Consider the following 57671-nt stretch of genomic DNA (forward strand, 5'->3'; position numbering starts at 1 on the left):
AAGGATCAAACAGCGCACACGAGGAAAGCATCAACAGCGTTGGCAACACCGCAACAGACGTTCTGTTCACAGTGACCATCCCCGATTGCAATACGTGTGATCGATGCAAGCTGATCACAGGCCGCTATGACGGTCGAGGTGCGTGGCTAATTCAGGATGAACAGGTCCCCTTCCACATCCGTATCGCCGTGTTTACGACTCTTCGCCGCGGAGTCGTAGAGGATCAACAGAGCCTCCCCAAGCTGCTCCCCCGATTCAAACAGACACATGCCCTCAGGGTGATCGTTGCCTTGCCCAAAAGGCACCTCCAGCACCTTCTCCAATTGACCCGTAAAGATCACGCTTTCCTCGTCGGACGCGAAACCGCCGCGCCAGCGGAAGACTGTTACCGGACCGTCCAGGTCCATGGTGGGACCCGCCAGGATCAGCAGATCTTCACCGCTCGTGCACAGGTCACGCACTCCCAGGCCGTTTAGCGCGAAGAAGTGCTTCCGGTAGCGGCGCCCATTCGGGCCGATCTTCTTAAGCACCAGCGTGTCAGTCGAGTCGTCGTTCAGCTCGGGCTCGATCTCCAGCAGCACAGCCCAGCCGCGAAGGACCGGTCCACGCAGCCCTAGCAAAAGGCGTGAGCCGATCACCACCAACCCTTCGATATCGAAGCCGTTGTCTTTACCCGGGATACGCAGGAAGTCGCATAGCTGATCATCTCCAGCAATTTCCGTGGTCAGGTCGTTACCTACCTTGTTGCCATGTAGTTGCGCCGCCGTACGTCCATCGGTGTCCACCTTCCTGGCGAGTACATAGCCGTCGTTCTGCTGTACCACAGGGATGCGGGCCAGCAGAAAGCGATTGCCGTCCGCCTCTACCGTCGATAGCCGATTGATATTCGTCTGCGCAGGCCTGCCGTCCTCGGCCTTCTTTCGCTTCAGGCTATGGGAGCCCGCCACCCAGAGGTAACCACTGTCATGGGCATAGGCCAACCCCTCGATATCGATCTCGGCGTCTTGCATCGGTATGGGCAGGTCCAGGTACTCCAAAAGCTGGAACGATTGGTGCTCATCGCACGTCACGACGTTGCCGGGCGCAGCGGCCTGGATTTTCAGACGTTCCAGGTTCGTGGTTTCGTCGTTGGCCACCCAAAGTGTGTCGCCAATCTGCTGAGCGACCGAAAGGCCATCGCGTAGCGACGGAAACGCCGGATCAAAGCTCAGAATCGTAGCATTGCTTCTGTCACTCATGAGCGCTCTCCTGTCCTCATGGCGCTGCGCGCCGGTCATTCAAAACCATATCTTCCGCGTTTTCTTCGTCCAATCTTTGCGTTCGTCCAAACCGACCGTTCCACCGTTAATGGTCTCGGTTACATCGGTGACGCTGTCCCGGTCCGCGTACCTGTTGCAACCGCTCGCTTTCCATTTCGCGGCGGCAACGTGCAGGCACCAATAAGGACTCAGTACCGCTTCCGAGTCCGTAACAAAATCTGGCGCAGCCGGTAGCCACTGGCGCAGCCAAGTCGTGACATCGCGGTAGCCTTCCTTTCCAGTAATCCAGAATCGGCTGCCCCACATCCAAAGCCGTGCTGTAGCTGGAGCGAATGTTCGGCGCCAGTTTGCTGATCTGAGCCAGCGTGACGGTGATTGTCATCGATGCACTCCGAGTATTCCCAGTAGAGAAGAATCTGTGTCGAGGTTAGTAGCTGGTTGACGATAAACAAGGCCATTTTCTAGTACGTTTTTTTCACAGTTGATAGAGCACTGGGGAATAACCTGAGAGTGGAACTGGGCCGGACCTCTCAGCCAGGCCTGCTGGCGTCAGCCCGTGCGAGCAAACGTGGTCTCCGAATCTTTGCTTCAGTGCCGGCCTTCTTCACTCTGCTCGCCCTAGCAAACACAAACGGCCAATAAATATCAGGCTAACGTGTTAGTGAGCGATGCAGGGCTTAGGTGGTTGACGTACTGCTAGCGAGGGCAAAGGAGCACTTCAACCTGGGAGGCAAAGCTATGACCGCGACAGTTCATTCAATACTCACGGCGGCCCATAAAGAATGGGACTACTGGGGAAACTCGACTTGGAGCCTAATCACAAACACCAAGAAAATCGGTCATTTCGACAACGAAAAACCCTACGAGAGTACGTAATCGACCAGTACCGCAAAGTGGGAGGCGGTAATCCGACCATCGAAGAAATCCAGAACGATGAATACGCCTGGTCAGCTGTCGGAATGAGTGCATTCATGTACAAAGGCGACCTTCCAAAGGACCGCTTCCCCTACTCACAAAGTCACTCGACCTTCATTCGCAAGTTTATTGCTGCTCGCAAGGTCAAAGACCAGAAATACGCATACTGGGGATATCCACTCGGCTTGAATGACTTCGTACCTGAGGTCGGTGACCTCATCGCCTACGCTCGGGGGAAAGGGCTAACTCCAACTAAAGCCGCCGAATTCATCGACAGAACCTCGGCGTATGACAGCCGCGACCGTGTCGCGCAGGACAAGGGAAACCCCGAAGTTGCAGGCGAACGAACGTGGATTACGGCCTATGTCGAGGCTCGCGAAGATTGGCTCGCCAACCACGACAACGAGGAGCGCCAGCATGCCAACCCCGACCCTGCACCTTTACCATCCGATCATTTACGTGCGAGGTTTTGCCGCTACCTCCGGCGAAATTGAAGACACCGTCTCCGACCCATACACGGGCTTCAACATTGGCTCCACCCGCGAGGATCTATACCTTGCGCAACCAAAGCCCGTGCTTGGTCACGTGGCAGCCGAGCCTCTTTAAGGCCGATTGCCGGATACATTCCCAAGGAAATGTGGACCTTAAAATGCGTGACTGGAGGTGGTTTTCGGCGCCACAACGAAAAAAAGCGACCCGAAGGTCGCTTTTTTCTACAACTCACAAGCTTCACGAAGCTTACAAGCCAAATTTGGAGCGGGAAACGAGACTCGAACTCGCGACCCCGACCTTGGCAAGGTCGTGCTCTACCAACTGAGCTATTCCCGCGTCTTGGTAACGTGCGCCATTGTATAGAACCCAATAGCGACGTCAACCCTTTGATTCAAAAACTTATTTCTTGTCCGTGGTGGTACTCAGATGCGGCCACGCCGCCCTCATGTATTGCAACATGGACCACAACGTCAGCCCGGCCGCCAGCAACAGCAGGACGTACCCCAGAATCACCCAGAAAGTGACCGCCGGCGGATTTGCCAGCAGGATGACCAGTGCCAGCATCTGTGCAGCGGTCTTCCATTTGCCCAGGTTCGATACCGCGACCTGCGCCCTCGCCCCCAGTTCTGCCATCCATTCGCGCAAAGCCGAGATCACGATCTCGCGCCCGATTATCACCGCAGCAGGTAACGTCAGCCAAAGATTGGCATGCTCCTGAACCAGCAACACCAAGGCGACCGCAACCATCAATTTATCGGCGACAGGATCCAGAAACGCCCCGAACGGGGTACTTTGCTCAAGACGCCTGGCCAGATAACCATCGAGCCAGTCCGTTGCCGCCGCCACAGCGAAGACTGAACTGGCGGCCATGTAGCTCCAGCTATACGGTAAATAAAACAGCAAAATGAAGATCGGAATCAGCAGGACACGTAGAACGGTGATCAGATTAGGAATATTCATCGGCACAACTGGCTACGAGGTGAGGGAGCATTCTACTCGCTGTGCAGGTTTGCATAAATCGACTCTGCGAGCTTTTTACTGATTCCGGGCGCTTTTGCGATTTCTTCGATGCTGGCGCGAGACAATTCCTGCAACCCCCCGAAGTGTTTGAGCAGGTCTCGACGCCGTGTAGGCCCAACCCCGGCAACGCCTTCAAGGGTCGATGTGCGTCGGGTTTTGCCACGACGCGCACGGTGCCCCGTGATCGCAAAACGGTGGGCTTCGTCACGAATCTGTTGAATCAAATGCAGTGCCGGGGAATCTCCCGGCAAGGTGAACTCATGGGCAGCGTCATTCAGATAAAGCGTTTCGAAGCCGGCCTTGCGCGTCGCTCCCTTGGCCACACCCAGCAGAATCAGGTCAGGAACCGCCAATTCGTTGAGCACGTCCCGCGCCATGGACAGCTGCCCCTTGCCACCGTCGACCAGCAGAATATCGGGCAGCTTACCCTCCCCGTCCTTGAGTTTGCTGAAGCGGCGAGTCAGCGCCTGATGCATGGCGGCGTAGTCATCGCCGGCCGTGACGCCCTCGATGTTATAGCGTCGATAATCTGATTTGATCGGCCCTTCAGGACCGAACACCACACAGGATGCAACCGTTGCCTCGCCACTGGAATGGCTGATGTCGTAGCACTCAAGACGCATCGGCGGCTCTTCAAGCTTCAGCACTTTGGCCAGCGCGTCAAAACGAGCGGCGACATGCTGACGATTGGCCAGTCGTGCAGCCAGGGCCTGTTCAGCATTGATGACAGCCATCTGCTGCCAGCGCGCACGAGTGCCGCGAACGCGATGGCTGATGACCAGGTCTCGCCCGCGAGAGGCTTCGATGGCGTTTATCAGCGTCGGGAAATCATCATGAAGCACGTTGACGATCACTTCGCCGGGAAGCTCGCGGTCCACGCCGCCCAGGAAGTACTGCGACAGAAAAGCAGACATGACTTCGCCCACCTCTTCTTCGATACCCACCTGAGGAAAGAAATTCTTGCTTCCCAGCACCCGGCCGCCGCGCACGCTAATCAAATGCACACAGGCGCCACCGGGGTTGACGAACGCCGCCACCACATCAACATCGCCTGTACCGCCGTCCATGCTCTGCTGGTCCTGGACGCGACGCAGCAATGCAATCTGGTCACGCAATTCAGCCGCCCGTTCAAAGTCCAGGCTCATGGCGGCGCTTTCCATCAGGGCATTGAGCTCGTCGGTCAGTGTGTTACTGCGCCCTTCAAGGAACATGACGGAGTGACGAACATCTTCGGCATACACCTGCGGCTCGACCAGGCCCACGCAGGGGCCTTTGCAGCGTTTGATCTGGTATTGCAGACAAGGCCGTGTGCGGTTTTTGTAGTAACTGTCTTCGCACTGACGCACCAGAAAGGTTTTCTGCATCAGGCTCAGGCTTTCCCGCACGGCGCCGGCGCTGGGATAAGGACCGAAATACCGGCCTTTGGATTTTTTTGCCCCCCGATGGATGCTCAGCCGCGGGAAATCGCCATCCGACAGGTAGACGTAGGGATAGGATTTGTCGTCGCGCAGCAGGATGTTATACGGCGGTCGCCACTCTTTGATGAGTGTCTGCTCAAGCAGCAGGGCTTCGGTTTCGTTGGCGGTGATCGTCGTCTCTATCTGGGCAATGCGAGACACGAGTGCGCTGGTCTTGGGCGCATGCCCGGTTTTGCGAAAATAACTGGCCAGCCGGTTTTTGAGATTCTTGGCCTTGCCCACATAAAGGAGGCGAGCCTCGGCATCGAACATGCGATACACGCCAGGACGGCCGCTGCAGGTGGAAAGAAAAGCACTGGGATCGAACGGTTGAGTCATTTCAGGCGCTGGCATCGACCATGCCGTGACGTACTGCCAATAAAGCCAGTTCAACATCGCTGCTGATCGATAGCTTTTCAAAGATACGATAACGGTAGGTATTCACGGTTTTAGGTGACAGACACAGCTTGTCGGAAATGACCTGGACCTTCTGGCAACCCACAATCATCAAGGCGATCTGTATTTCACGCTCGGAGAGCAGGTCAAACGGGGAATTGTTCACTTGGGGCTGGAACGACTTGAGCGCCAGCTGCTGGGCTATCTGCGGACTGATGTAGCGCTGCCCGGCAAACACCAGACGGATGGCTTGCACCATTTCAGCCAGCCCGGCCCCTTTGGTCATGTAGCCCGCAGCGCCCGCCTGGAGCAAACGCGTGGGAAACGGATCTTCCTCACATACCGTCACCGCAACGACTTTGATCTCGGGATGGCTGCGCAGCATCTTGCGCGTCGCCTCCAAACCTCCGATGCCAGGCATCTTGACGTCCATCAGGACGACGTCGGGTTTAAGCTCACGCGCCTTTTTCAGCGACTCCTCTCCAGAGTCGGCCTGACCAACAACCTGCAGACCGTCTATATCGGCCAACATCCGTGTGATGCCCGTCCGAACAAGATCATGGTCATCGACAACTAGCACCTTAATCAAGCAGACACCTCGCGGAACGGTCATGACGAATGCTCGTCACCATAGCAAAAACAGTGAGTCAGACCTAGCTTAAAGCGAAGTCTGACTCAGATAGAGGTGATAACTGCTGATGTAGCACAGTGCCAGCCGAAGGCTGAGCGCCCGGATTATCCGTCGTTACGGGTTCCCAGCTTGCCTTGGCTCGCATAAGACGCTGACAGTTCAGCCATGGTGGTGGTTAAACGTCTGATTGCATCCTGATCTTCCTTGAGCAGAGATCGATAGCTCCCCAATACCTTCTCCTCGGCATTACTTAAATTGTCGACAGGGATGGGCGTCGGTGATCCGGTCAGGACGTAGAGTACATCCACCCCCTTGGCCGCGACCGCTGCCAGATAGTCGGCCTTGGGCGCACGATCACCGCTTTCATATTTACCTTGAGCGTTAGCTTCAACACCACCGATTTCTCCGAAGGCACGCTGAGAAAGCCCCAGACGCTCTCTTTCTTTCCTAAGTCGGTAACCAATTCCACTCATTTGAATGCATAATCCTGTTGACCCCATCCTTACGAATGGTAGAATCTAGATAAATTAAACTGATTTGAACGGTTTTGAACTATGCCCGGAATTCGCACCGCTGCACAAGCCAAGGCCTGGCTAGAACAACAAGGTAAATCTGTTCAAGAGTTTGCTCGGGAGAACAGCGTTGATCCTGCAACCACTTATCAAGTGCTGGCCGGGCGCAAGAAAGGCCGACGCGGGGAGGCCCACAAGGTGGCCGTTTTGTTGGGCATGAAGATTGGCAGCATCCCCACTGCTCCTGAGCCGCAGGGTCAACCGACGGCAGAGTGATTACTATTGTAGCTTCCGTTCCATCCAGAACAGCGCAGCTTCCTGGCCTACCACTAAGTAACCCTGTCTTCGGTACAACTCGATAGCCGGATTGGTTTTAAAGACCTTGAGTCGGACGCTGACGGCTCCCATGCGCAAGGCCATGAGTTCAACCTGCCGCAATAGCCATGTGCCAATACCCTCACCCCGGTAAGGTTCGCACAGCTGGATATCGCGCAAATAAAGATAGCCTGGCTCGGTCGTGATACTGAGGTAGCCAATAGCCTTCCCTTCTTTGCTGACGATCAGGCTCTGGCGCAATGCCCATTCGCTGTCAAAGGCCTCGCTTTGCCAGGCCCTTGAATAGCGCGCGTAGTATTCGCGCATGTTGACTCGAGTGAGCTCTCGGGCGAACTCAAGGTCGTCGGCGATTGCCGGTCGCAGGTCCACGTATGTTTACTCCTCTGCCGGGCTTTGCGCTGCTGGAAGGTGCAATCGTATGACAGCATATATAACCAACGACTCGTCTCAATGGACCCGATTGGATTTTCTCATTGAATCCCCACCGCAGGCTGCAGTAAGCTCGCAGCACTTGAACGGAGAAGCACCATGTCCCAGCCAACCGCACCGACGCAACACTCTGCCAGCGACCCTCGCTCGGTAGCGTGCCTGAGCGCGTGCCAAGGCTTGAATAGCGTGGCTCTGCCGAACAACTTTTATTTTGGGTATTGGTTTAGCCACTGGCGCGCCTGATACCCACCCGGCGCCCACACTCAAGGGGACGCCAACCAGAGAAATCTCTACCCCCGGTCGGCTCCCCGACCGGGGGTTTTGTTTTTTCAGGCCCCGAATATTGAATCAATCGAGGAATACGACATGAACTACAGCACCTATTACCGTGACGACATCCGTTTCGCCTGGCGATTTAGCAACCTCCGTTCGGGACAGCCAGCCGCCTCCGATCGGTCACTTGCAGGTGGCAGCCAGATACATACCGCCGATACGGCAAATTGTCGAACACATCAGTAGGTGCTGAGCGGGAACACCCGCCAGCCCAGGGAAGCCCCATATGAACTCTTCTGTCTCAATCAAGCCATCCGACCTGTCCCTCGTGTCCGACAGCGTCCCGCCCGCACAGCGCCTGCCCAACACGCTGCAACTCAAGTCCCGCCTGCCGCTGGATTTTGCCTTGGCGGAACAAGTCGCCGCCCATCGTCGGGCGATACGCGCGATTCTCCATGGCGAAGACTCACGCCTGCTGGTGATCGTAGGCCCCTGCTCGATTCATGATCCCCATTCAGCCCTGGAGTACGCGCAGCGCCTGGCCGGTCTGGCCTCGCAAGTCAGCGACCAGATGCTGTTGGTCATGCGGGCCTACGTGGAAAAACCGCGCACGACCGTGGGCTGGAAAGGTCTGGCCTACGACCCACGGCTTGACGGCAGTGACGACATGGCGGGCGGTTTGACACTGTCACGCCAACTGATGCTGGAAATGGTGCGCCTGGGGTTGCCCATTGCGACAGAAATCCTGCAACCCATGGCCGCTGGATACTTTGACGATTTGCTCAGTTGGGTCGCGATCGGCGCCCGCACCACCGAATCGCAGATTCACCGGGAGATGGCCAGCGGCTTGCCAATGCCCGTGGGTTTCAAGAACGGGACCGATGGGGGCGTTACGGTAGCCAGTGATGCCATGCGCTCCGCGGCTCATGCCCACCGCCACTTCGGCATGGACCGCCAGGGTCATCCGGCGATCATCGAAACCCAAGGCAATCGCGACACCCATATCGTTCTGCGCGGCGGCCATGGCGGCCCGAATTACGACCGTCAGAGCGTCGCCAACATACGGGGCAGTCTCGAAAAGCATGCGCTGAACGCCCGAATCATGGTGGATTGCAGCCACGCCAACAGCGCAAAAAACCCGCTGCGCCAACCTCAGGTATTCAACGATGTGCTGACTCAGCGGCTGCAAGGTGACACGTCACTGATCGGCATGATGCTGGAGAGCCACCTGTTCGAAGGCTGCCAGCCATTGAGCGATTCCCTGCGCTACGGGGTCTCGATCACCGATGGCTGCCTGGGCTGGGACGATACCGAACAGTTGCTGGGCAAGGCCGTGGACAAATTGCGTTACAGGTAAACTACCGAACCTTTTTGACAGCTGGCTCAGTGCCCTGTGCAGGGAGCCAGCCCCGCATTTTAGGGGGGTGTGGCGCATCGCGGCGACACCGATGGTCCTGGGCCACAGAACCCGGCTGGAACTTTTAGCAGGAAAAGCGTCCCTTAATCCGGTAGGCTTTCCCTTTTTTTAACAGGAGCAATTTTCCATGCCTAAAGCCACTGCCCGCCACATCCTTGTTGCCAGCGAAGAAAAGTGCAACGAACTCAAGGCGCAAATCGAAGGCGGCGCTGACTTTGCAGAAGTAGCGAAGTCCAACTCCAGCTGCCCTTCCAGCCGTCAAGGCGGCGATCTCGGATCGTTCGGTCCTGGCCAGATGGTCAAGGAATTCGACACGGTCGTGTTCAGCGCACCCGTGAATGTCGTGCAGGGTCCGGTCAAGACCCAGTTCGGCTATCACCTGCTGGAAGTTACCAGCCGTCAGGACTGATCGTCCCGACAGTTTGAATAATTGAAAACGGCCCGCCTCAAGCGGGCCGTTTTTCATTGAGTCCGACTGTTTTCTGCCTTCCCTCCCCGAAACCTCCCGCAGCCCTCCTTGATTCGGCAAGCAAATTGCTAACCTTTGACCGATTGCCCGCTTGTAACACGGCCGACGGCAGTAGCATCGTGTTCCTACTTTCACAGGCGCATCATCTGGTTACAAAGGTGCGCGGTATCCGGTACCTTGAGCAAATGCGGTATTGACGTGTAGATACCTGTGTCGCGTCGGACAACGTGTAAGACATTTCGTCGATCATGACCCTCAACCCTGATAGCCGCCTGCGCCCGTCAGTCCAGGATTCGAGTAATGCGTTTTGTTTTTCCATCGCTGATCGCTGTACTGCTGACCTTGCTTTCCGGTCTTCAAACCTTGTCCGCCGCTCCCCAGCACGCTTTGACCGTCTACGGTGAAGCGCCCCGCTATCCTGCTGATTTCAAACACTTCGATTATGTGAATCCCGACGCGCCAAAAGGGGGCAGCATGCGGCGCTCGGCACAGGAAATCGGTCAGTTCGATCACCTGATGCCCTACCTCGACAAAGGCACCGGCGTCTCACAGCTCAATGGCATGGTGTACTCGCCTCTGGCTGTAAAATCCCTCGACGAACCCTATACGGTCTACGGGCTGGTGGCCGAAAAAATGGAGCGCGGCGCTGACGGTTTATCGTTGCGCTTTTTCCTGAACCCCAAGGCACGCTTCGCTGACGGCACGCCGATTACGGCTGAAGACGTGCGCTACACCTATGACTTGCTGATGACCCAAGGCAGTCTGTCGTACCGCACTGAGTTTCAGGATGTAGAAGCCGTAGAAGTGGAATCACCCACTCGAATCCGCTTCGATTTCAAAAGTGCCGAAAACCGATCGCTGCCCCTGGACCTGGCATCCCTGCCGGTTTTCCCGGAACACTGGTGGAAAACCCGTGACTTTGCAGGCGGCGGAGGGTTTGAGATCCCTCTTGGCAGTGGGCCTTACAAGATCGCCAAGGTCGATCCGGGCCGCAGCATCACCTTCGCCCGAAACCCGGATTGGTGGGGCAAGGACCTACCGGTCAATCAGGGTTTTTACAACTTCGACTCGTTCAGCGTCGAGTATTTCGGCGATACCGACGTAGCCCGGCAAGTGCTCAAAGGCGGCGCCTACGATTACAACCGCGAATATTCCGCCACCGCCTATTCGATTCTGTACGACGGCCCCGCGCTGGATGACGGTCGCTTGCAGAAAGCACACCTGGCCAAAGGCGCGGTGCAGAGTTCCCAGGGTTTTGTGTTCAATCTGGATCGTCCGATGTTTCAGGATCGTCGCGTGCGACAGGCGTTGGCCATGCTGTGGGATTTCGAATGGACCAACCGGCAGATGATGCGCAACATGTACATCCGCCAGAACAGCTACTTCTCCAACTCGCCCCTGGCCGCAACGCAATTACCCACCGACGCCGAGCTGAAAATTCTGGAGCCGCTGCGTGGGCAAGTGCCGCCCGAGGTGTTCAACACGGTGTTTCACACCCCGAAAACCGATGGCACGGGCTTTATCCGTGACAAGCAGCTGCAAGCCCTGGGGCTGCTGGAGGAAGCCGGCTGGATGCCCAAGGGCGATCACTTGGTCAATGCCAAAGGCGAACCCCTCAGCTTTACCTTCCTCAATGGTCAGGCAGGCTTCGAGAAAATCCTGCTGCCTTACAAACGCAATCTGGCGCAGATCGGCGTCACGTTTGAAATACGCCGCATCGACGCCGCGCAGTACCTGAACCGTGTCATGGCCCGGGATTACGACATGATCGTCACCGGTTACCCGGTTTCTTCGTCTCCGGGCATGGAGCTGTACAACAACTTCGGCTCCAAAGGTGCCCGTGATCCTGGCTCCAGCAACTATATGGTCTTGCAGGACCCGGCGATCGATACTTTGATTGAAGGCGTGGTGAACGCCAGTAACAAATCGACCATGGTCAACTACGCACATTGTCTGGATCGGGTCCTGCAATGGGGCTATTACTGGATACCCAATTATTACCCCCCAGGGTCATCGACCGTCTGGTGGAATCGCTTTGGTATTCCCAAGGTGCAGGCCAGCAATGCTGAAGCCATCGACACCTGGTGGGAAGTCAGCCCTACCCCGCTGACCAACGAGCAATTTGCAACTAAACGCGGGGCCTCCGCCATCGCCTCGGAGATGCAGTGAATGCTCGGTTATCTACTGCGACGCCTGTTGCTGATCATTCCCACGCTGCTGTGTATCTTGCTGGTGAATTTTTTCATTGTTCAGGCCGCTCCCGGGGGGCCCGTGGAACAAGCCATTGCTCGCCTGCAAGGGATCGGCGGCGCCAGTGCCAGTGTCGGCAGTGGTGCGGGAGACGCGATCAACCCCAATCAATCCCGGGCCTCACGGGGGCTTGACCCCAAGTTGATCAAGGAAATCGAGCGGCAGTATGGCTTTGACAAGCCCCTGCACGAACGTATGTGGCTGATGCTCAAGAGCTATGCCCAGCTGGATTTCGGCAACAGCTTCTTCCGTGGGGCCAAGGTCACCGACCTGATCCTGCAAAAAATGCCGGTGTCCATTTCTCTGGGGTTGTGGGCAACGCTGCTGACCTATCTGATCTCGATCCCCCTGGGCATTCGCAAGGCGGTCAAACACGGCAGCCATTTTGATATCTGGAGCAGCACCGCGATCATCATTGGCTATGCCATGCCGGCGTTTCTGTTCGCGATGCTGTTGGTCGTGGTCTTCGCCGGTGGCACTTCGCTGAACTGGTTCCCGGTGCGCGGGCTGGTGTCAGACAACTTTGCTGAGCTGACAACCGTTGGCAAGATCGCCGATTACTTCTGGCATCTGGTCCTGCCGGTGTCCTCACTGGTAATTGGTGGGTTCGCCACCCTGACGATCCTCACCAAAAACTCGTTCCTCAATGAAATCACCCGCCAATACGTCGTGACCGCCCGCGCCAAGGGCCTTAGCGAGCGCAGAGTGCTGTACGGACACGTGTTCCGCAACGCGATGTTGTTGGTCGTGGCCGGCATCCCGCAAGCGTTCATCAGCGTGTTTTTCGCCGGCTCGCTGCTGATCGAGGTGATTTTTTCCCTCGATGGCCTGGGCCGCATGAGTTACGAAGCCGCCGTTTCGCGAGACTACCCGGTTGTGTTCGGTTCGCTGTTCATCTTCACGCTGTTTGGGTTGCTGATAAAACTGGTGGGGGACATCTGCTACACCCTGGTCGACCCCCGCATCGACTTTAGCGCGAGGAACGCCTGATGAGCAGACTTTCTCCGCTGGCCCGCCGCCGTCTGGACCGCTTTCGCAATAACCGTCGAGGCTGGTGGTCGTTGTGGCTGTTTTGCGGGCTGTTTTTGCTGAGTCTTGGGGGCGAAATCATCGCCAATGACAAGCCGTTGCTGCTCAGCTATCAGCACAGCCTGTATTTCCCGGCCTTTAAACGCTATACCGAGCAGGAATTTGGTGGCCAACTGCCTTTCCAGCCGGACTACCGCAGCGATTACGTGCGCGAGCTGATAAACAAAGGCGACGGCTGGATGCTGTTCCCGCCGATTCCCTTCAGCGATGACACCCCCAATTACGACCTGAACCGCCCTGCCCCAAGCCCACCCAGCGCCACCAACTGGTTGGGGACCGACGATCAGGCGCGGGATGTGTTGGCCCGGGTTATCTTCGGTGCCCGGGTTTCGATCCTGTTTGCGTTGGCCCTGACCTTTATCAGCGCCATCATCGGCATCGCCGCTGGCGCGTTGCAGGGGTATTACGGTGGCTGGGTGGACCTGCTCGGACAGCGTTTACTCGAGGTCTGGTCCGGGTTGCCGGTGCTGTACCTGCTGATCATCCTGTCGGGCTTTGTCGAGCCCAACTTCTGGTGGCTGCTGGGCATCATGGCGCTGTTTTCATGGTTGGCGCTGGTGGACGTGGTGCGCGCCGAATTTCTGCGCGGTCGCAACCTCGAATACGTCAAGGCCGCCCGGGCGCTGGGGCTGGGCGACCGCAAGGTGATCATGCGACACATTCTGCCCAACGCCATGAATGCGACGCTCAGCTACCTGCCGTTCATTCTGACCGGCGCCATCTCGACCCTGACGGCCCTGGATTTTCTCGGTTTCGGCATGCCCGCCGGCAGCGCCTCTTTGGGCGAGCTGATCGCTCAGGGTAAACAAAACCTGCAAGCGCCCTGGCTGGGGCTGACGGCGTTCTTCACCCTTGCGCTGATCCTTTCGCTATTGGTTTTCATAGGCGAGGCGCTACGTGATGCCTTCGACCCGAGGTCTTGAAATGACGGATAATCTGATCGAAATCCGTGACCTGAACGTTGCCTTCAATGGTCAGGTCGTGGTCAAGAACCTGTGCCTGGATATCCGCGCGGGCGAATGCCTGGCGTTGGTGGGCGAGTCCGGCTCGGGAAAATCCGTGACGGCGCACTCCATCCTGCAATTACTGCCCACCAGCGGCACGGCATGCACCGGCAGCATTCTTTATCGCGGTCAGCAATTGCTGGGCGCCAGCAGCAAGACGCTGCGTCAACTGCGCGGCAATCAGATCGCCATGATCTTTCAAGAGCCGATGACCTCGCTCAACCCGCTGCACACCGTGTCCAAACAGATCGGCGAAACCCTGCTGCTGCACCGGGGCTTGAGTGGCCGGGCGGCGCAAAAACGCATTCTTGAACTGCTCGAACTGGTGGGCATCCAGCACCCGCAGAAACGCCTGAAAGCCTACCCCCACGAGCTGTCGGGCGGGCAACGGCAACGCGTCATGATCGCCATGGCCCTGGCCTGTGAGCCGGAACTGTTGATCGCCGATGAACCCACCACGGCCCTTGATGTGACGGTACAGCGCAAAATCCTGCTGCTGCTCAAGGAGCTCCAGCAGCGCCTGAACATGTCGCTGTTACTGATCAGCCATGACCTGAACCTTGTGCACAGCGTGGCGCAGCGGGTCTGCGTGATGCGTGCCGGAGAAGTGGTCGAGCAGTCCGACTGCAAAACGTTGTTCCGGGCACCGCAACACCCCTACAGCAAGCTGTTGCTCGACGCCGAACCCGCTGGCGAGCCGCTGCCCCGGGACAGCCGCGAGCAAGTGTTGCAGGTCGATAACCTTCGGGTGTGGTTCTCCCTGGGGGGCGGCATCCTGCGTCGACACAAGGAATACCTCAAGGCGGTGGATGACATCAGCCTGAGCATCGAGCAGGGTAAAACCCTGGGGATCGTCGGCGAATCCGGTTCCGGAAAATCGACACTTGGTCAGGCAATCCTGCGCTTGCTGGAATCGCGTGGCAGTATCCGTTTTCAGGGTCAGGCACTGGACGGGTTGAATCAAAAGCAGATGCGACCCTGGCGTAAACAGATGCAGGTGGTTTTTCAGGACCCCTATGGCAGTCTCAGTCCGCGCATGTCGGTGGCGCAGATCATCAGTGAAGGCCTTGAAGTCCATAGCGAACTGGACCCGTTGCAGTGCGAAGTTGAAGTGATACGGGTATTGGAAGAAGTCGGCATCGACCCGCAAAGCCGCCACCGCTACCCCCACGAGTTTTCCGGAGGGCAGCGTCAGCGCATCGCTATCGCTCGGGCCCTGGTGCTCAAGCCTGCCTTGATCCTGCTGGATGAGCCGACCTCGGCCCTGGATCGCACGGTACAGAAACAAGTGGTGGCGCTATTGCGTCAATTGCAGGAAAAACACGGGTTGACGTATCTGTTCATCAGCCATGACCTTGCAATGGTCAAAGCCCTTGCCCATGACCTGATTGTGGTCAAGGACGGAAAAGTGGTCGAACGCGGCGCCAGCCATGATGTATTCGACACGCCCCAGCACCCTTACACCAAGGAATTGCTGGCGGCGGCGCATCCTGGGTTCAACTAAAAACGGGCATTCTGTGCGGCCAGACGCCGGATTCGAACAACGGAACACCCCATGAAAGACAGCAACAGCCTCCACGATTATCGGCGTGTACGACAACTGGCGATCCGTTCGCTGTTTGAAATCATTGAGCAGTCCAGCGAAGGCACCGTGATCGTCGACAAGGATGCTCGTATTGTCTGGATCAACGAACGGTACGCGCGCCGCTTCGGCCTTGCTGACCCCAGCGCTGCGTTGGGCCAGCCCTGTGAAAAGGTGATTCCCGGCAGCCTGTTGCGCCAGGTTGCAACCAATGGCCGGCCGATTCTGCTGGATATGATGGACACGGCCAAAGACCCGCTGGTGGTCATGCGTTTGCCCATCCACGACGTCTCCGGTGATCTGATCGGCGCCATCGGTTTTGCGTTGTTCGATGAACTGCATGCGCTGTCGCCGCTGCTCAAACGCTACCTGAGCATGCAGGAAGAACTGGCCTCCACCCGTTCGTTGTTGCGGGCACGCCAGGCCAAATACAGCTTTGCCCACTTTATCGGCACCAGTGCGGCCACCCTTGAAGTCAAGCGGCGCGCCCGGCGCAGTGCGGGTGCGCAGTCGCCGGTCTTGCTACTGGGTGAAACCGGCACGGGTAAAGAGCTCCTTGCCCATGCCATCCACAGCGCCTCCGACCGGGCTCATAAGCCGTTTGTCAGCATCAACAGCGCAGCCATCCCGGAAACGTTGCTGGAGGCTGAGTTTTTCGGGACCGCGCCGGGGGCCTTTACCGGGGCTGATCGCAAAGGGCGTCCTGGCAAGCTGCAAATCGCTCAGGGCGGGACCTTGTTTCTTGATGAAATCGGCGACATGCCCCTGTCACTGCAAAGCAAGCTACTGCGGGTGCTACAGGAAAAGGAGTACGAACAGGTAGGCTCCAATGACGTCATCCAGAGCGACATTCGCCTGATTGCCGCCACTTCGATTGATCTGGAAACAGCCATCAAACGAGGCGAATTTCGCGCTGACCTGTATTACCGGTTGAGTGTGCTGCCGATTACGGTGCCGCCCCTGCGTGAACGCCTGGACGACCTTCCGTCCCTCAGCGAGGCGATTCTCGAAGACTTGCGTAGCCAGCACGAGCTGGACAGCAGCGCCCTGGCATTGCTGGCGCAGCATGCATGGCCTGGAAATATCCGGGAACTGCGCAACGTCCTTGAGCGGGCAGCCTTGCTCAGCGACGAACTCATTCTTAATGCCAAGGAAATTCGCGCCGCGATCGGTCAGTTGATTCCCGTACGTTCGGAGTCAAACGCGTCAGTTCCACCTGTCTTCGAGACATTCAGTCAGGCGCGGCAGCGGTTTGATCGGCAACTGATCGAACAGGCGTTGCTGCACTGCTCGGGAAACGTGGTTGAAGCGGCCAGCCAACTGGGGCTGGGGCGCTCTACGCTTTACAAGAAAATGGCCGCGCTGGGCATTGCCGAGTCTCAATAGAGAGACATGATCTCGTTATTGAGACTCACGTTGCGTTCACCCCGTCTAGACGCATTTTCCCGGGATTTACTGGAGTCAACTGAAGGCAGACCATCTTTCCAGTCTCTATAGTGAGACTGAAAAGATGGACAGGCCGTGTCTTCCTATAAATTCCCTTTCAATAACAATGACTTAGAAAACTGGCACGAAACCCGCTATACCGCTGGAGCGGCACCGCCGCAGCCGAAAACAATAACAATATGCCGACCGGATTCAGCGAGCCACGCAGAGCGCCCTCGGCAGCCTCTGAGTTCGTTGCGTCTTCAGGCCAGGAGACACTCAATGAGTGTGATCATCGCCTTGGCAGCCCTCGCGCTGTTGATGCTTGCTGCGTATCGTGGTTACAGCGTTATCCTCTTTGCCCCCATCGCTGCCATGGGTGCAGTGTTATTGACCGACCCTTCTGCTGTGGCCCCGGCGTTTACCGGGGTGTTCATGGACAAGATGGTCGGCTTCGTCAAACTGTACTTCCCCGTGTTCCTGTTAGGCGCCGTGTTTGGCAAGCTGATCGAGTTGTCCGGATTTTCCAGGGCCATCGTGGCTGCGGCCATCGGGGTTCTCGGCACTCGTCAGGCCATGCTGGTCATTGTGCTGGTCTGCGCCCTGCTCACTTACGGTGGCGTTTCGCTGTTTGTGGTGGTGTTTGCGGTCTACCCGTTTGCAGCGGAAATGTTTCGCCAAAGCAATATTCCCAAGCGATTGATACCCGCTACCATCGCCCTGGGTGCGTTCTCGTTCACCATGGACGCCCTGCCCGGCACGCCGCAGATCCAGAACATCATTCCCACGACCTTCTTCAACACCACGGCATGGGCCGCGCCCTGGCTCGGCTTGATCGGCGCGATATTCGTGTTTTGCGCCGGCATGCTGTACCTGCAGCGCCAGCGCAACAAGGCCTACAAAGCGGGCGAAGGTTATGGCACTGAGTTGCGCAATGAGCCGGAAACCGCGGACGACATCAAGCTGCCCAACCCCTGGGTTGCCCTGTCGCCCTTGCTGCTGGTGGGCCTGATGAACCTGCTGTTCACGTGGTGGATTCCTCAGTTGTATGGCAAGACCCACACCCTGTCGCTGCCGGGCATGGCCACACCGGTCCAGACCGATATCGCCAAGCTGACCGCTATTTGGGCCGTGGAAGCCGCGCTGCTGATAGGCATTGTAATGGTGCTGATCTGTGGTTTCGGCGCGATACGCAGCCGCCTGGCTGAAGGCAGCAAAAGCGCCGTGAGTGGCGCATTGCTGGCAGCGATGAATACCGCATCGGAATATGGCTTCGGCGCCGTCATCGCATCCTTGCCCGGCTTTCTGGTTCTGGCGGACTGGCTGAAAAACATCCCCAATCCGCTGGTCAACGAAGCCGTTACGGTCACGTTGTTGGCGGGGATCACCGGGTCAGCTTCAGGCGGAATGAGCATTGCACTGGCGGCCATGTCCGACAGCTTTATCAGTGCCGCCAATGCGGCCAATATCCCGCTCGAAGTGCTGCACCGTGTGGCCTCCATGGCCAGCGGCGGCATGGATACCCTGCCCCACAACGGCGCGGTGATTACCTTGCTGGCCGTCACCGGCCTGACGCACCGCGAAGCGTATCGCGACATCTTCGGCATCACCATTATCAAGACCCTGGCCGTGTTCGTCGTGATCGGCACCTTCTACGCCACGGGCATCGTTTGAGGAACACACCATGAGTCTGCAAGGTAAAACGGCACTGGTTACGGGTTCCACCAGCGGTATCGGCCTGGGTATTGCGTTGACCCTGGCCAGGGCCGGCGCGAATCTGATCCTCAACGGGTTCGGGGATGCGCAGGCGGTGATTGCCGAGGTCGAACAATGGGGTGGCAAAGTCGGCCATCACCCGGCAGACGTCAGCAAACCCGAGCAAATCGCCGACATGATGGCTTATGCGGAGCGAGATTTCGGTGGCGTCGACATTCTGGTCAACAACGCGGGTATCCAGCATGTCGATACGGTGGAGGATTTTCCCATTGAACGCTGGGATTCCATCATTGCGATCAACCTGTCTTCGGTGTTTCACACGACGCGCCTTTGTCTGCCCGGCATGCGCGACAAAAACTGGGGGCGCATTGTAAACATTGCGTCGGTGCACGGGCTGGTCGGGTCCACCGGCAAGGCTGCCTATGTGGCTGCCAAGCATGGCGTCATCGGGCTGACCAAAGTCGTGGGCCTTGAGACGGCAACCAGCAATGTCACCTGCAATGCGATCTGCCCCGGCTGGGTGCTGACGCCGCTGGTGCAGCAGCAGATCGACGATCGCGCGGCGGTCAGTGGCGACGCGCAACAGGCCAGGCATGATCTGCTCGCCGAAAAACAACCATCACTGGAATTCGTGACGCCCTCACAGCTGGGTGAGCTGGTGCTGTTCCTGTGCAGTGACGCCGCCAGCCAGGTACGAGGGGCGGCATGGAACGTCGATGGTGGCTGGCTGGCACGTTGAATCAGAGGTCCTGATTGCCGCCGTCGCGTTCTTCCACCAGCCCCCAGTCCGCCGCATTCACGCTCGCGGCGGGCGCGGGTGGCGGTGGCGGCGTCGTCAGTTGCCCCGCCACACCACCTTCGCCATGAAGTTTGAGGCGCAAGCGCACGTTGTTCTGCGAATCAGCGTGTTTGAGTGCCTCCTCTTCGCTGATCACCCCTTCGACGGCCAACTCGAACAGCGCCGCATCAAAGGTCTGCATCCCAAGCCCTGCTGACTTTTCCATGATGCCCTTGAGCTCATTAAGCTCGTTGCGCTGGATCAGGTCGCGAATGGTCGGCGTGCCCATCATCACTTCCACGGCCGCACGGCGCTTGCCGTCGGTGGTCTTGACCAGACGTTGGGAAACGAACGCTTTGAGGTTGTTACCCAGATCGTGCAGCAGTTGCTGGCGTCTTTCCTCCGGGAAGAAGTTGATGATGCGGTCCAGCGCCTGATTGGCGTTATTGGCGTGCAGCGTGGAAATCGCCAAATGGCCGGTATCGGCGAAAGCCAACGCATGCTCCATGGTTTCCCGATCACGGATTTCGCCGATGAGAATCACGTCCGGCGCCTGACGCAGGGTGTTTTTCAACGCGGCATGGAAGCTGCGGGTATCGACGCCCACTTCGCGCTGATTGATGATCGACTTTTTGTGCCGGTGAATGAACTCCACCGGATCCTCAATGGTGATGATGTGGCCGCTGGAGTGGCGATTACGGTGGTCGATCAGCGCCGCCAGGGAGGTGGACTTGCCTGAACCCGTGCCCCCGACAAACAGCACCAGCCCGTGCTTTTCCATAATCACGTCGAGCAATACCGGCGGCAGGAAAAGATCCTCGAAACGCGGGATGTCCAGTTTGATGTTGCGCGCCACGATAGAGACTTCGTTGCGTTGCATGAAAATGTTGATCCGGAACCGGCCAATACCGGCCATGGAGACCGCCAGGTTCATTTCCAGCTCGCGATGGAATTCCAGCTTTTGCTCGGCATCCATGATGTTTTGTGCCACTGCAGCGATTTCCCCCGGCTTCAGGGTCTCGGTGCCCAAGGGCTTGAGCACGCCATTGAACTTGGCGCACGGCGGCGCGCCGGTCGAAAGGTAAAGGTCCGATCCATCCTGGCTGGCCAGAATCTTCAATAACGCCGGGAAATCCATAAGCAACACCGCGCAAGATAAGTGAGATGAAGGCGAGTCACCTGCAGGCAAGCCCGTTCTTCAGGTTCAATGGCCGTAGCTTGGCTGCACAAGCCCATGGGATGCAATCACTGATGCGTCCAGTATTGAGTCAGCGCCGCTGAATAAACATCACGGGACAAAAATCCGGCTGGCCGGATGTGTGATAATGGCCGCCGTTTTTTCTTCAGGCATCTGTCACATGAAAGCCCAAGCCCGTCACATTCTGGTGAAAACAGCCGAAGAGGCCGAGCAACTGAAGGTACGTATCGCCAAGGGTGAAGCCTTCGATGTGCTGGCAAAAAAACACTCCACCTGCCCGTCCGGTAAACGCGGCGGCGATTTGGGTGAGGTCAGACCCGGCCAGATGGTCGGGGCCATTGATCAGGTCATCTTCAAAAAGCCGCTGCGCGTCGTGCATGGTCCGATCAAGAGCAAATTTGGCTACCACCTCGTTCAGGTTTTCTATCGGGATTGAGACCCGCCCCGCTCACCGGAGGCTGGGCATGGCGCTGGCGGGAATCAACGCGCCAGGGTGCTGGATCACAATGCTGGCCAGTCGGTGTCCGGCATGCGCCGCCTCTACGGGGCTTGCGCCCCGCAACCTCATCGACAGATAACCGGCGCTGAATGAATCGCCCGCGGCCGTGGTATCCACCACGTGGGGCACCGGGTGCGATGGCACCTCGAAACGATCACCCCCCGATTCCACCAGACAACTCCGGGCACCGCGTTTGACCACCACTTCACTGATACCCAGTTCCCGATACGCCGTCATCAGCGCTTCGCTGTCGGTGTAACCGTAGAGCGTCTGCTCGTCGTCTTCGGTGAGCAACGCCAGATCGACGTAGGCCATGCAGTCGCGATACGCCGCCCGAGCCTGCTCGATGCTTTGCCACAAACGCGGTCGGTAGTTGTTGTCGAACACCACCCGCACACCGTTCGCCCTGGCCTGTTTCAGCCGCGAAAGCAACCGCTCCCGGCCACACTTACCCAGCACCGCCAAGGTAATCCCGCTCAGGTAAATAACGTCGTAGCCCAGCAGCTCGTTGAGAATGACGTCTGATTCCGGCGTGACAAAACAATCACGTACGGCCGCTTCATTACGCCAGTACAGGAAACGTCGTTCGCCATTGGCATCGGTCTGGATGCAATACAACCCCGGCAAACGCCCTGGCAGGCGCTGCACCTTGCTCAAGCCAATGCCTTCCTGCTCCCAGTGGCGGCACATGGCGTCACTGAAACTGTCGTCACCCAAGGCGGTGACGTAGTCCACCTGGGCCGTACACCCCAGCATCCGTGCGATATACACCGCCGTGTTGAGGGTGTCACCGCCAAAACTCTGCTGGAGACTGCCATTGGCCTGTTGCTGCAATTCGATCATGCACTCGCCGATCAGGGCGATGCGCGGGTGACTGTGACTGACCAGCTCACTCATGTTGATGATCTCCGGGCCATCAAAAGCAGGTGTCGAAGGTTTCGATGACTTGCAGTTGTTCATCCACAAGGCAACCGGTGCGCCACTTGTCAAACGTGAGACAAGGATGGGAGGTGCCGAAAGAGATGACGTCACCCACCTTCAGTTCACAACCGGCAGCGACGGTCATGAACGCATGCTGATCCATCACCGCCGTCACTGTGCAGGCGCTGACGTCCTCGCCTTTAGCCGGCAACTCGCCCGCTTTGTAACGGCGCAGGGGGTTAGGCAAACCTGCGTCAAACGCCACATCGCGCTTGCCCATGGCGATCACCGCAAAACCCGGCTCGGGCAACGATTGCACATGCGCCCAGACTTCCAGCGCCGGACGCAGGCCTTCAGTCAGCTCACTGCGGCGGTCGAGCACGCAACATTGCGCGTCTTTATAGATACCGTGGTCATGCACCACGTAGCTGCCGGGGCGCAACACGCCGAGAAATCGGTCGCGAACCTGACGCTGATCGAAGGCTTCGGCAATCAAGTCATACCAGGCTGAGCCGGACGCCGTCACAATCGGCCGATCCAGCGTAAACGCCCCTTTGTCCTGGAGTTCAACAGCCAGTCGTACCAGCGAAGCCGCAAAGGCCCGGATGTCGTTGACCGCCTTGTCCCCGTGAATCACACCTTCGTAACCCTCGATGCCCGTCAGGGCCAGGGCCGGTTGCGCAGCAATGGCATCGGCCAGATCCAGAACGCCCTGTTCGGTACGGCAACCGCAGCGTCCGCCCGGCACGCCGTATTCAATCATTACGTTCAGGCGCAGCCCCCGGGAGGCGAAAAACTCGCCCAGGGCCGCGACGTTGTCCGGGTGGTCGACCATGCAGTGGAAGTCGAACATCGGGTCCGCCAGCAAGTCAGCGATCATCGCCATATTGGGCGTGCCGACCAATTGATTGGCCATCAGCACCCGGCGCACACCGTGGGCATAAGCCGCATGGGTCTGCACGGCGGTGGCCAGGGTGATGCCCCAGGCACCTTCCTCCAGTTGCCGCCGAAACAACGCCGGGGCCATGCTGGTCTTGCCATGGGGCGCCAGTTCCGCGCCGCTGTTGCTGACAAAAGCCTGCATCCAGCGAATGTTGTGATCCAGCGCCTCACGGTGAATAACCAGCGCGGGCAGGCTGACGTCTCGAACCAGATGATCACCCGGCGCGGCGGCGCCCTTTTCTACCACTGCAATGCCCATGAGCGTTCTCCAGCGTTTTATTCGTTGATTCGGCGAGCGAGGCCATTGGCACTGGCAATCAGCACGCGTCGATAGTCGTCGTAGTTGTTCTTGGCATCGGACCGGGGCGCGACGATACACAGCGTTGCGATGCACACCCCTTTGTCATCCTTGACCGGCGCGGCGAAGCAATGGGTGAAGGTGTCGGCCACGCTGTCGAAGGAGAAAAAGCCCTCTTCGCCTGCCTTGCGGATCTCGGCGAGAAACCTCTCCATGGGCAAGCGCTCCCCGTTCGGAAGGATGAAATCCTGCGGATCGATCAGGTCGGCGATTTCCTGGTCGCTCAGATGGCACAGCAACAAGCGCCCGGAAGCGGTCCAGGGAATGGGGGCGTTTTCGCCGATATCGGACGAAATGCGAAAATGCCGCTCACCTTCCTTCATCAGGGCAACGGTGTACTTGCGGCCGTTGAGCAGGCACATCTGCGCCGTTTCCCGCGTCTGGCTGACAATGTCGGTGAGGCAATTCTGCGCTTCGCGTGTGAAATCGAAATGGCGCAGATGCGCTTGCCCCAGGAAATACAATTGCCGCCCCAGATACACATGCCCTTCCTTGCCGACGGGCTCAAGAATCCGGCGTTCCAGCAACGAGCTGATCAACTCATAGACCGTCGATTTCGGACTGCCGATGCCACCGGCGATTTCATTGGGCCGTAGCGGCGTGCCCTTCTCTTTGAGGAAATCGAGAATATCGAACGCCCGATCCAGGCCCCGTGCCCTGCGTTTGATGGTGTCTTCGGTCATGTCTGACGTGTCCCTGGCGCATTCAAGCGTCGTAAAAGAGGAAGCAGTCTCAAGCCACCCGCTGCACGGTGCAAGAACAACCGGGTGGGCACCGCAAAGCTTGGCGCTTCATTATTTACGCTTGTACGCCACGCAATCGATCTCTACCTTGCAATCCACCATCATGTTGGCTTGCACGCAGGCTCGCGCCGGAGCATGTTCGGGTTTGAAATATTCACCGAACACCTTGTTGAAGCTCCAGAAATCACGGGGGTCTTCCAGCCAGACGCCCACCCGGACGACATCCTCAAGCCCGTAACCGGCTTCCGTGAGAATCGCCACCAGGTTGTCCAGGGTCTTGCGGGTCTGCTCGACAATGCCACCGACGATGATCTCGCCATCCTGCGCCGGTACCTGTCCTGACACATACAACCAGCCATCGGCCTCCACCGCGCGAGCAAATGGACGCGGCTGACCGCCACCGGCGACGCTACCTGCGCCGTAACGGGTAATACTCATAACGTTTCTCCTACCAATAAAGGGTTAACACTCAGAAGCGAATGTTTTTCAAAAACTCGCCCAAACGCGCGGACTTCGGCTGCTCGAACAACGCCTTGGGCGGACCTTGTTCCTCGATGCGCCCTTGGTTCATGAATACGATCTGGTCAGAGACCTCATACGCAAAGCGCATTTCATGGGTCACTAACAGCATGGTCATGCCGTCCTCCGCCAGCCCTTTGATGACGCTGAGGACTTCACCCACCAGTTCCGGGTCCAGCGCCGAGGTCACTTCATCGAACAGCATCAGGCTGGGGTTCATGGCGATTGCACGGGCGATGGCAACGCGTTGCTGTTGACCACCGGAGAGCTGCCCCGGGAAATGATTGCGACGCTCCAGCAGGCCGACCCGGTCCAGCCACTTCTCCGCCAGCGCCACCGCCTGGTCCTTAGGCAGCTTTTTGACTTTGAGCAGACCCAACGTCACGTTCTGCAACGCGCTCAGATGGGGAAACAGATTGAATTGCTGAAAAGCCATGCCCGTCATGGCCCGATGGCTGGCAATGACTTTTTCGGGATGACGCACCCGCCTGCCATCAATGTCGCTGTAGCCGATGTCTTGACCTTCAAGGCGGATATGTCCGCCCTGAAACTCTTCCAGCAGGTTGACGCAGCGCAACAGCGTGGTCTTGCCCGAGCCGCTGGAACCGATCAGGGTGACGACATTGCCCTTCTGCATGCGCAAATCGACGCCTTTGAGCACCTCGACATTGCCATAGGATTTATGCAGCCCTTCGATACTCAGCAAGGCGGGGCCAGGGTTTACGGTTTGAGTCTGTGTCATGGCAAGGCCACCCGTTTTTCGATTTGCCGCCCAAGAAGCTCAATGGCGTAGTTGATGACGAAGAAGAGAAAACCGGCGAACAGATAAAACTCCAGCGTCATGAACGTGCGAGCAATCACCTGCTGGGTGCTCAGCAGCAGTTCTGCCACACCAATCACCGACAGCAGCGTCGAGGCCTTGACGATTTCCGTGGATGAATTGACCCATGTGGGCAGAATCTGCCGCAATGCCTGAGGCAGCAGCACATACATCAGGGATTGACCAAATGTCAGCCCGATGGCCTTGCCAGCCTCCAGTTGACCCCGAGGGATAGCCTGCAACGCGCCGCGTACGATTTCTGCGACGTGGGACCCGCAAAACAGCGTCAGGCCCAACGCGCCAGCCTGAAACGCGCTAATGGGCAAGCCCAGCGCGGGTGTCATATAAAACACGGCCAGCACCAGGACGAACACCGGTGTGCCTCGAATCAGATCAACGTAGATACGGAACGGCAACCGCGCCCATACATTGCCGTAGGTCAGGATCAGCCCGGCGAACACGCCGATCAGCGTGCCGCAGACGATGGCCAGCGCCGAACACTGCACGCTGGTCAGAAATCCCGCCCACAGGGTTTCACGGGCGATCCACAGCTCATGCAGCCAGGAAGGTTGTTCATACATGATTCACGCCTCCTATCGACGAATGGCCAAGCGCTGTTCGAGGTGGCGCAAGAGCATGGCGATGACGTAGCAAGCCACCACATACAGCCCGGTGGTCACCAGCCAGGTTTCAATGACCCGATAACTCTCGACATTGATCTTGCGTGCGTAATACGTCAGTTCCGGCACCGCAATGGCGGCCGCCAGCGACGTGTCCTTGAACAACGAAATGAAGTTGTTGGACAGCGCCGGCAAGACGTTGCGCAGCATGACGGGCACCAGGATGTAGGCCTTTACCTGCCACTCACCCAAGCCAATGGCCAGCCCGGCTTCGCGCTGGCCTTTATGAATGCTCAACAAACCGGCGCGAAACACTTCGGTCAGGTAGGCCCCGGCATAAAGCGACAGGGTGACAATGAACGACGCCAGCTTGTCCAGGCGGATTCCCAGGCCAGGCAGCGCGAAGTAGATCAACAGAATCAGCACCAGGATCGGCGTATTGCGCACCACCGTCACATACACCGAAGCGACCAAACGGAGCGCACGGTGCCGGGACAGCAGCGCAAACGCCGTCATCAGGCCAATCACGCAGCCAATGGCGATCGAAATCAGCGCCAGTTCCAGCCCCAATCCCAGCCCCGCCAGCAAACTTGGAAAATCGCGCCAGACTGCGGCGAAGTTCAATTGATAATTCATGGTCAGCACTACCTGGGACAGGACGACAACCCCGTCATCCCTGCCCCGTCAGTCAGGTTCGGATTACTTGAATTCCATGGGAAAGCCGATCGCCGGCGTTGGCAGATCCACACCGAACCACTGCTTGAACGACGCCGCGTAAGTCGGAAACTCAACGCCCGTCATGGCTTCGTGCAGCGCTGTATTCACGAAATTGAGCCAATCCTGATCCCCACGTTTGACCGCACAAGCGTAGGTTTGCGGGCTCCAGGCAAAGGCTGGCGAACGATAGCGGCCAGGGTTCTGCACCATCAGGTACTTGACCGAGGACTGATCCGTGGCGGCTGCATCGGCCCGTCCGGAATTGATCGCCTGGTACATCAAGTCCACGCTGTCGTATTGATCGACCTTCGCTTGAGGCAGTGCCTGATGCACCAACTCCTCGGCATATACGTTTTGCAGCACAGCCACGATCACGCCGCTTCCCGCCGACTTCAGGTCGTCAATTTCCTTGTACTTGCTGTTGGCTGGCAGCAGCAAGGCCACGCCTTCGCGGTAATACGGCAAGGTAAACGCCACTTGTTGAGCGCGACTGGCGGTGACGGTAATGAACTGGCAACTGATGTCGACCTTGTCGGTCAGCAGGTTGGGAATCCGCGCATCCGAAGACTGCACGACGAATTCGACTTTGCCTGGGTCATTGAACAAGCCTTTGGCAATGATCCGGCCGATGTCGATATCGAACCCCTGCAATTTGCCGTCTGCGCCCTGGAAGTGCCAAGGGGCATTGGTGCTACCGGTGCCCACGATCAGTTTTCCACGTTGCAATACACTGTCGAGGCGACCGTTTTCGGCGGCCTGCGCCGAGACGCTGAACGTGGCCAGCACTGCAATTACGCCTGCAAAGGTTTTCAAGCAAGAAGGTCTGCTACCCATGACATGAACTCCGCCGAGAATAAGAGTGTTCCGCTATGACGGAACTGAGTATGTAACAACGGAATAGACAGCAGAAAGTGTGCCACGCCCCGACCCGAATTACGCACGGGAAAAGAATTTCCATCGCGATCATAGAGATAGCTTCGTGAAGAGCCGGACGGATACCGATACCATGGGCAACTGATTTGCTACTGTTGGCAACATCCGGATAACAACGCCTCAATGGAGTGCGCGATGCGCCACACCTGCGCACGCGGTCAGTTCACCCGTTGTCAGGCCATTCCCCTTCCGGCGTTTGCTATTTGTCCTTTTTTTGGAGCCTGCATGACTCAAACCGAACATCCACACCAGATTGCCCTGGCAAGATTTCTCGCAGCGCATCCGCAGCTTCAGGATGAACTCGATCACCTCAATCCGCTGGCTGCCCAGGCAGCAGGTGTCACAGCGCAGGCGTATCGCGACGAGCGCCTGCACGAAGCTTTCGAAGAAGAAGCTCAGCGCTTGGGGTTTTTCGCCTGGGAACTGACGTTACAACTGACGGCCGAGTCCCCGGAAGCATTCGACGCCCAACGTCGTGAAGTGCATAAAGAGGTTGCGGAAATGGCCGGTATGCAATGGGCGCAATATTGTGAACTGCACGGCCTCGAGCCCTGAATCCGGCCCTGCTCTTTACTTCAGAATATCCATGACCGTTCGTCGCAACCGAAGGCACCCTTGCAGCGGACACGTTGACCAATATCAGGTAACGCTCATAAACAGGAGACGTATCCATGATGAAGTCAACGATGACTCGCCTTGCCTTGACCGGCCTGCTTTCCCTTTCCTGCATGTCCGCATTCGCGGCCTCAAGCGAGACCAACAACGGACCTGTCAAGCCTGAAACAGGCGGCGCCACACAAAGCGGTTCAGCCATGCCGCCCGGTTCTCATCCGAGCACTCCAGGCGCAAGCAAAGATGCCGACGCCTATGGCCGGGAAACCGGAACGGGTTCGGGTGAGTCAGCCGACGGCGGCTCCACCGGCAGTGGCGTTGGCAAGACTGGCGGCCCGCAGAAAAACGGCCCTAATGGCACGGGCGGCGGTGCATCCGGGTCGGATGACAGCTGACAGGTACTTGCGCGAAGCCCGGCATCAAGCCGGGCTTTTTTCGTCCGCGTAAGGCGGTGTGTTACAGGCAGGTGGCCAAGGCAGCGCCGCGTCGATCCGAGGGCATGGTGTCGGGCGCAGCGTAGAAATTGAGTACCGTTGCGGCACCTTGAGGTTTCACGTCGACAAAATACTCCGCGCCAGTGGTGTAGACCGTAATGACGTCGGTGCCCGAACGTAAAAACGCTTCGGCGTCCGGCCCTACCATGGCTTCATCCTGCCAGGCATATTCCACGCACTGAGCCACAACGTTCGCGACCTTCTGTGTGGAATACACCTTATAAGGCCCGACAGCCCTGGCCTGATTCGCTGGCGAAGTACACCCCACCAGCAACACCGCCGCAACAGCCCCGATCAACAGCTTCATGGCATTCCTTGAAGGCAAAAAGAGGGATTCTACACGTGCAGGGCTGCCCAACCGCTGACTCGATGGCCGTTGCTGGCGGCTATCAGGCTTCTGCCAATTGCTCTTCGTACTCTTTCACGTACTGACCGGCCAGCGATTGCTTCTGTTGTTCATCCAGAAGCTTGCCCGCCATTTGAAAGAATTTTTGCTCTTCTTCCTTCAAGTGGTGATGTACTTTCTCGGAAAGTTTCTTGGCAGTGGCCAGCCAGCTTGGGCTGGACATCTCTGTTTCGTCGAGCTCTTCCATCAGCTCGTCCATGGCATGATGCTCGGAAATGGCATGACGACTCAGGTCAACGCCATTGTCATGGGCCATCAACGGGATATAAAAGAAACGTTCTTCAGCGGTCTCGTGAGCCTGAAGCTCGGCTTTGAGCAGCTTGTAGGCCTCTACACGCTCCTGACTGTCACCGCTGGTCTTGACCAGGTTATCTGCGTAACCACGCTGGCGCTCGTGACTTTCACGCAAGGCTTCAAAAATATTCAATGGCGCTACTCCAGACTGGCTCCCCAAGGGTGGAAGCGATATGCACTAGACCTCCACGCGTTATCGCCAGTTCCACCCACCGGCGCACCGATTCAGTAAACGCCGGGTGGTATTCCGTCCTTGTTGAAGTCCTTGAGACGCTCCTTTTCTTCAGGTGTCGAGTGGGCAGGCGTGTCAGGTTTGGGGGCGTCTTTGGGTGACTCTTTAGGGGCGTCTTTCTTATGCTCGCTCATCAGAGGATCCTTTTTTCAATGGCAGGTATGCATGAGTCTCTTACGCTTGCAGGTAGTTCCTCAAGTCGACGCTGAACATCCAGCCCCGCCACTGATTGCGCGACCTGTCGCGCGCCATATAACTGCCATCGAGTCTGTGCGACAATGCGCGCCAAATTCGGCATGAATCCCGCATTCAATTGCAGCAATCCGACGGATACGTCGCAGATTGCTGGTTAGATATGGCCCGAAGAAAGGCCTCAGACTCAGGTGAAAACGGCCTGAGCAAAGACGGAAACGGGTATCAAATCGGTCTCGGCTGTACTCAGCCAACCCCAAGTTATTGAAAGGTAAGGTAATTGATTTCCACAGCAAACATCACGATGCAGTTCGGCGCCAAGCCCTTGTTCGAGAACGTCTCGGTCAAGTTCGGTGCCGGTAACCGTTATGGCCTGATCGGCGCCAACGGCTGCGGCAAGTCCACCTTCATGAAGATCCTCGGCGGTGATCTGGAGCCTTCGGGTGGGCAGGTGATGCTTGAGCCGAACGTGCGTCTGGGTAAATTGCGCCAGGACCAGTTCGCTTACGAAGAATTCTCCGTACTCGACACCGTGATCATGGGTCACGAAGAGCTGTGGAAGGTCAAGGCCGAGCGCGACCGCATTTACTCGCTACCGGAAATGACCGAAGACGACGGCATGGCCGTGGCCGAACTGGAAACCGAGTTTGCGGAAATGGACGGCTACACCGCCGAATCCCGCGCCGGTGAACTGCTGTTGGGCCTGGGTATCGGCATCGAGCAGCACAACGGCCCCATGAGCGAAGTATCGCCGGGCTGGAAGCTGCGGGTGTTGCTGGCTCAAGCGCTGTTTTCCGATCCTGAAGTGCTGTTGCTCGACGAACCGACCAACCACTTGGACATCAACACCATTCGCTGGCTGGAAAACATCCTGACCCAGCGTAGCAGCCTGATGATCATCATCTCTCACGACCGTCACTTCCTGAACAGCGTGTGCACGCACATGGCCGACCTGGATTACGGCGAGCTGCGTCTGTTCCCGGGCAACTACGACGAATACATGACCGTGGCGACTCAGTCCCGCGAGCAACTGCTTTCGGACAACGCCAAGAAGAAAGCCCAGATTTCGGAACTGCAATCGTTCGTCAGCCGCTTCTCGGCCAACGCCTCGAAAGCCAAACAGGCCACCTCCCGCGCCAAGCAGATCGACAAGATCCAGCTGGCCGAGGTCAAGCCTTCCAGCCGTGTCAGCCCGTTCATCCGCTTCGAGCAGACCAAAAAGCTTCACCGTCAGGCGGTCATCGTCGAGCGCATGGCCAAAGGCTTCGATGGCAAGCCGTTGTTCAAGGATTTCAGCTTTACCGTTGAAGCAGGCGAGCGCGTGGCGATCATCGGCCCGAACGGTATCGGCAAAACCACGCTGCTGCGCACGCTGGTCAACGAGCTGACGCCGGATGCCGGTACGGTCAAATGGACTGACGCGGCCGAGTTGGGTTATTACGCGCAGGACCATGCTCATGATTTCGAAGACGAATGCAACCTGTTCGACTGGATGGGCCAGTGGACTCAAGGTGGCGAGCAACTGGTGCGCGGCACCTTGGGCCGCATGCTGTTTTCCAACGACGAGATCCTGAAATCGGTCAAGGTGATTTCCGGTGGTGAGCAAGGCCGCATGCTGTTCGGCAAGCTGATCCTGCAAAAGCCCAACGTCTTGATCATGGATGAGCCAACCAACCACTTGGACATGGAATCCATCGAGGCGCTGAACCTGGCGCTGGAGAACTACCCGGGCACGCTGATTTTCGTCAGTCACGACCGTGAGTTCGTTTCATCGCTGGCCACTCGCATCATCGAGCTGAGCCCAAGCGGCGTGATCGACTTCAGCGGCACCTATGACGACTACCTGCGTAGCCAAGGCGTAGTGTTCTGATTTGATTGAGCAGAACGTTTATAAGCAAAAGCCCCGTCCACTGTGACGGGGCTTTTTCGTTCTGAAGGGATGCTATTCAGTGGTTTGCTTCAGCACCTCGGTCCGCAAGATGCCAACGATTGTTACGCCCTGCGCTTGAAAGCTGAGCGCGCACGTCATCGCAGCGGCGAGAAGAAGGGGTTTACGCATCCTTTATTTTAATGATTGTGATCAGTCATCCTATGACTGCACACTATCAACAGCAATACCGCCCGAATAAAAATAAGCCCCATCGTTAGCCTGCTTTCATTTCCCGAATGCCCGGCCCATGATGCGGCATTTCCCAACGCCTGCCAGCGACCGCGCCCATGTCCTCAACCTTACCGCCCTCGCCGCCCTTCGAAGTCAGCTCTATTACGATCACACTACAGATCGTCTCGATCGTCTTCTATACGTTCGTGGCATTTCTCTGCATCGGTTTGCCGATTGCTGTGCTGCCCGGTTACGTCAACGATGAACTGGGATTCAGCGCAGTCATCGCAGGTCTGACAATTGGCTCGCAATACCTGGCCACGCTACTCAGCCGCCCGTTGGCTGGCCGGGTCTGCGACACCCTCGGCACCAAGCTGGCAATCGTCTACGGCATGTCCGGTATCGCGATCAGCGGCGTTCTGACTTCGCTGGCGACGTTATTGGAAAACGTGCCATTGCTGAGTCTGGCCATTGTCATCATTGCCCGTCTGTTCCTCGGTGTGTCCCAGGGACTGATCGGCGTTGGCAGTATCAGTTGGTGCATCGGCAAAGTCGGGCCAGAGCATACGGCCCGGGCGATTTCCTGGAACGGCATCGCCTCTTACGGAGCGATAGCGATTGGCGCGCCGCTGGGTTATGTCATGACCCGCGAGCTGGGCTTTTTCAGTCTGGGCGTCGCATTGACCGCCATGGCGGTGCTGGCTCTGATCGTCATCCGTAACAAGCCATCGATACCGGTGATCAAGGGTGAACGCTTGCCCTTCTGGTCGGTGTTTGGCCGAATCGCCCCCTACGGGCTGAGCCTGACACTGGCTTCCATCGGCTATGGCACGTTGACCACATTCATTACGCTGTTCTACGCCAGCCGTGGCTGGGAGGGTGCCGCGTGGTGCCTGAGTGTCTTCGGGGTCTGCTTCATTCTGGCCCGCCTGCTATTCATCGGCGCTATCAACCGCCTGGGCGGATTCACGTCTGCCATCGTGTGCATGGGGGTGGAAACACTTGGCCTGATCCTGTTATGGGTTTCGCCCAGCACCGGCTTCGCATTGGCGGGCGCTGGCCTGACGGGGTTTGGGTTATCTCTGGTCTACCCGGCCCTGGGCGTCGAAGCCATCAAACAGGTCCCCCTATCCAGTCGTAGCGCAGGCTTGAGTGCTTATGCCGTGTTCTTCGACCTGGCCCTGGCGATTGCCGGGCCGGTCATGGGCGCCATCGCCTTGGGCATGGGCTACGCCTCGATATTTTTCTTCGCATCACTGCTGTCGGCTGGCGGTCTGATGCTCACCGTCATGTTGTCGCGGCGCCCGCGAACATGAGCGCACATCAGGCACCAAAAAAGATGAACTGCGCCGACGGGCATCAGTCCCATCCATACATTGGCCGTAGTTAGGAGCATTCGTGTGGCCCACGATCCAGCTGGTATGAATGGCAATGCTGTGGACATGAGCAACAGCCCGGATGTTCACAAGCTGCGCGTACTGACCGTCAATACCCACAAGGGATTCACCGCGTTCAATCGACGCTTCATCCTCCCTGAATTACGCGAAGCCGTGCGCAGCACTGGCGCGGACCTGGTGTTCCTGCAGGAAGTGTTGGGCAACCATGACGGCCATGCATCGCGCCACGATGACTGGCCCGTGACGTCACACTATGAGTTCCTGGCCGACAGCATGTGGACCGACTTTGCCTATGGCCGAAATGCGGTGTATCCCGACGGTCATCACGGCAACGCCCTACTCTCTAAATACCCGATTCTCAGCCACCGCAATCTGGATATTTCCATTACCGGTCCTGAGCGTCGCGGTCTTCTGCATTGTGTCCTGCAGGTCCCCGGCCACGATGAAGTGCACGCAATCTGTGTGCATTTGAGTCTGTTGGAAAGCCATCGACAACTGCAGCTGGAACTGTTGCGCAAGCTGCTCGATTCCCTGCCCAGCCACGCACCGGTCATCATCGCCGGGGATTTCAACGACTGGCAACTGCGTGGCAATGCCACCCTTGCACGCTGTGACTACCTGCATGAAGTGTTCGAACGCCATCACGGGCTGCTGGCCAAGACCTACCCCGCACGGTTCCCGTTGCTGCGGCTTGATCGGGTATACCTGCGCAATGCCAGCAGCCACTCCCCGAAGATTCTGGGCAACAAGCCCTGGACACATCTGTCGGATCATCTCCCGCTGACGGTCGAAGTGCATCTTTGACATTCCGGAAGCTGACAAGGATCTGAGAGCCACTTGTCGGTCAATTACTTGACGGCTATCCAGAACGCTTCTTCACTGAAGTGTGCAACCTGTTACCCAATATGGAAAAACCGCACATTCGCTACCATTGAGCGAAGCGCGGATAGCGTGGCCTACAGGCAATAGCTGACCGCCTCCCTGACTACGCTACTCAGGGAGAGTAACCATCATGAAGCACCCCCGTGCAAAGCCCTGCCTGTGGCGGCTGGCGGTCCTGCCTGTCGCGGTATTCGTACTCTGGAATCAGGCCAGAGCGGCCTGCGACCTCGCCACTACTATCACTCAGCCAGTGCAGACCTGCGACAGCGGCATCAGTGGACCGCTGACCAAATCTGCCGGCGATAACACGCTTATCTTCCCCGCGGGCGGTACCGGCTCGGTGGTCGGAGATGTCACATTCGGGCCGGGCAATGACCGAGTCGAAATGTACTCCGGCTCCATCACAGGGAATGTCATACAGGGTGACGGAATCGACACCTTTAACATGACCGCCGGGACGATTACAGGAAACCTCACACAAGGCTCGGGCCGGGACGACTTCGTGATGTCCGGTGGCATCTTGCGCTCCCTGGCGCAAGGCGATGGGCTCGACACGTTCCTGATGAGCGGCGGCACCATCAGCAACGCCTTTGAAGATGGCGACAGCGCGGTCATGACCGGCGGGACGATTGGACGGGTGGACATGAAACTGGACGACAACCTTTTCGATATGTCCGGGGGCACCATCGTTGGCAATCTGGTAACAGGGTTCGGCAAGGACACCATCATCGTTTCCGGCGGCACGATAGGTGGCGCTATCAGCGTGAGCGGTGGCGACGATCGCATTACCGTCAGTGGTGGCGAGGTACGCGGTGAGATACGCGCCAGTTTCGGCAACGATATATTCACCTGGCGTGAGGGTGGCCTGATACGCGGCCAGGTGTTGATGGCCGATGGAAATGATACGGCCACGATCTCTCAGCTCGACGAAACCTTTCTTGGCGCTAACCCTTTGCTGAACGGCGGCGAGGGAACTGACACCCTGACGTTCGAGGATACGACAACTGCCGCGCCGGGCCGCTATGCCCACTGGGAAACCGTCACTCTCAATAATGCCTCGCACATGGATCTGGCGGGGGAACTGGTGCTGGGCGACAGCCTCAGTGGTACGGGTAATCTCAACGTTGACTCAAGCAGCATTCTCTCCTCCACATCCGGCATCGTCCGACCGTTCACGACGGGTCAACTGGCAACCCTGAACAACGCCGGAACCCTGAATATGGCGACTGGCAGTGGTGAGGCCACCGACACCTTGACCGTGCGCGGCAACTACATCGGCAACAATGGCAAGTTACTGCTGCAATCGGTGTTGGGCGACGATACGTCCCCCAGCGACAAGCTGGTGGTCGCTCAAGGGACAATCAGCGGAGCGACGCAGATCAACGTCAGCAACCTGGGTGGACTTGGCGCCGTGACCCGGCAAAACGGCATTCAGGTGGTGCAGGCCAGCGAAGGAGCAACCAGCGACAACGGCGCTTTTACCCTAGGCACCGCTTTGTCAGTGGGCGCTTACGATTACTACCTGTTCAAAGGTGGCGCCACGGCCGGGTCGGAAAACAGTTGGTTCTTGCGCTCGACCGTGCTTTCTCAACCGCTGGCAGAGGCTGTTCCGCCGGATACACCTGAGCAGCCGATTCCGCCCGGAACACCCGAACAACCCATCCCTCCCGGAACACCTGCGCCCCCCGCGCCTGAACCACCGGCGCCCATCCAGCCGGCAGCCACTGCCCCGGTCGCCGCCATCGGCACCCCGCCGCTGCCAGCACCGGTGCGAGGCGCCGCGCCGATTCCCCTCTATCGCATGGAGGTTCCCAACTATGCCGTAGTACCTCCCGCCGCAGCCCTGCTGACCTTGATGTCACTGGGCACCTTTCACGATCGGCAGGGCGAACAAAGCCTGCTGAGTGAAAAGGGGCCGGTGCCCGCGGGCTGGGCACGGGCGTTCGGCAGCGATTTCAGACGCAGTTGGTCCGGCACCGTTGAACCAAGCCTCGACGCTTCGCTCAAGGGCTATCAGGTCGGCCACGACCTCTATGCGTCCAGAACCGAAAACGGGCGATCCCAGCGAACCGGTTTTTTGGTCGGACACAGTCGGCTGGACGGGCATGTGGACGGTTTTTCCGGCGGCTTCAAGGACAGGCGCACCGGTAAAGTCAAGCTTGAAGGCGACAGCCTGGGCTTGTACTGGACACTGATCGACCCTCAGGGAGGGTACGTCGACGCAGTGGCCATGGGCACACGCCTGGACGGTTACAGCCGCTCGGATCGCGGCGTTCGCATCGACACAGACGGGCACGCATTGAGCCTGTCCATCGAAGCGGGCTACCCGATGCAGGTGTCATCGAAGTGGGTCGTCGAACCCCAGGTGCAGGTGATCAACCAGCACATTGATCTGGACAGCCAGCATGACGGGATTTCCCACGTGTCGTTTGACTCGCAGTCTCAAACCACAGGCCGCGTGGGTGCACGCCTGAAAGGTCGGTACTCGGTCAAAGGCATGCCCGTGGAACCTTACGTGCGCAGCAATCTTTGGCACACTTTCGGCGGGTCGGACACGGTGACGTTCGATCATGCGGACAGGATCAAGACCCAACACGAATCCACCGCACTGGATCTGGGGGCGGGTCTGGTGATGAAAGTGTCGCGGGAGGTGAGTCTGTACGTCAGCGCCGATTACAGCAGCAACGTTGACGACAACGATCTGGATGGCCTGAAAGGCAATATGGGGCTGAGGATCTCTTGGTGATGAGACCTGCACATCAGGGATGAAAACGCAGCGCTCGCCTGGAGCGCCGCGTTATCGTTTGCCTACTCGGTGTACGGTTTGAGTATCAACACCGCCAACGGCGGCAGGTTCAGCTCCAGCGAGAACGACATGCCATGGCATGGGTTGTCCTGGGCCTGCACCGCACCACCATTGCCGAAATTGGAACCGGCATAGGTTTCGGCATCACTGTTGAGCAGCTCGCTCCACTTGCCCGCAAACGGTACACCCACGCGATAGTTCACTCGCGGCACCGGCGTGAGGTTGGCAACCACCAACAACGGTTCCCCTTCCTGACTAAACCGCAGCCAGGCGTAGACGCTGTTTTCTTTATCATCGCCGATCAGCCACTGGAAGCCGGATGGCTTGGTGTCGCATTCGTGAAGCGCTTTCTCCTCGCGGTAAAGGCGGTTCAGATCGCTGACCAGCGTCTTCACACCAATGTGCTCAGCATATTGCAGCAGGTACCAGTCCAGTTGCTCGTCATGGTTCCACTCGCGCCACTGGCCGAACTCGCAGCCCATGAACAGCAATTTCTTGCCCGGATGAGTCCACATGAACGTCAGGTACGCCCGCAAATTGGCAAATTTCTGCCAACGATCACCCGGCATCTTGTCGATCAGGGAATGCTTGCCGTGCACCACTTCGTCGTGGGAAATCGGCAGGATGAATTTTTCCGACCAGGCATAAATCAGGCCGAAACTCAGCTCGCCATGGTGGTGGGCGCGGTGAATGGGGTCCTGCTCCATGTAGTGGAGGGTGTCGTGCATCCAGCCCATGTTCCACTTATAGGAGAACCCCAGGCCACCCTGCTCTGTCCCCTGACTTACGCCGGGCCAGGAGGTAGACTCCTCGGCAATCACCAGAGCGCCCGGCACTTCCAGATTCACCACGTCGTTGAGGTGACGCAGGAAGTCGATGGCTTCCAGATTCTCCCGGCCGCCGTGACGGTTGGGCACCCACTCCCCGGCCTTGCGGGAATAATCGCGATACAGCATCGAAGCGACCGCGTCCACGCGCAGACCATCCACGTGGAAATGCTTGAGCCAATGAAGGCCGGAAGCCAACATGAAACCATGCACTTCGGTACGACCCAGGTTGTAGATCAGTGTGTCCCAATCCTGGTGGAAGCCTTCCTGCGGGTTGGCGTATTCATACAGCGCCGTGCCGTCGAATTGCGCCAGACCGTGGGTATCGGTGGGGAAATGCGCAGGCACCCAGTCAAGAATCACGCCGATTTCCGCTTCGTGACAGGCATTGACGAACGCCGCGAAATCCTCCGGCGAACCGTAGCGCGCGGTGGGCGCAAATTGCGCCAGCAATTGATAACCCCATGAGCCGCCGAAGGGATGCTCCATGATCGGCATCAGCTCGATATGGGTAAAACCCAGCTCCTTGATGTAGGGGATCAGCCGCTCGCCCAGCTCATGCCAGGTGTACTGGCGCCACTCGCCTTCTTCGTTCTGTTCCTTCTGCCAGGAACCGGCATGCAACTCGTAGATGGACAACGGCGCATTGACCGCATGCCGGTCAGCTCGCGATGCCAGCCACGCATCGTCCTTCCAGTCAAACTGCAAGGGCGCAGCGACTTTCGAAGCGGTGTCGGGTGGCATCGTGGTGGCCAGCGCCATGGGGTCGGCCTTGAGCGGCAGGATGCCATGAGCGCCCAGAATCTCGTACTTGTAGACTTCGCCGGGCTTGAGGCGCGGGACGAACACTTCCCACACGCCAGTGGGATGACGCAAACGCATCGGATGACGGCGGCCGTCCCAGTTGTTGAACCCGCCCACCACCGAAACACGGCGCGCATTGGGTGCCCAGACAGAGAAACGCACGCCATCCACGCCATCGACGTTCATGACCTGCGCTCCCAGGCAACTGCTCAGGTCCCGGTGATTGCCCTCGGCGAACAGGTACAAGTCCATTTCACCCAGCAGCGGGCCGAAGCTGTAAGGGTCTTCGGTGATCTGCTCGCCACCCGCCCAGCTGACTTTCAACAGGTAGGGCTGAGCTTCTGAGAAGTGGCCGACGAAAAAACCCGGCACGTCGCTCATTTCCAGCCGACCCAGCTCACGCTCACCCTCTCGGGACAATACGGTGACGCTCAAGGCATCCGGCAGAAACGCACGAATGATCTGGCCACCGGCACCATCGTCATGAGGGCCGAGTACGGAAAACGGGTCGCGGTGTTCGGCACGGATCAGTGCATCCATGTCATCGGCTGCGGGCATCAACGGCGTACCCGCGCCAACTTTATCAGGCGCATTCATTATGACTCTCCATCAGACAGGTTCAGCAGCCCACGCAAGCCTTGCAATGGCACCGACAACCAGGTCGGGCGGTTTTCGGCTTCGTAGACTACTTCATAAGCGGTTTTTTCAAGGGTGAAGAGCTCAAGCGCAGCACTTTCACCCTTGGCGTCTTTCCACGCATGGGCCAGTTCAGTGGTCGTCGAGCGATAGCCTGTGATGAATGCTTCACGGGCCTGACTCAGATACGTCTCGGCGACACGACGGCGTGCAGCGCCAGCCTCCGGGGAGGTATCGACACTTTGCGCACTGCGCACGGCCATCGCGGCGGCGTAATCAAAGGAGCGCAGCACGCCACTGACATCTTTATACGGGCTGTGCTTGGCGCGCCGTTCGTGCATGGCGCGGGCAGGTTCACCTTCGAAGTCGATCAGATAGGCATCGCCCTTGACCACCAGGATCTGTCCAAGGTGCAAGTCGCCATGCACCCGGATACGCAAGCCACCCACCGAACGTTTGGCCAGCGTTTGTACGTGATTGATGATGTCCTTGCGCTTGGCCAGCAGGTCCGCCACCAGCTTTTGATCGGCGGGTTCAAGGTGCGATTTTTGCTGGTCCAGATACCCCAGCGCACGCTCGATTTGCGCGGCCACGCTTTTGCCAGAGGCCTGGCTTTCCTTGACCGAGGTGATTTCAGCGGCGAAGTCCGGGTTATCCGTCTTGGCCGCCAGCACCTGGTGCATTTCTCCAAGGCGCTGACCCAGGCTGCGGGAGAAATCGGCCAGTTCCAGCAATGCGTTGTAATGTTGCTCCTGCCCGGATACGCCGTGGGCCATCTCATCGCGCACGGCACGTTCCAGGTTGTTCTGCGTCCATTCCCATGCATCGCCCTGATTGCTCAGATAACCCTGGGCAATCATCAGCAGGTTGGGTTCGCCGTCCTTGCCGACCCTCACCACCGAGCCGAGCAGCGGTGATATGTGTTTGTAGCCCGCGTTGGTCAGGTACGCGCCCATCTCAAGTTCCGGGTGCACGCCCGCCGTGACCTTACGAATCATCTTGAGCACCAGGCAACTGCCCACCACCACTGAGCTGTTGGATTGCTCGGCAGAGAGGTAACGCACTTCTGAATCACTGCCAAGGCCCAACGGCTCAAGCAGCGCCGTGCGCTCGAAACGCAGCTCGCCGTCATCGCTGGGCAGCACTGTTTCAGACTGCATGCCGTGAATAACGGCGCGAATAAAGGTTTCAAGGGTGAAGGCATCGGTGATCAGACCCACCTGCCGTCCACGACGAACCCGAGCCAGGGCCAGCTGTTGAGGCAAGGCACTGCTGATGTCGTCTTCGGCCAGCAGGCCAAACGGCAACTGGTAGCGGCCTTGATGGTCGCCCGCCGTGACTTCGATTTCGCTGAGCAACACGGGATGAGCCGCGTCGCCAAAGCGCACCGCATAAGCGATGTGAACCTTGTCGATGGCTTTGTCCTTGGCCGCAAACCAACGACGCTTCGGCAGATAGTGGGCCAGCGAATTTTTTTCCAGCGTGCTGCGCAACGGTTCGTCGAGCAGTTCTTCGAGACGTTTTTTCAGAACCATGGTCGGGAAGTCCGGAATGCTCTGCGCAGGCTCTATGTGCCAGCTCGGCATCTGGTTTTCCGATGCCAACAAGAACCAGTAGAAACCATAGGGCGGCAAAGTCAGTAAATAATTGAGCTGGCCAATAGGCGGAAATGCACTGCCGCCCAGCATCTCGACCGGCACGGTGCCGGCGTAATTGGACAACTCCAACTCTGCCGCTTGTGATGCACTGGAGACGTTGGCCACGCACAGGATGATTTCGTTCTTGCCATCGGGGCCGGTGTATTCGCGAATGTAAGCCAGAATGCGTCGATTGCTCGGCGACAGCATTTTCAACGTACCGCGGCCGAAGGCCTTTTGCTGCTTGCGCACGGCCAGCATGCGCCGATTCCAGTTCAGCAGGGAATGCTTGTCGTTGTTCTGGGTTTCGACGTTGACCGACAGATAACCGTACAACGGGTCCATGATCGGCGGCAGTACCAGGCTTGCCGGGTCGGCGCGGGAGAAGCCACCGTTGCGGTCGATGGACCACTGCATCGGCGTGCGCACACCGTCCCGGTCACCGAGATAAATGTTGTCACCCATGCCGATTTCATCGCCGTAATACAAGGTGGGCGTACCCGGCATCGACAACAGCATACTGTTGAGCAATTCCACACGACGCCGGTCGCGCTCAACCAAGGGAGCAAGACGACGACGAATACCCAGATTGATACGCGCACGACGGTCAGCGGCGTAGTAGTTCCACAGGTAATCGCGCTCGCGATCGGTCACCATTTCCAGCGTCAATTCGTCATGGTTGCGCAGGAAAATCGCCCACTGACAATTGGCGGGGATCTCTGGGGTCTGGCGCAGAATGTCGGTGATCGGGAAGCGATCCTCCTGAGCCAGCGCCATGTACATGCGAGGCATCAACGGGAAGTGAAAGGCCATATGGCATTCGTCGCCATCGTTGCCTTTGGTTTCCCCGAAATACAATTGCGTGTCTTCCGGCCATTGATTGGCCTCTGCCAGCAACATCCGGTCTGGGTAGTTGGCGTCGATCTCGGCCCGGATTTTCTTCAGAACCGAATGAGTCTCCGGCAGGTTTTCGTTATTGGTGCCGTCGCGTTCGATCAGGTAAGGAATCGCGTCCAGACGCAGGCCATCAATGCCCATGTCCAACCAATAACGCATCACTTCCAGGACCGCTTCCATGACCGCCGGATTGTCAAAATTCAGGTCCGGCTGGTGGGAGTAGAAACGGTGCCAGAAGTATTGGCCGGCGACCGAGTCCCATGTCCAGTTGGACTTTTCGGTGTCCAGAAAGATGATCCGCGTGCCGTCGTATTTCTGATCGCTGTCGGACCAGACATAGAAGTCCCGCGCCTTGGAGCCGGGTTTAGCCTTGCGTGCTTTCTGGAACCACGGATGCTGGTCGGAGGTGTGGTTGATGACCAGTTCGGTGATCACCCGCAGCCCACGCTTATGGGCCTCGGCAATGAATTTCTTGGCATCGGCCATGGTGCCGTAGTCGCTGTGCACACCACGGTAGTCAGCAATGTCATAACCGTCATCGCGACGCGGCGACGGGTAGAACGGCAATAACCAGATCGTGTTGACCCCAAGCTCGGCAATGTAATCAAGCTTGGCGATCAAGCCGGGAAAGTCGCCGATCCCGTCATTGTTGGAATCGAAAAAGGACTTCACGTGGACCTGGTAGATCACCGCGTCTTTGTACCAGAGCGGGTCATTGATAAACGCCGCGCTCCTGGGTTTCTTCGCCATAGGTCTTTCCCTGCTACTGATTCGTGAACTGGATACGCCAGATGCCGAAAGGCTGATGGGAAGGATCAAGCCGCGTGAACTGGGTTTTCCCGTGCCAGGTCCAGCGATGTCCGGTCATCAAATCTTCACCGGAAGTCACCGCGTCGTCGGGCAAGCCCATCTCCCACAGCGGCAATTCGAACTGCCCTTCCTGAACATTGAACGGATCGAGGTTGACGGCGACCAGGATGAAGTTGCTGCCATCGGCGCTGCGCTTGCCGAAGTACAGGATGTTGTCGTTCCAGACGTTGTAAATCTTCAGGCCCAGGTGAGTATGTAGGGCGGGGTTCTGGCGACGGATGCGGTTGAGCTGGGCGATTTCCGGAATGATATTGCCCGGCGCCGTGTAATCACGGGGCCGCAACTGGTATTTCTCCGAATCCAGATACTCTTCCTTGCCCGGCACCGGCGCGGCTTCGCAAAGCTCGAAACCGGAATACATACCCCACAAGCCGGAACCCATGGTCGCCAGCGCAGCACGAATCAAGAAGCCGGCACGGCCCGATTCGTGCAAAAACGGCGGGTTGATATCCGGCGTGTTGACGAAGAAGTTCGGACGGTAGCACTCGCGCCATGGCGACTCGTTGAGCTGCGTCAGATACTCGGACAGCTCGGCCTTGGTGTTGCGCCACGTGAAATAGGTGTAGCTTTGGGAATACCCGACCTTGCCCAGTCGCGCCATCATGGCGGGCTTGGTGAACGCTTCTGCCAGGAACATCACTTCGGGATGCTGACTGCGAATATCCGCGATCATCCATTGCCAGAACGGCAGCGGTTTGGTGTGCGGGTTGTCCACACGGAAAATCTTCACCCCTTCCTTGACCCAACCCAGCACCACGTCCCGCAGCTCCAGCCACAGGCTCGGAATGGCGTCCGGCGCATAGAAATCGACGTTGACGATATCCTGATACTTTTTCGGCGGGTTCTCCGCATAACGGATCGTGCCGTCCGGACGCCACGTGAACCAGCCTGGATGCTGCTTGAGCCACGGGTGATCCTGGGAACACTGGATCGCGAAGTCCAGGGCGATCTCCAGACCATGTTCGGCGGCAGCGGCAACCAGCTTACGGAAGTCTTCGCGAGTGCCCAACTGCGGGTGAATGGCATCGTGACCACCCTCCTCGCTCCCGATGGCATAAGGGCTGCCAGGGTCTTCCGGACCTGCGATCAACGAGTTGTTCGGACCTTTGCGGTGCGAGCGGCCAATGGGGTGAATGGGCGGGAAGTACAGCACGTCAAAGCCCATGTCACGGATGACAGGCAGGCGAGAATGGACGTCGTTGAAGGTGCCGTGACGCGCCGGGTCATCAGTGACCGAGCGGGGAAACAGCTCATACCAACTGGCGAACTGCGCCAGCTCACGCTCCACATCCAGCGGGAATTCGGCGCTATGGCTCAGGAAGGCATGGTTATCCGCCTGACTCATCAGGGCGGCGGTTTCACTGTGCAGCAGCAACGCAACCTTTTCCTCGGCCTGAGCCTTCTCCAGCTCACCCAGAGCCGTCTGGATCTGTTGCTTCAATTCCCCACTGCTGCGCTCGGCGGCGTGTTCCAGATGAATGCGCCCTTCGGTCAATTCCAGCTCGATGGAAACGCCTGCGCTGAACTTCTTCTCAAGCTCGTAACGGTAGCTGGCGAACTGGTCGATCCAGGCCTCGAGACGGAACACATAGCGATTGACAGAGGTCGGGGTGAACTCGCCCACCCAGCTGTCATTGACCAGCTCACGCATGGGTGCGGTGTGCCAATGAGCTTCGTCCGCAGCGCGCCAGCGTATCTTCACGGCCAGCTTGTCGTGCCCGTCAGCGAATACTTTGCTGGTAACAGCGACTGGCTGCCCCACAATTGCCTTGGCGGCAAACAGCCCGCCCTCTATCACCGGCGTCGTGTTTTCAATCACGATGCGGGGCAGTTGCAGCGCGTGGGTTAGGGTTATCGGTCGAGCCGGGTGTTGAATATCGGTGGCCAGGGAATCCGGACCAAATGGCTGATCAGCAGTCACATTCATCGAGCATCACTCCTCACGCCCCAGGGACGCTCCTGTGCGAATCCATGCAATAAAGGTTGCGAACAGCCTGAAACAGGCTGCAGGTCGAAAATTTGAGCAACCGGAGCAATTCCATAATGACTCGTGTGATCCGGTCGCTTAGTTTCCGAGCGGTGTGGCAGGGTAAAAGTTCAAAGAGCTTTCAAGTGGACTGAACACCGGCGCTTACCAGCGTAGACGCTGGCTGCCTTAAATGAAGGAGTCATTTGCGAAGTCAGGTTGTCCAAACGCATGAGCTCGAAAATCAAGACCAACGCCATCCAGCAGAGGTAAAGCCATGAGCATTCCAATTCCGCCAGAAACGCCCGACCCGATGATCGACGACCCTGCATTGCCCGTGCCAACGCCCGAGCAGGACCCACCGTCCCCGGTGCCACCGGTAACCCCGAAGCCGATGGGAGATCCGCCGGCAGAAGAGCCACCGGCGATCCTGGGGGAGGATTTCCCTGAGTGACGTTGCTATAAACGGGGCGCGCTCTCGATGATGTGCCATCCCGTGCAAGGTCACAGAGAACGTCCTGGGGATCAGGGCTTTTCCGAGCCGTCGTCCTTGTCTGGGTTTTCCTCCGGCGGGTCCATTCTGGACACAATCGCCGGGACCAGGTTCAGGATGACCCAGGCTAACAGCGTACTCAGCACGGCAGTCGACTCTCGCCCCATGCCCGCGGCGATGCCGATAGCCGCGGTCATCCAAAGGCCAGCGGCAGTGGTCAGGCCTTTGACCTGCCCGGCACTTTGCTCACGACCTTTAAGAATCGTGCCCGCACCGAGGAAACCGATCCCCGCCACAATGCCCTGAATCACTCGACTCATGGCTGCATCATCAGCACCCGCCAGGCGCGGTGCCAGTACAAATAACGCGGCCCCCATCGCCACCAGCATGTGGGTGCGCACCCCGGCCGCCTTGCCCTTGAGCTCACGTTCATAGCCCAGAACCCCGCCCAGCAACGCCGCAATCACCAGCCGGACGGTGACCTGGGTCAGTTGCGATGCATCGGTGATGTCAGAGAACTCTTGCTTTAGCGTGACGCCTACTTCGTGCCACCACGGATGATCCATTAAAGCTCCTGCAATTGTCGGGTGAACATGACGCCGCGCGAACGCACGGCAGAAAAACGGGTTTTCACGGTTCTGGAGATAACGGCTCGCCCAGCCCATTGGCACCCTTGCCGCCCATGAGTGCTGGCACATCGCACAGAACGTTGGGGCGGGTCAGTTGTCGTAACTCTTGAAGGCCAAATCTGACAGGAGTTCATCATGCCACTGGAATTTGATAGCACCCAGGAACACTGCACTGCCGAAATCGACGGCGTACGCCATACCAGCCGTGTCGTTGATATCGCGATCACCACCAACGATACAACCCATATGTCGGAAGCGGAAATCGACGGCGTCAAAGTGCCGATTACCGAAGCTGAAGCCGATGTCTTGACCATTCGTATGGCCAAGGACCTGCGTCACCATACCGTGGACCGGGACGACAAGGATCCGTTGACCGTCGTTTGATTCAACACAGTCAGGCAGTTGACGCGTTGACCTGGGTCACTCAACTGCCGCTTTGTTGAAACCCCTTCAGCCACGGGTCAAAAACCCTTCTGATACGGTTTTAATTCGCCAACCTGAATCTGTTTTGAGTACAGATCAGCGCCCATAGTCTCGTCACCTGATTAGCGGTAGATGAGCACTTGGCATGAGCGAGAGAATTCCCGTACACGTTATCGAGCCTGTTGCAGCAGCCCGTTCCAGGGCCCACCCCAAACCCGGCGACGGCCTGATCCACACGCGCAGTTTCACGGGCCTGTTTCGCTCGTTGCGCTTGAGTGGTACGGGCCTGCTTTTTGTGCTCTTTTTTGGAACCGCCTGGCTGGACTGGGGCGATCGTCAGGCCGTGTTGTGGGATCTGGCGCAAAGCAAATTCCATATTTTCGGCGCGACCTTCTGGCCGCAGGATTTCATCCTGCTGTCTGCGTTGCTGATCATTTGTGCGTTCGGTCTGTTTGCCATCACCGTGTTTGCCGGACGCGTCTGGTGCGGCTACACCTGCCCGCAGAGTTCGTGGACGTGGATCTTCATGTGGTGTGAAAAGATCACCGAAGGCGAGCGCAATCAGCGCATCAAGCTGCACGCCGCGCCATGGGGCTTTGACAAACTGCTGCGCCGTTCGGCCAAACATACGCTGTGGCTGTTGATCAGCGTGCTGACCGGGCTGACGTTTGTCGGGTACTTCACCCCCATTCGCCCCTTGGCCCATGAGCTGGTGACCCTGGAACTGGGTGGCGTCAGCCTGTTCTGGGTCCTGTTCTTCACCGCCGCGACCTACATCAATGCTGGCTGGCTGCGCGAAGCGGTCTGTTTGCACATGTGCCCTTACGCCCGTTTCCAGAGCGTGATGTTCGACAAGGACACCTTGACCGTCGCCTATGACCGGGCACGGGGCGAAAACCGTGGCCCGCGCAAACGTGAAGACAACCCCGCAGCCCTCGGCTTGGGCGACTGCATCGACTGTCAGCTCTGCGTACAGGTCTGCCCTACCGGCATCGACATCCGTGAGGGTTTGCAAATGGAATGCATCGGCTGCGCAGCCTGCATCGACGCGTGCGATTCGATCATGGACAAAATGGGCTACGCCCGAGGTCTGGTGCGTTACGCCTCCGAGCGCACACTGGAAGGTGGCAAAACCCGGTTGCTTCGCCCACGTCTGGCAGGTTATTGCGCGGTTCTGGTCATCATGATCGGCGCCATGACGTGGGCACTGGTGCAGCGTCCCATGGTTTCGTTGGATGTCAGCAAGGATCGTGGCCTGTTTCGGGAAAACGCCCTGGGGCAGATCGAAAACATCTACAGCCTGAAGATCATCAACAAGACCCAGCAGACCCAGCATTACCGGCTAGGTCTGGCGGACAGTCCCGGCTTCGAGCTGCACGGCAAAACCGACCTCACGCTGGCTGCCGGGGAAATCGTCGATCTGCCAGTGTCCGTTGCCATGCTCGCCGAGCGCCCGAGCAGCAGCTCCCAGACCATTGCCTTTCAGGTGGTGGATCAGGACCAACCTGAAGTACGCAGCCTGGCGAACAGCCGCTTCGTTGCCCCTCTGAACCGTTGACCGAGTAGCGTATGCTTTGCACGCCTCCCAGCCCGCGAGACACCATGAAGCGCTACGAGAAGTACGCCGACGATATCGCCGAATTGATTCGCAGCGGCGTGCTCGCGCCCGGTCAGCGGGTGCCTTCGGTGCGCTACGCCAGCCAGGCCCATGGCATCAGCCCTTCCACGGTGTTTCAGGCTTATTACCTGCTGGAGCGCCGGGGGATGATTCGCGCCCGCCCGCGTTCGGGTTATTTCGTCAATCCCGGCGCGCTCGTTCAGCCCGCCCAGGCCTTCAGCGAACCCCAGGTAAGCGCCCACGTCAGTGAGTCCACGGAGGTGGATGTCAGCGAACTGGTGTTTTCGGTGCTCGACTCCATCAAGGACCCGAACACCGTGCCGTTTGGCTCGGCATTCCCGAGCCCGATGCTGTTTCCCCTGCAACGCCTGTCCCGCTCCCTGGCCAGCGCCAGCCGCGACATGGACCCACGCATGGTGGTGACTGACATGTCGCCGGGGCATCCGCAACTGCGGCGGCAAATCGCCCTGCGCTACATGGTCGGCGGATTGATGCTGCCCATGGAAGAATTACTCATCACCAATGGCGCCCTTGAGGCCCTGAACCTGTGCCTGCAAGCCGTGACCGAGCCTGGGGATCTGGTGGCCATTGAGGCGCCAGCGTTTTATGCCTGCCTGCAAGTGCTGGAACGCCTGAAACTCAAGGCCGTGGAAATTCCGGTCCATCCTCGCGACGGCATTGACCTGGGTATTCTGGCGCAGACGCTGGAACGCTATCCGATCAAAGCCTGTTGGTGCATGACCAGTTTCCAGAACCCCACGGGGGCGCTGGTACCGGAGGCGCGCAAGCGTGAACTGGTGGAGCTGCTGCGTAAACATCAGGTGCCGCTGATTGAAGATGACGTCTATGCCGAGCTGTATTTCGGGCCCCATGCCCCGAAACCGGCCAAGGCGTTCGACACCGACGGGCTGGTCATGCATTGCGGGTCGTTTGCCAAAAGCCTGGCACCGGGCTACAGAATCGGCTGGGTGGCGGCGGGACGCTACGCGCAGAAAATCGAAAGGCTCAAGTTGATGACGTCCCTGTGTGCCTCGATGCCGGTGCAAGCGGCCATTGCCGACTATCTTCAGCACGGCGGCTATGATCGTCACCTGCGCAAGTTGCGCTATGCCCTGGAAGATCAGCAACGGGCCATGCTGGCTGCGGTCAGTCGCTATTTCCCGGCACAAACCCGGGTCAGCCAGCCAGCGGGCGGTTATTTTCTCTGGCTGGAGCTGCCCGAGTCAGTGGATTCGCTGCACGTCTTTCGGGTCGCTCTGGCCCAGGGCATCAGCATTGCCCCGGGGCCGATCTTTTCCCCCGCACGACGCTTTGCTCACTGCATCCGCCTGAACTACGGCAGCCCGTGGACCGAAGCCGCGGAGAAAGCCATGGAAACCCTGGGTAGAATCATTCGTTCCATGCTCGGCCACTGAGCCATGGATCAGCGTCCGCCGCCCACGTCGATGAAAGTTCCGGTGGCGTACGAGGCTTTTTTGGACAGCAGCCAGACAATCGCCTCGGCGACCTCTTCTGCAACCCCGCCTCGCCCCATGGGGATGTCCGGCTCCAGCTTGCTGACGCGAAACGGGTCGCCGCTCAGGGCGTGGAAGTCGGTGAAGATATAACCCGGCCGCACCGCATTGACCCTAATCCCCTCACCCGCCACTTCCTTTGCCAAACCAATGGTAAAGGTGTCCAGCGCGCCTTTTGACGCCGCGTAGTCCACGTATTCCCCTGGCGAACCCAGGCGCGAAGCGACCGACGAGACATTGACGATGCTGCCACCCTTGCCGCCATGGCGCGGAGACATGCGCAGCAACGCGTGTTTGGTGCACAACATCGGCCCGACCACGTTGCTCATCATCATTTTCAGCAGCCGAAACTCGGACATCGCCTCAAGCCGGCAACTATGAGCGACCGTTGCCGCATTGTTGACCAGATGAGTAATGCGTCCCAGGTCAGCGTCGATACGACTGAACAGTCGAATGATTTCGTCTTCATTACTGACATCAGCCTGAACCGATATCGCGTGCGCCCCTAACTCCCTGACCTGCCCGCATATCCGCTCGGCCGCCACGTGATCGGAAAGGTAATTGATGCAGATGCGATAACCCTGAGTCGCGGCAAGCAAAGCGGTGGCGGCCCCGATACCTCGAGAGCCTCCAGTGATGAGCAGAACTTTTTCCATTATCGTCTCGTAACGTGTCTATGACCCGATGGTTATGGCTTACTGCCTGCCGTGAGCCAGACAGGGAATCCCAAGCCATGATCCTCTCAGGGATCAACGCTGTGGTGCTCCAGATCACGGACAGCACCCCAGTCGATTCCAGGCGCGTGGGCCAGCAATCGGTTGAGGGATATCCATGCCCCTTCAGAGCCCAAGGATTCTACGCAGTCTAGACGAAAAGTCGCGATGACTCTGGAGAATATGGCGTATAGCCACTCGTTTATGCGTGCCTTCGGGCAGAAGCACGCGAAGTGCCGCCAAGCCCTGATTCATAAGGTTCTCAGCGGGCCTAGCCGACGTAAATTGACGCCGTTTTTATGTCAGTCTTCCAGCTTCAAGTCCCGTGGAGCGTCCCAGCCGCCACCCAGGGCAGCGATCAACTGAACGCTGGCGATCAGGCGACTTTGCAACAGGGTCAAGACGCTGCGTTCATTGCTCAGGGCGGTGGTCTGGACGTTGACCACGTCCAGATAACCGATCAAGCCCGCCTTGTACTGATTGCTGGTCAGCCGTAACGATTCGCGGGCCGCCGCCAGTGCCTCGGCGCGCACGCCCGCCTCCTCCTCGTACACCTTGAGCTGGACCATATAGTTTTCCACTTCCTGAAACCCGTTGAGCACGGTTTGCCGGTACTGCGCCACTGTCTGGTCGTAAACCGCTTCAGTGCGGTCGACTTCCGCCGAGCGCTGACCGCCATCGAACAGCGTCATCGCCAATTGAGGCCCCACGGACCAGAAGCGGTTCGGCAGGCTGATCCAGTTGCCGAAGGTGCTGCTGCTGTAACCGCCGCTCAGGCTCAAGGTCAGATCCGGGTAATACGCGGCCTTGGCAACGCCAATATTGGCGTTAGCGGACATGACCGAGCGTTCGGCGGCAGCGATGTCGGGACGGCGTTCAAGCAGTTGGGAGGGCAAACCCACGGGTATGGCGGGCAGTGTCGGAATCGACGAGGTGGCGGCCAGACTGAAATCCGCCGGTGCCTGGCCCATGAGCACAGCAATGGCGTTTTCATACTGAGCACGTTGCCACATCAAATCGATCAGATCGGCCTGGGTGCTTTTCAGTTGGGTTTGCGCCTGAGCCACCGCGTCACGCCCGGAAATCCCTGCGCGATACTGATTCTGCGTCAGGGTCAATGAACGCTGGTAGGCGTCCACCGTGGCTTCGAGTAAACGCTTTTGCTCGTCGATGACGCGCAGTTGCAAGTAGTTCTGCACCAGCTCCGATTGCAGGCTCAGTTGCATGGCCGCCAGGTCCGCGAGGCTTGCCTGAGCGCTGGCCGTGTCCGCTTCCAGGCCGCGCCGCAGCTTGCCCCAGATATCCGCCTCCCAGCTCACGCCCAGTTGCGCATTATAGGTGTCACGAATCCCGCTGCTGGAACTGCTCAGGCTCGAACTGCTGCTGCCGGTGCCCTGGCTGGAGCGGGTTTTACTGGTGGTCAAGTCCAGGGACGGGAAGAAAGCGCCTTTTGAGCTGCGAACCAGCGCCTTGGCCTGACGGTATTGGGCCTCATACTGGGCGACGGTCTGGTTGGAGCTGTTGAGTTTTTCCACCAAAGCGTTGAGTTGCGCATCTCCATACAACTCCCACCAGGCACCGCGAGCCATGGAGTCGCTGGGCGTGGCCTGCCGCCACCCTTGCGCAGCCTTGAACTGCGCCGGGGCGGCCATGTCGGGTTTGTGATAATCCGGCCCGACCGCGCAGGCACTCAGGAGCAGAACACACAGCCCCAGGCCCAAGCCACGCGTTGAACGTCGCGCAGGCCATTGTTTCAAGGGGGTGATCGTCGGGCGGTCGGTCATAGCGGAGTTTCCAAAGCTGCATCAGTACGCACGCCGCGCCACTTGTTGAAGCGGTGGCGCAGACGGTCGAGATAAAGGTAAACCACCGGGGTGGTGTAAAGCGTCAGGACCTGGCTGAAAATCAGCCCGCCAATAATGGTCAAGCCCAGTGGGCGACGCATTTCCGAGCCTTCGGCGCTGCTCAGCAATAACGGTACGGCACCGAGAATGGCCGCCAGCGTCGTCATCAGGATCGGCCTTAAACGCTGCAGGCAGGCACTGCGAATCGACTCCAGCGGCGTCATCCCGTTATGACGCTCCAGTTGCAGCGCCAGGTCGATCATCAGGATCGCGTTCTTTTTAACCACCCCGATCAGCAGGAACAGGCCCAGCAGGGAAATCAGGCTGAACTGTTCACCCAGCACATAGATACTGAGCAAGGCGCCGACCCCTGCCGACGGTAACGTGGAAAGGATCGTCAACGGGTGGATGTAGCTTTCGTAGAGGATGCCCAATACCAGATAAACCGCCAGCAATGCCCCGAGAATCATCCACGGCTGGCTCTTCTGGGTTGCAGCGAAGGCGTCCGCCGTACCGGCCATTTTCGCAATCACGTCAGACGGCAAGCCCACCGCTGCCACCGCACGCTCAATGGCCGTGGTTGCCTGATCGAGGCTCACCCCTTCTGCCAGGTCGAACGACACACTGTCCGAGGCAAACTGCCCTTCATGGGATACGCGGTCGTCCGCCAGGCTGCGTTCATAGTGCGCAATGGTCGACAACGGGACTCGCTGACCATCAGCGGTAATCACCTTGACCTGTTCCAGGGTGACCGGGTCCTGGGCGTATTTGGGATTGACCTCCATCACCACCTGATACTGGTTGAGGCTGTCATAGATGGTGGAAACCTGACGCTGGCTGTAGGCGTTATTGAGCACAGCCGTGACCATATTCATGTCGATGCCCAGCCGCTTGGCCGTGTCGCGATCGACCTTCAACGTCACTTGCTGGGCACCACGCCCTTCCCGGGCATCGATGGCGGTCAGCTCCGGCAAGGATTTGAGCGCAGCGACGACTTTCGGGTACCACAGCCGCAGGCTGCCCAGGTCACCACTTTGCAGGATGTATTGATATTGCGATGTCGTCTGTTCGCGACCGCCGCCCAGTTGCAGATCCTGGTCAGGCATCAGGAACACCCGCCCGCCCGGCACCTTGGGCATTTCCTTGCGCAAGCGCTCGACGACCTGCTCTGCCGATAGCTTGCGTTCCCGGATGTCTTTCAGGCGAACGATGATGAACGCATTGTTGGTGCCGTTGTTGCCGCCGATAAAACCGGCCACGGTGTCCACGGCCGGGTCGGCCATGATCGCGCGACGAAACGCGTCCATCTTGGGTTGCATGACGGAGAACGACAGGCCGTCGTCGCCCCGCACGAAGCCCACCAATTGCCCGGTATCCTGGGTGGGCAGAAAGGTCTTGGGGACCACCACGTACAGCGCAATGTTCACGCCGATGGTGACCAACAGGCTGAGCAGCGTCAGACCGCGATGACGCAAAACCCAGCCCAGACTCCGGTCATAGCCATCGACCATCCGATCGTTGATGCGCTGGCTCCAGCGCTGCAACGCATTCTCTTCACCCGGCACATGGGGCTTGAGCCAGCGGGCACAGAGCATCGGGGTCAGGGTCAGCGATACCACCAGCGAGACAATGATCGAGACCGACAGCGTGATGGAGAACTCACGAAAAAGGCTCTCCACCAGACCGCCCATGAACAGGATCGAAATAAACACCGCCACCAGGGAAACGTTCATGGACAGCAGCGTGAAGCCCACTTCCCTGGCGCCCAGAAAAGCCGCCTGCATGGGCGCGACGCCCTTGTCGATGTGGCGGGAGATGTTTTCCAGAACGACGATGGCGTCATCCACCACCAGCCCGGTGGCAAGAATCAGCGCCATCAGCGACAGGTTATTCAGGGAAAACCCGCAGAGGTACATGATCGCAAAGGTACCGACCAGGGAAACCGGGACAGCCAGGGTCGGGATAAGCGATGCGCGGAAATTACCCAGAAACAGGAACACCACAAGAATCACCAGCACCACGGCAATCAGCAACGTCATTTCGGCTTCGTGAAGCGTTGCCTTGATGACCGGCGAACGGTCCAGCGCCACGTCGAGTTTGACGCTGGCGGGCATCACCGCTTCCAGTGCCGGTAACTGCGCCCGGATCTGCGCAACGGTTTCGATGATATTCGCCCCGGCTTGCCGGTTGATCACCAGCAGCACGGCGGCCTGGTCGTTGAAATAGCCACTGTTGTAGCGGTCTTCCACGGCATCGTTGACCGTGGCCACGTCCTTGAGCCGCAGCGCGGCGCCATCCTGATAGCGAATGATCAGTGGCTCATAATCCTTGGCTTTTTCCAGTTGGTCATTGGCCTGGACCTGCCAGTTGGTGTCGGCGGTTTCAACCGAACCTTTGGGCCGGCGCACGTTGGCACCCGTGATGGTCGTGCGTACTTCATCCAGGGAAACGCCGTATTGATTGAGCAACTGCGGCTCAAGCTCGACGCGCACGGCGGGCAGCGAACTGCCACCAATCTGCACCTCACCCACACCGGGAACCTGGGACAGGCTTTGGGACAGAATGGTGCTCGCCAGGTCGTAGAGCTGGCCTTTTTCCAGTACATCGGAGGTCAGCGCCAACACCATGATCGGAGCCTGGGACGGGTTGACCTTCTTGTAGGTCGGCATACTGCGCATACCGCTGGGCAGCAGATTGCGTGACGCATTGATTGCCGCTTGCACTTCACGTGCCGCGCCATTGATGTCCCGGTCCAGATCAAACTGCAGGATCACCCGTGTCGAGCCCTGGCTGGACCGGCTGCTCATGGTGTTGACGCCAGCGATGGCCCCCAGTGAACGTTCCAGAGGTGTTGCCACGCTGGACGCCATGATCTCAGGGCTGGCGCCCGGCAGGTTGGCCGACACCACAATCACCGGGAAATCCATGTTGGGCAGCGGCGCCACCGGCAAGAGGCCGAAGCTGACACCGCCCAGCAACATGATCGCCAGACTCAGCAGCATGGTCGCCACGGGCCTGCGGATGAAGGGGCCGGAAAGATTCATGACGCCAGGCTCCAGACCGCAAGCCATACGCTACGCGAATCCGACGGGCGCGCGGTGCGCTTGCAGCTTGAGGCATGCAGCATGGGGCTGACGATCATGCCTGCACCTCGACCTTCTCCGAACGGCGGAACCTTCGCCCCATGCGATCGAAGTAAAGGTAGATCACGGGAGTCGTGAACAAAGTCAGCACCTGACTGAGCATCAACCCGCCGACCATCACCAGACCCAGCGGCTGACGCAATTCAGCGCCGGAGCCCGTGGCCAGCATCAGCGGCACCGCACCGAACAGGGCCGCCATGGTGGTCATCAGGATCGGCCGGAAGCGCAGCAGCGCCGCTTCGTAGATCGCCGTTTCCGGGTCTACCCCGCGGTTCCTTTCTGCATCCAGGGCAAAGTCGATCATCATGATGGCGTTTTTCTTGACGATCCCGATCAAGAGGATGATGCCGATGATGGCGATCATGCCCAGATCATTACCGCTGATCAGCAATGCCAACAGCGCCCCCACCGCTGCCGAAGGCAAGGTGGAAAGAATCGTGATCGGATGGATGTAGCTCTCATACAACACGCCCAGCACGATATACATCGTGACCACGGCAGCGAGGACCAGCAGCAGCGTGCTGGACAACGAAGCCTGGAATGCCTGGGCGGCGCCCTGGAACTCGGTCTGCACGCCGGTGGGCATACCGATGTCCTGCTCGGTTTTTTCGATGAGGTCCACGGCGGCCCCCAGCGCCACGCCGGGGGCCAGATTGAATGACATCATCACCGCCGGAAACTGCCCCAGGTGGGTAATCGCCAACTGCGCCTGACGCTGTTCGACGCGCGCCAGACTCGACAGTTTGACCTGCGTGCCGTCGGTGGTCTTGACGTGAATCTGCTCCAGCGCCTGCGGCCCCAGCTCGCTCCCGGAGTCCGCCTGCAGAACAACCCGGTACTGGCTGGCCTGGGTATAAATCGTCGAAATCTGCCGCTGCCCGAATGCGTCATACAGCGCGTCCGTGATATTGGCCACCGTTACGCCAACCCGGGTGGCGGCATCGCGATCAATGAGCAGATAGACCTGCAAGCCTTTATCTTGCAGGTCACTGGCAACATCTGTCAGCTCCGGGCGTTTGCTCAATGCCGTGACCAGCTTGTCGCTCCACAGGGCAAGCATTTCGGCATCCGGCGACGACATACTGAACTGATATTGAGTGCGGCTGACACGATCTTCGATGGTCAGATCCTGGACCGGCTGCATGAACAGCCGAATCCCGGACAGCTTGTCCAGTTGCGGCTGCAAGCGCTGGATGATCTGCGTAGCGTCCAGATCCCGCTGATTGTGGGGCTTGAGGTTGATCAGAAACCGTCCGCTGTTCAGCGTGGTGTTATCGCCATCCACGCCGATATACGAAGACAGACTGACCACCGCCGGGTCTTGCAGAATGATTTTTGCCAGCGACTGCTGACGCTCACTCATGGCCGCAAACGAGATCGACTGCGGGGCTTCGGAAATCCCCTGAATCACCCCGGTGTCCTGCACCGGGAAAAACCCTTTGGGCACGACCAGATACAGAAACACCGTCAGGCCCAGGGTCGCGATGGCGACCAGCAGGGTCAGGGGCTGATGCTTGAGCACCCAGCGCAACTGACGTCCGTAGGCTTCAATCAACCAGTCCAGCCAGGCACCGCTGGCGCGATAAAAACGGCCTTGCTCTTCCGGTTTGGGTTCGGGCTTGAGCAAGCGGGCGCACATCATGGGCGTCAGGGTCAGGGACACGACCAGGGAGATCAGGATCGCCACGGCCAGGGTAATGGCGAACTCGCGGAACAACCGCCCTACGACGTCGGCCATGAACAGCAGCGGGATCAGCACCGCAATCAGCGAGATGGTCAGGGAAACCAGCGTGAAACCGATCTGCCTGGCGCCCTTGAGCGCCGCCTGCAGGGGCGACTCGCCCTCTTCGATATGCCGGGAAATGTTCTCCAGCATGACGATGGCGTCATCGACCACAAACCCGGTGGCGATGGTCATGGCCATCAACGTCAGGTTGTTGACCGAAAAACCGGCCAGATACATCACGCCGAACGTCCCCACCAGGGACAGCGGCACGGCAATCGATGGAATGATGGTGGCGCTGAACCGGCGCAGGAACAGGAACGTCACCAGCACAACCAGCACGATAGCGATCAACAGTTCATGCTGGACGTCCTTCACCGAGGCACGGATGGTTTGCGTGCGGTCGGTCAGGACCACAACGTCCAGCCCTGCCGGGAGGTTGTCCGTGATGCTGGGGAGCAAAGCCTTGATGCGGTCCACGACGTCAATCACGTTGGCACCGGGCTGACGCTGGATATTAACCAGCACCGCCTGGTTTTCATTGGCCCAGGCCGCCAGACGTTCGTTTTCCGCGCCATCGACAATTTGCGCCACATCCTTCAAACGCAACGCGCCGCCGTCTTTATAGGCAAGGATCAGGTTGGCGTATTCTTCGGGGGATTTGAGCTGGTCATTGGCGTCGAGCATCGATACCCGGGTCGGGCCATCGAAGTTGCCCTTGGGCTGGTTGACGTTGGAAGCCCCCACCAGGGTTCGCACATCAGACAGGTTCAAGCCCGCTGCCGCCAAGGCATCCGG

General features: G+C 58.6%; 49 protein-coding genes and 1 tRNA gene (1 of these 50 only partly in view). 22 read left to right on the forward strand and 28 right to left on the reverse strand.

What is annotated here, in order from left to right:
* Positions 1 to 146: 146 nt before the first annotated feature.
* On the reverse strand, positions 147 to 1238 hold the full coding sequence (locus ACP7B0_RS03745) for a DUF3616 domain-containing protein (RefSeq protein WP_426139560.1): 1092 nt from the start codon (positions 1236 to 1238) through the stop codon (positions 147 to 149).
* Positions 1239 to 2065: 827 nt separating this feature from the next.
* Between ACP7B0_RS03745 and ACP7B0_RS03750 the strand changes: the two genes are divergently transcribed.
* Complete coding sequence (locus ACP7B0_RS03750; RefSeq protein ID WP_426139561.1) at positions 2066 to 2668, forward strand: DUF2272 domain-containing protein; 603 nt, start codon at positions 2066 to 2068, stop codon at positions 2666 to 2668.
* Positions 2669 to 2697: 29 nt separating this feature from the next.
* Here the strand turns inward: ACP7B0_RS03750 and ACP7B0_RS03755 are convergent, their stop codons facing one another.
* The 6 genes from ACP7B0_RS03755 to ACP7B0_RS03780 form a co-directional block, all read right to left on the reverse strand.
* On the reverse strand, positions 2698 to 2907 hold the full coding sequence (locus ACP7B0_RS03755) for an Arm DNA-binding domain-containing protein (RefSeq protein WP_426139562.1): 210 nt from the start codon (positions 2905 to 2907) through the stop codon (positions 2698 to 2700).
* A gap of 19 nt (positions 2908 to 2926) precedes the next feature.
* Positions 2927 to 3002, reverse strand: a tRNA-Gly gene (locus ACP7B0_RS03760).
* Between the two features lie 63 nt (positions 3003 to 3065).
* A complete protein-coding gene (pgsA, locus tag ACP7B0_RS03765) occupies positions 3066 to 3626 on the reverse strand; it encodes a CDP-diacylglycerol--glycerol-3-phosphate 3-phosphatidyltransferase (RefSeq protein ID WP_426139563.1) in 561 nt (186 codons plus the stop codon).
* A 32-nt stretch (positions 3627 to 3658) separates the two neighbouring features.
* Complete coding sequence (gene uvrC, locus ACP7B0_RS03770) at positions 3659 to 5482, reverse strand: excinuclease ABC subunit UvrC (RefSeq protein ID WP_426140059.1); 1824 nt, start codon at positions 5480 to 5482, stop codon at positions 3659 to 3661.
* Between the two features lies 1 nt (position 5483).
* Positions 5484 to 6128: a response regulator transcription factor GacA gene (gene gacA, locus ACP7B0_RS03775; RefSeq protein WP_426140061.1), complete on the reverse strand. Its 645-nt coding sequence runs from the start codon at positions 6126 to 6128 to the stop codon at positions 5484 to 5486.
* Positions 6129 to 6274: 146 nt separating this feature from the next.
* Entirely contained in the window at positions 6275 to 6643 is a 369-nt protein-coding gene (locus ACP7B0_RS03780) for a helix-turn-helix domain-containing protein (protein WP_426139564.1), read from the reverse strand.
* A gap of 81 nt (positions 6644 to 6724) precedes the next feature.
* Between ACP7B0_RS03780 and ACP7B0_RS03785 the strand changes: the two genes are divergently transcribed.
* Positions 6725 to 6958 (forward strand): DNA-binding protein, encoded by a 234-nt coding sequence (locus tag ACP7B0_RS03785; protein ID WP_426139565.1) that lies wholly within the window; start codon positions 6725 to 6727, stop codon positions 6956 to 6958.
* A 3-nt stretch (positions 6959 to 6961) separates the two neighbouring features.
* On the opposite strand, the gene ACP7B0_RS03790 is transcribed toward ACP7B0_RS03785, so the two are convergent.
* A complete protein-coding gene (locus ACP7B0_RS03790; protein ID WP_426139566.1) occupies positions 6962 to 7324 on the reverse strand; it encodes a GNAT family N-acetyltransferase in 363 nt (120 codons plus the stop codon).
* Positions 7325 to 8006: 682 nt separating this feature from the next.
* Between ACP7B0_RS03790 and ACP7B0_RS03795 the strand changes: the two genes are divergently transcribed.
* The 9 genes from ACP7B0_RS03795 (at position 8007) to ACP7B0_RS03835 (ending at position 19411) form a co-directional block, all read left to right on the forward strand.
* A complete protein-coding gene (locus ACP7B0_RS03795) occupies positions 8007 to 9077 on the forward strand; it encodes a 3-deoxy-7-phosphoheptulonate synthase (protein WP_426139567.1) in 1071 nt (356 codons plus the stop codon).
* Positions 9078 to 9264: 187 nt separating this feature from the next.
* On the forward strand, positions 9265 to 9546 hold the full coding sequence (locus ACP7B0_RS03800) for a peptidylprolyl isomerase (protein WP_426139568.1): 282 nt from the start codon (positions 9265 to 9267) through the stop codon (positions 9544 to 9546).
* Between the two features lie 360 nt (positions 9547 to 9906).
* Complete coding sequence (locus ACP7B0_RS03805; RefSeq protein WP_426139569.1) at positions 9907 to 11775, forward strand: extracellular solute-binding protein; 1869 nt, start codon at positions 9907 to 9909, stop codon at positions 11773 to 11775.
* Positions 11776 to 12846 carry a microcin C ABC transporter permease YejB gene (locus ACP7B0_RS03810; RefSeq protein WP_426139570.1) on the forward strand — a complete coding sequence of 357 codons (1071 nt, stop codon included), beginning with the start codon at positions 11776 to 11778 and terminating at the stop codon, positions 12844 to 12846.
* Positions 12846 to 13868 carry an ABC transporter permease gene (locus tag ACP7B0_RS03815; RefSeq protein ID WP_426139571.1) on the forward strand — a complete coding sequence of 341 codons (1023 nt, stop codon included), beginning with the start codon at positions 12846 to 12848 and terminating at the stop codon, positions 13866 to 13868. Before ACP7B0_RS03810 ends, ACP7B0_RS03815 begins: the two co-directional genes overlap by 1 nt.
* 1 nt (position 13869) lies before the next feature.
* The gene (locus ACP7B0_RS03820) at positions 13870 to 15453 is read left to right on the forward strand and encodes an ABC transporter ATP-binding protein (RefSeq protein ID WP_426139572.1); all 1584 of its coding nucleotides are present in this window, start codon (positions 13870 to 13872) and stop codon (positions 15451 to 15453) included.
* Positions 15454 to 15504: 51 nt separating this feature from the next.
* Positions 15505 to 16917, forward strand: coding sequence for a sigma-54 interaction domain-containing protein (locus ACP7B0_RS03825; protein ID WP_426139573.1), 1413 nt, complete (start codon positions 15505 to 15507; stop codon positions 16915 to 16917).
* 321 nt (positions 16918 to 17238) lie between these two features.
* A complete protein-coding gene (locus ACP7B0_RS03830; protein ID WP_426139574.1) occupies positions 17239 to 18630 on the forward strand; it encodes a GntP family permease in 1392 nt (463 codons plus the stop codon).
* Between the two features lie 10 nt (positions 18631 to 18640).
* Positions 18641 to 19411, forward strand: a complete 771-nt coding sequence (locus ACP7B0_RS03835) for a 3-hydroxybutyrate dehydrogenase (RefSeq protein WP_426139575.1) — start codon at positions 18641 to 18643, stop codon at positions 19409 to 19411.
* A gap of 1 nt (position 19412) precedes the next feature.
* On the opposite strand, the gene ACP7B0_RS03840 is transcribed toward ACP7B0_RS03835, so the two are convergent.
* Entirely contained in the window at positions 19413 to 20588 is a 1176-nt protein-coding gene (locus tag ACP7B0_RS03840) for a PilT/PilU family type 4a pilus ATPase (protein ID WP_426139576.1), read from the reverse strand.
* Positions 20589 to 20808: 220 nt separating this feature from the next.
* Between ACP7B0_RS03840 and ACP7B0_RS03845 the strand changes: the two genes are divergently transcribed.
* Complete coding sequence (locus ACP7B0_RS03845; protein ID WP_020290056.1) at positions 20809 to 21084, forward strand: peptidylprolyl isomerase; 276 nt, start codon at positions 20809 to 20811, stop codon at positions 21082 to 21084.
* 12 nt (positions 21085 to 21096) lie between these two features.
* Here the strand turns inward: ACP7B0_RS03845 and ACP7B0_RS03850 are convergent, their stop codons facing one another.
* From ACP7B0_RS03850 to ACP7B0_RS03885, 8 genes are all read right to left on the reverse strand, one after another.
* Positions 21097 to 22044, reverse strand: a complete 948-nt coding sequence (locus tag ACP7B0_RS03850; RefSeq protein WP_426139577.1) for a sugar kinase — start codon at positions 22042 to 22044, stop codon at positions 21097 to 21099.
* 19 nt (positions 22045 to 22063) lie between these two features.
* On the reverse strand, positions 22064 to 23269 hold the full coding sequence (locus tag ACP7B0_RS03855; RefSeq protein ID WP_426139578.1) for an amino acid deaminase: 1206 nt from the start codon (positions 23267 to 23269) through the stop codon (positions 22064 to 22066).
* A 17-nt stretch (positions 23270 to 23286) separates the two neighbouring features.
* Positions 23287 to 24051 carry an IclR family transcriptional regulator gene (locus ACP7B0_RS03860; protein ID WP_426139579.1) on the reverse strand — a complete coding sequence of 255 codons (765 nt, stop codon included), beginning with the start codon at positions 24049 to 24051 and terminating at the stop codon, positions 23287 to 23289.
* 111 nt (positions 24052 to 24162) lie between these two features.
* On the reverse strand, positions 24163 to 24549 hold the full coding sequence (locus ACP7B0_RS03865) for a RidA family protein (protein ID WP_426139580.1): 387 nt from the start codon (positions 24547 to 24549) through the stop codon (positions 24163 to 24165).
* A 31-nt stretch (positions 24550 to 24580) separates the two neighbouring features.
* Complete coding sequence (locus tag ACP7B0_RS03870) at positions 24581 to 25372, reverse strand: amino acid ABC transporter ATP-binding protein (RefSeq protein WP_426139581.1); 792 nt, start codon at positions 25370 to 25372, stop codon at positions 24581 to 24583.
* On the reverse strand, positions 25369 to 26031 hold the full coding sequence (locus ACP7B0_RS03875) for an amino acid ABC transporter permease (protein WP_426139582.1): 663 nt from the start codon (positions 26029 to 26031) through the stop codon (positions 25369 to 25371). The genes ACP7B0_RS03870 and ACP7B0_RS03875 overlap by 4 nt, the downstream gene beginning before the upstream one ends.
* 12 nt (positions 26032 to 26043) lie before the next feature.
* Positions 26044 to 26706 carry an amino acid ABC transporter permease gene (locus ACP7B0_RS03880; protein ID WP_426139583.1) on the reverse strand — a complete coding sequence of 221 codons (663 nt, stop codon included), beginning with the start codon at positions 26704 to 26706 and terminating at the stop codon, positions 26044 to 26046.
* Between the two features lie 63 nt (positions 26707 to 26769).
* Complete coding sequence (locus tag ACP7B0_RS03885; RefSeq protein ID WP_426139584.1) at positions 26770 to 27621, reverse strand: transporter substrate-binding domain-containing protein; 852 nt, start codon at positions 27619 to 27621, stop codon at positions 26770 to 26772.
* Between the two features lie 324 nt (positions 27622 to 27945).
* On the opposite strand from ACP7B0_RS03885, the gene ACP7B0_RS03890 reads away from it, so the two are divergent.
* Together ACP7B0_RS03890 and ACP7B0_RS03895 are read left to right on the forward strand one after the other, a co-directional pair.
* On the forward strand, positions 27946 to 28275 hold the full coding sequence (locus tag ACP7B0_RS03890) for a DUF6388 family protein (RefSeq protein ID WP_426139586.1): 330 nt from the start codon (positions 27946 to 27948) through the stop codon (positions 28273 to 28275).
* 116 nt (positions 28276 to 28391) lie between these two features.
* Positions 28392 to 28727 carry a hypothetical protein gene (locus ACP7B0_RS03895; protein ID WP_426139587.1) on the forward strand — a complete coding sequence of 112 codons (336 nt, stop codon included), beginning with the start codon at positions 28392 to 28394 and terminating at the stop codon, positions 28725 to 28727.
* Between the two features lie 61 nt (positions 28728 to 28788).
* On the opposite strand, the gene ACP7B0_RS03900 is transcribed toward ACP7B0_RS03895, so the two are convergent.
* From ACP7B0_RS03900 to ACP7B0_RS03910, 3 genes are all read right to left on the reverse strand, one after another.
* Positions 28789 to 29133, reverse strand: coding sequence for a 2-oxoacid ferredoxin oxidoreductase (locus tag ACP7B0_RS03900; protein ID WP_426139588.1), 345 nt, complete (start codon positions 29131 to 29133; stop codon positions 28789 to 28791).
* Positions 29134 to 29215: 82 nt separating this feature from the next.
* Complete coding sequence (locus tag ACP7B0_RS03905) at positions 29216 to 29659, reverse strand: hemerythrin domain-containing protein (RefSeq protein WP_426139589.1); 444 nt, start codon at positions 29657 to 29659, stop codon at positions 29216 to 29218.
* Between the two features lie 92 nt (positions 29660 to 29751).
* Entirely contained in the window at positions 29752 to 29892 is a 141-nt protein-coding gene (locus ACP7B0_RS03910; RefSeq protein WP_426139590.1) for a hypothetical protein, read from the reverse strand.
* A gap of 338 nt (positions 29893 to 30230) precedes the next feature.
* Here ACP7B0_RS03910 and ACP7B0_RS03915 point away from each other — a divergent pair, with 338 nt between their 5' ends.
* The 4 genes from ACP7B0_RS03915 to ACP7B0_RS03930 all read left to right on the forward strand — a co-directional run bounded on the left by ACP7B0_RS03915 (position 30231) and on the right by ACP7B0_RS03930 (position 37076).
* Positions 30231 to 31820, forward strand: a complete 1590-nt coding sequence (locus ACP7B0_RS03915; RefSeq protein ID WP_426139591.1) for an ABC-F family ATPase — start codon at positions 30231 to 30233, stop codon at positions 31818 to 31820.
* Positions 31821 to 32167: 347 nt separating this feature from the next.
* On the forward strand, positions 32168 to 33367 hold the full coding sequence (locus ACP7B0_RS03920; RefSeq protein WP_426139592.1) for an MFS transporter: 1200 nt from the start codon (positions 32168 to 32170) through the stop codon (positions 33365 to 33367).
* Positions 33368 to 33472: 105 nt separating this feature from the next.
* Positions 33473 to 34252 (forward strand): endonuclease/exonuclease/phosphatase family protein, encoded by a 780-nt coding sequence (locus ACP7B0_RS03925; protein WP_426139594.1) that lies wholly within the window; start codon positions 33473 to 33475, stop codon positions 34250 to 34252.
* A 235-nt stretch (positions 34253 to 34487) separates the two neighbouring features.
* The gene (locus tag ACP7B0_RS03930) at positions 34488 to 37076 is read left to right on the forward strand and encodes an autotransporter outer membrane beta-barrel domain-containing protein (RefSeq protein ID WP_426140063.1); all 2589 of its coding nucleotides are present in this window, start codon (positions 34488 to 34490) and stop codon (positions 37074 to 37076) included.
* Positions 37077 to 37138: 62 nt separating this feature from the next.
* Here the strand turns inward: ACP7B0_RS03930 and glgB are convergent, their stop codons facing one another.
* From glgB to ACP7B0_RS03945, 3 genes are read right to left on the reverse strand one after another with little or no spacing between them, the layout of a single operon-like run.
* Positions 37139 to 39364, reverse strand: coding sequence for a 1,4-alpha-glucan branching protein GlgB (gene glgB / locus ACP7B0_RS03935; protein WP_426139595.1), 2226 nt, complete (start codon positions 39362 to 39364; stop codon positions 37139 to 37141).
* On the reverse strand, positions 39364 to 42687 hold the full coding sequence (gene treS / locus ACP7B0_RS03940) for a maltose alpha-D-glucosyltransferase (protein ID WP_426139596.1): 3324 nt from the start codon (positions 42685 to 42687) through the stop codon (positions 39364 to 39366). Before treS ends, glgB begins: the two co-directional genes overlap by 1 nt.
* Before the next feature lie 13 nt (positions 42688 to 42700).
* Positions 42701 to 44734, reverse strand: coding sequence for an alpha-1,4-glucan--maltose-1-phosphate maltosyltransferase (locus ACP7B0_RS03945; protein WP_426139597.1), 2034 nt, complete (start codon positions 44732 to 44734; stop codon positions 42701 to 42703).
* Positions 44735 to 45050: 316 nt separating this feature from the next.
* On the opposite strand from ACP7B0_RS03945, the gene ACP7B0_RS03950 reads away from it, so the two are divergent.
* Positions 45051 to 45227 (forward strand): hypothetical protein, encoded by a 177-nt coding sequence (locus ACP7B0_RS03950; RefSeq protein ID WP_426139598.1) that lies wholly within the window; start codon positions 45051 to 45053, stop codon positions 45225 to 45227.
* A 71-nt stretch (positions 45228 to 45298) separates the two neighbouring features.
* Here ACP7B0_RS03950 and ACP7B0_RS03955 read toward each other — a convergent pair whose 3' ends face one another.
* A complete protein-coding gene (locus tag ACP7B0_RS03955; protein WP_426139599.1) occupies positions 45299 to 45832 on the reverse strand; it encodes an MgtC/SapB family protein in 534 nt (177 codons plus the stop codon).
* A 198-nt stretch (positions 45833 to 46030) separates the two neighbouring features.
* Here ACP7B0_RS03955 and ACP7B0_RS03960 point away from each other — a divergent pair, with 198 nt between their 5' ends.
* The 3 genes from ACP7B0_RS03960 (at position 46031) to mapR (ending at position 49351) form a co-directional block, all read left to right on the forward strand.
* Positions 46031 to 46279: a DUF3203 family protein gene (locus ACP7B0_RS03960; RefSeq protein ID WP_426139600.1), complete on the forward strand. Its 249-nt coding sequence runs from the start codon at positions 46031 to 46033 to the stop codon at positions 46277 to 46279.
* Between the two features lie 184 nt (positions 46280 to 46463).
* Positions 46464 to 47876, forward strand: a complete 1413-nt coding sequence (ccoG, locus tag ACP7B0_RS03965; protein WP_426139601.1) for a cytochrome c oxidase accessory protein CcoG — start codon at positions 46464 to 46466, stop codon at positions 47874 to 47876.
* Between the two features lie 44 nt (positions 47877 to 47920).
* A complete protein-coding gene (gene mapR / locus ACP7B0_RS03970) occupies positions 47921 to 49351 on the forward strand; it encodes a GntR family transcriptional regulator MpaR (RefSeq protein WP_426139602.1) in 1431 nt (476 codons plus the stop codon).
* Positions 49352 to 49359: 8 nt separating this feature from the next.
* Here mapR and ACP7B0_RS03975 read toward each other — a convergent pair whose 3' ends face one another.
* From ACP7B0_RS03975 to ACP7B0_RS03990, 4 genes are all read right to left on the reverse strand, one after another.
* The gene (locus ACP7B0_RS03975) at positions 49360 to 50106 is read right to left on the reverse strand and encodes an SDR family oxidoreductase (protein WP_426139603.1); all 747 of its coding nucleotides are present in this window, start codon (positions 50104 to 50106) and stop codon (positions 49360 to 49362) included.
* Positions 50107 to 50465: 359 nt separating this feature from the next.
* Positions 50466 to 51947 (reverse strand): efflux transporter outer membrane subunit, encoded by a 1482-nt coding sequence (locus tag ACP7B0_RS03980; protein WP_426139604.1) that lies wholly within the window; start codon positions 51945 to 51947, stop codon positions 50466 to 50468.
* The gene (locus ACP7B0_RS03985; protein ID WP_426139605.1) at positions 51944 to 55051 is read right to left on the reverse strand and encodes an efflux RND transporter permease subunit; all 3108 of its coding nucleotides are present in this window, start codon (positions 55049 to 55051) and stop codon (positions 51944 to 51946) included. Before ACP7B0_RS03985 ends, ACP7B0_RS03980 begins: the two co-directional genes overlap by 4 nt.
* Before the next feature lie 94 nt (positions 55052 to 55145).
* A protein-coding gene (locus tag ACP7B0_RS03990; protein WP_426139606.1) for an MdtB/MuxB family multidrug efflux RND transporter permease subunit crosses the window boundary here: on the reverse strand, positions 55146 to 57671 show its 3' portion. The gene runs 570 nt beyond the window's last position; 2526 of the gene's 3096 nt are visible here — the last part of the coding sequence; the start codon falls outside the window, past its right edge; the stop codon is at positions 55146 to 55148.

This window comes from Pseudomonas sp. DWP3-1-2 (assembly GCF_049896285.1).
Classification (GTDB): Bacteria; Pseudomonadota; Gammaproteobacteria; order Pseudomonadales; family Pseudomonadaceae; genus Aquipseudomonas.

Coding starts and splice junctions, on each gene's coding strand:
- ACP7B0_RS03840 (WP_426139576.1), bottom strand. CDS start 20,588: ATGGATTTCCCGGCGTTATTGAAGATTCTGGCCAGCCAGGATGGATCG.
- ACP7B0_RS03945 (WP_426139597.1), bottom strand. CDS start 44,734: ATGAATGTGACTGCTGATCAGCCATTTGGTCCGGATTCCCTGGCCACC.
- ACP7B0_RS03920 (WP_426139592.1), top strand. CDS start 32,168: ATGTCCTCAACCTTACCGCCCTCGCCGCCCTTCGAAGTCAGCTCTATT.
- ACP7B0_RS03950 (WP_426139598.1), top strand. CDS start 45,051: ATGAGCATTCCAATTCCGCCAGAAACGCCCGACCCGATGATCGACGAC.
- ACP7B0_RS03860 (WP_426139579.1), bottom strand. CDS start 24,051: ATGACCGAAGACACCATCAAACGCAGGGCACGGGGCCTGGATCGGGCG.
- ACP7B0_RS03805 (WP_426139569.1), top strand. CDS start 9,907: ATGCGTTTTGTTTTTCCATCGCTGATCGCTGTACTGCTGACCTTGCTT.
- ACP7B0_RS03780 (WP_426139564.1), bottom strand. CDS start 6,643: ATGAGTGGAATTGGTTACCGACTTAGGAAAGAAAGAGAGCGTCTGGGG.
- ACP7B0_RS03855 (WP_426139578.1), bottom strand. CDS start 23,269: ATGGGCATTGCAGTGGTAGAAAAGGGCGCCGCCGCGCCGGGTGATCAT.
- ACP7B0_RS03810 (WP_426139570.1), top strand. CDS start 11,776: ATGCTCGGTTATCTACTGCGACGCCTGTTGCTGATCATTCCCACGCTG.
- ACP7B0_RS03850 (WP_426139577.1), bottom strand. CDS start 22,044: ATGAGTGAGCTGGTCAGTCACAGTCACCCGCGCATCGCCCTGATCGGC.
- ACP7B0_RS03815 (WP_426139571.1), top strand. CDS start 12,846: ATGAGCAGACTTTCTCCGCTGGCCCGCCGCCGTCTGGACCGCTTTCGC.
- ACP7B0_RS03885 (WP_426139584.1), bottom strand. CDS start 27,621: ATGGGTAGCAGACCTTCTTGCTTGAAAACCTTTGCAGGCGTAATTGCA.
- treS (WP_426139596.1), bottom strand. CDS start 42,687: ATGGCGAAGAAACCCAGGAGCGCGGCGTTTATCAATGACCCGCTCTGG.
- ACP7B0_RS03875 (WP_426139582.1), bottom strand. CDS start 26,031: ATGTATGAACAACCTTCCTGGCTGCATGAGCTGTGGATCGCCCGTGAA.
- ACP7B0_RS03845 (WP_020290056.1), top strand. CDS start 20,809: ATGAAAGCCCAAGCCCGTCACATTCTGGTGAAAACAGCCGAAGAGGCC.
- ACP7B0_RS03835 (WP_426139575.1), top strand. CDS start 18,641: ATGAGTCTGCAAGGTAAAACGGCACTGGTTACGGGTTCCACCAGCGGT.
- ACP7B0_RS03985 (WP_426139605.1), bottom strand. CDS start 55,051: ATGAATCTTTCCGGCCCCTTCATCCGCAGGCCCGTGGCGACCATGCTG.
- ACP7B0_RS03980 (WP_426139604.1), bottom strand. CDS start 51,947: ATGACCGACCGCCCGACGATCACCCCCTTGAAACAATGGCCTGCGCGA.
- pgsA (WP_426139563.1), bottom strand. CDS start 3,626: ATGAATATTCCTAATCTGATCACCGTTCTACGTGTCCTGCTGATTCCG.
- ACP7B0_RS03910 (WP_426139590.1), bottom strand. CDS start 29,892: ATGAGCGAGCATAAGAAAGACGCCCCTAAAGAGTCACCCAAAGACGCC.
- ACP7B0_RS03745 (WP_426139560.1), bottom strand. CDS start 1,238: ATGAGTGACAGAAGCAATGCTACGATTCTGAGCTTTGATCCGGCGTTT.
- ACP7B0_RS03800 (WP_426139568.1), top strand. CDS start 9,265: ATGCCTAAAGCCACTGCCCGCCACATCCTTGTTGCCAGCGAAGAAAAG.
- ACP7B0_RS03795 (WP_426139567.1), top strand. CDS start 8,007: ATGAACTCTTCTGTCTCAATCAAGCCATCCGACCTGTCCCTCGTGTCC.
- ccoG (WP_426139601.1), top strand. CDS start 46,464: ATGAGCGAGAGAATTCCCGTACACGTTATCGAGCCTGTTGCAGCAGCC.
- ACP7B0_RS03895 (WP_426139587.1), top strand. CDS start 28,392: ATGATGAAGTCAACGATGACTCGCCTTGCCTTGACCGGCCTGCTTTCC.
- ACP7B0_RS03865 (WP_426139580.1), bottom strand. CDS start 24,549: ATGAGTATTACCCGTTACGGCGCAGGTAGCGTCGCCGGTGGCGGTCAG.
- ACP7B0_RS03900 (WP_426139588.1), bottom strand. CDS start 29,133: ATGAAGCTGTTGATCGGGGCTGTTGCGGCGGTGTTGCTGGTGGGGTGT.
- ACP7B0_RS03820 (WP_426139572.1), top strand. CDS start 13,870: ATGACGGATAATCTGATCGAAATCCGTGACCTGAACGTTGCCTTCAAT.
- uvrC (WP_426140059.1), bottom strand. CDS start 5,482: ATGACTCAACCGTTCGATCCCAGTGCTTTTCTTTCCACCTGCAGCGGC.
- ACP7B0_RS03880 (WP_426139583.1), bottom strand. CDS start 26,706: ATGAATTATCAATTGAACTTCGCCGCAGTCTGGCGCGATTTTCCAAGT.
- ACP7B0_RS03925 (WP_426139594.1), top strand. CDS start 33,473: ATGAATGGCAATGCTGTGGACATGAGCAACAGCCCGGATGTTCACAAG.
- ACP7B0_RS03830 (WP_426139574.1), top strand. CDS start 17,239: ATGAGTGTGATCATCGCCTTGGCAGCCCTCGCGCTGTTGATGCTTGCT.
- ACP7B0_RS03975 (WP_426139603.1), bottom strand. CDS start 50,106: ATGGAAAAAGTTCTGCTCATCACTGGAGGCTCTCGAGGTATCGGGGCC.
- glgB (WP_426139595.1), bottom strand. CDS start 39,364: ATGAATGCGCCTGATAAAGTTGGCGCGGGTACGCCGTTGATGCCCGCA.
- ACP7B0_RS03825 (WP_426139573.1), top strand. CDS start 15,505: ATGAAAGACAGCAACAGCCTCCACGATTATCGGCGTGTACGACAACTG.
- ACP7B0_RS03955 (WP_426139599.1), bottom strand. CDS start 45,832: ATGGATCATCCGTGGTGGCACGAAGTAGGCGTCACGCTAAAGCAAGAG.
- ACP7B0_RS03785 (WP_426139565.1), top strand. CDS start 6,725: ATGCCCGGAATTCGCACCGCTGCACAAGCCAAGGCCTGGCTAGAACAA.
- mapR (WP_426139602.1), top strand. CDS start 47,921: ATGAAGCGCTACGAGAAGTACGCCGACGATATCGCCGAATTGATTCGC.
- ACP7B0_RS03890 (WP_426139586.1), top strand. CDS start 27,946: ATGACTCAAACCGAACATCCACACCAGATTGCCCTGGCAAGATTTCTC.
- ACP7B0_RS03960 (WP_426139600.1), top strand. CDS start 46,031: ATGCCACTGGAATTTGATAGCACCCAGGAACACTGCACTGCCGAAATC.
- ACP7B0_RS03790 (WP_426139566.1), bottom strand. CDS start 7,324: ATGCGCGAATACTACGCGCGCTATTCAAGGGCCTGGCAAAGCGAGGCC.
- ACP7B0_RS03870 (WP_426139581.1), bottom strand. CDS start 25,372: ATGACACAGACTCAAACCGTAAACCCTGGCCCCGCCTTGCTGAGTATC.